Annotated in this window: 54 protein-coding genes and 1 other RNA gene (2 of these 55 running past the window's edge); 33 read left to right on the top strand and 22 right to left on the bottom strand. The window is 68.6% G+C overall.

The window, feature by feature from the left end; all coding sequences use genetic code 11:
* From hflK to J2W78_RS15690, 4 genes are all read right to left on the bottom strand, one after another.
* Positions 1-286 carry the start of an FtsH protease activity modulator HflK gene (gene hflK / locus J2W78_RS15705; protein WP_253371980.1) on the bottom strand. Its footprint begins 863 nt before the window's first position, so the window shows 286 of its 1,149 coding nt (coding positions 1-286); the start codon lies at positions 284-286; its stop codon lies off the left edge, out of view.
* Between the two features lie 268 nt (positions 287-554).
* A complete protein-coding gene (locus J2W78_RS15700; protein WP_253371978.1) occupies positions 555-1,055 on the bottom strand; it encodes a dihydrofolate reductase in 501 nt (166 codons plus the stop codon).
* Complete coding sequence (locus tag J2W78_RS15695) at positions 1,055-1,849, bottom strand: thymidylate synthase (RefSeq protein ID WP_253371976.1); 795 nt, start codon at positions 1,847-1,849, stop codon at positions 1,055-1,057. Before J2W78_RS15695 ends, J2W78_RS15700 begins: the two co-directional genes overlap by 1 nt.
* Positions 1,850-1,944: 95 nt before the next feature.
* Positions 1,945-2,772: a CPBP family intramembrane glutamic endopeptidase gene (locus J2W78_RS15690; RefSeq protein ID WP_253371974.1), complete on the bottom strand. Its 828-nt coding sequence runs from the start codon at positions 2,770-2,772 to the stop codon at positions 1,945-1,947.
* Positions 2,773-2,814: 42 nt separating this feature from the next.
* Here J2W78_RS15690 and ssrA point away from each other — a divergent pair.
* Together ssrA and J2W78_RS15680 are read left to right on the top strand one after the other, a co-directional pair.
* Positions 2,815-3,192: a transfer-messenger RNA gene (gene ssrA, locus J2W78_RS15685) on the top strand.
* A gap of 57 nt (positions 3,193-3,249) precedes the next feature.
* A complete protein-coding gene (locus J2W78_RS15680; RefSeq protein WP_253371973.1) occupies positions 3,250-3,903 on the top strand; it encodes an SspB family protein in 654 nt (217 codons plus the stop codon).
* A gap of 41 nt (positions 3,904-3,944) precedes the next feature.
* Here the strand turns inward: J2W78_RS15680 and J2W78_RS15675 are convergent, their stop codons facing one another.
* Complete coding sequence (locus tag J2W78_RS15675) at positions 3,945-5,345, bottom strand: cytochrome P450 (protein ID WP_253371970.1); 1,401 nt, start codon at positions 5,343-5,345, stop codon at positions 3,945-3,947.
* A gap of 125 nt (positions 5,346-5,470) precedes the next feature.
* On the opposite strand from J2W78_RS15675, the gene fumC reads away from it, so the two are divergent.
* Genes fumC through J2W78_RS15655 form a run of 4 tightly spaced genes read left to right on the top strand, consistent with a single transcriptional unit; the run spans position 5,471 to position 7,964 of the window.
* Complete coding sequence (fumC, locus tag J2W78_RS15670) at positions 5,471-6,889, top strand: class II fumarate hydratase (RefSeq protein WP_253371968.1); 1,419 nt, start codon at positions 5,471-5,473, stop codon at positions 6,887-6,889.
* A 60-nt stretch (positions 6,890-6,949) separates the two neighbouring features.
* Entirely contained in the window at positions 6,950-7,138 is a 189-nt protein-coding gene (locus tag J2W78_RS15665; RefSeq protein ID WP_003597777.1) for a DUF4169 family protein, read from the top strand.
* Positions 7,135-7,422, top strand: a complete 288-nt coding sequence (locus J2W78_RS15660) for a ribbon-helix-helix domain-containing protein (RefSeq protein ID WP_253371966.1) — start codon at positions 7,135-7,137, stop codon at positions 7,420-7,422. The genes J2W78_RS15665 and J2W78_RS15660 overlap by 4 nt, the downstream gene beginning before the upstream one ends.
* On the top strand, positions 7,419-7,964 hold the full coding sequence (locus J2W78_RS15655; protein ID WP_253371964.1) for an AAA family ATPase: 546 nt from the start codon (positions 7,419-7,421) through the stop codon (positions 7,962-7,964). The genes J2W78_RS15660 and J2W78_RS15655 overlap by 4 nt, the downstream gene beginning before the upstream one ends.
* Before the next feature lie 9 nt (positions 7,965-7,973).
* Here J2W78_RS15655 and J2W78_RS15650 read toward each other — a convergent pair whose 3' ends face one another.
* The 3 genes from J2W78_RS15650 to J2W78_RS15640 form a co-directional block, all read right to left on the bottom strand.
* Positions 7,974-8,459, bottom strand: a complete 486-nt coding sequence (locus tag J2W78_RS15650) for an MmcB family DNA repair protein (protein ID WP_253371962.1) — start codon at positions 8,457-8,459, stop codon at positions 7,974-7,976.
* A gap of 69 nt (positions 8,460-8,528) precedes the next feature.
* Positions 8,529-9,323, bottom strand: a complete 795-nt coding sequence (locus J2W78_RS15645; protein WP_253371960.1) for a cobalamin-binding protein — start codon at positions 9,321-9,323, stop codon at positions 8,529-8,531.
* Positions 9,324-9,329: 6 nt separating this feature from the next.
* Entirely contained in the window at positions 9,330-9,851 is a 522-nt protein-coding gene (locus J2W78_RS15640) for a DedA family protein (protein ID WP_253371958.1), read from the bottom strand.
* A 115-nt stretch (positions 9,852-9,966) separates the two neighbouring features.
* On the opposite strand from J2W78_RS15640, the gene pdxY reads away from it, so the two are divergent.
* The 3 genes from pdxY to J2W78_RS15625 are packed head-to-tail and all read left to right on the top strand — an operon-like array spanning position 9,967 to position 12,489.
* Positions 9,967-10,818 carry a pyridoxal kinase PdxY gene (gene pdxY, locus J2W78_RS15635; protein ID WP_253371956.1) on the top strand — a complete coding sequence of 284 codons (852 nt, stop codon included), beginning with the start codon at positions 9,967-9,969 and terminating at the stop codon, positions 10,816-10,818.
* Between the two features lie 20 nt (positions 10,819-10,838).
* Positions 10,839-11,768 carry a PhzF family phenazine biosynthesis protein gene (locus J2W78_RS15630; RefSeq protein WP_253371955.1) on the top strand — a complete coding sequence of 310 codons (930 nt, stop codon included), beginning with the start codon at positions 10,839-10,841 and terminating at the stop codon, positions 11,766-11,768.
* Positions 11,758-12,489 (top strand): NUDIX hydrolase, encoded by a 732-nt coding sequence (locus tag J2W78_RS15625; RefSeq protein ID WP_253371953.1) that lies wholly within the window; start codon positions 11,758-11,760, stop codon positions 12,487-12,489. Before J2W78_RS15630 ends, J2W78_RS15625 begins: the two co-directional genes overlap by 11 nt.
* Before the next feature lie 11 nt (positions 12,490-12,500).
* Here J2W78_RS15625 and J2W78_RS15620 read toward each other — a convergent pair whose 3' ends face one another.
* Positions 12,501-12,827, bottom strand: a complete 327-nt coding sequence (locus tag J2W78_RS15620; protein ID WP_253371951.1) for a hypothetical protein — start codon at positions 12,825-12,827, stop codon at positions 12,501-12,503.
* 606 nt (positions 12,828-13,433) lie between these two features.
* Between J2W78_RS15620 and J2W78_RS15615 the strand changes: the two genes are divergently transcribed.
* The 4 genes from J2W78_RS15615 (at position 13,434) to dgcA (ending at position 19,171) form a co-directional block, all read left to right on the top strand.
* Positions 13,434-14,996, top strand: coding sequence for a 2-isopropylmalate synthase (locus J2W78_RS15615; RefSeq protein WP_253371949.1), 1,563 nt, complete (start codon positions 13,434-13,436; stop codon positions 14,994-14,996).
* Positions 14,997-15,182: 186 nt separating this feature from the next.
* On the top strand, positions 15,183-17,018 hold the full coding sequence (gene ilvD, locus J2W78_RS15610; protein ID WP_253371947.1) for a dihydroxy-acid dehydratase: 1,836 nt from the start codon (positions 15,183-15,185) through the stop codon (positions 17,016-17,018).
* A gap of 148 nt (positions 17,019-17,166) precedes the next feature.
* The gene (gene dgcN / locus J2W78_RS15605; protein WP_253371945.1) at positions 17,167-18,177 is read left to right on the top strand and encodes an N-acetyltransferase DgcN; all 1,011 of its coding nucleotides are present in this window, start codon (positions 17,167-17,169) and stop codon (positions 18,175-18,177) included.
* A gap of 13 nt (positions 18,178-18,190) precedes the next feature.
* A complete protein-coding gene (gene dgcA, locus J2W78_RS15600) occupies positions 18,191-19,171 on the top strand; it encodes an N-acetyl-D-Glu racemase DgcA (protein ID WP_253371943.1) in 981 nt (326 codons plus the stop codon).
* A gap of 63 nt (positions 19,172-19,234) precedes the next feature.
* Here dgcA and J2W78_RS15595 read toward each other — a convergent pair whose 3' ends face one another.
* Entirely contained in the window at positions 19,235-20,353 is a 1,119-nt protein-coding gene (locus tag J2W78_RS15595) for a transglycosylase SLT domain-containing protein (protein ID WP_253371941.1), read from the bottom strand.
* Between the two features lie 315 nt (positions 20,354-20,668).
* On the opposite strand from J2W78_RS15595, the gene J2W78_RS15590 reads away from it, so the two are divergent.
* The 14 genes from J2W78_RS15590 (at position 20,669) to J2W78_RS15525 (ending at position 37,164) form a co-directional block, all read left to right on the top strand.
* Entirely contained in the window at positions 20,669-21,862 is a 1,194-nt protein-coding gene (locus J2W78_RS15590) for an inositol-3-phosphate synthase (protein WP_253371939.1), read from the top strand.
* A gap of 12 nt (positions 21,863-21,874) precedes the next feature.
* Positions 21,875-22,795, top strand: coding sequence for an HD domain-containing protein (locus tag J2W78_RS15585; protein ID WP_253371937.1), 921 nt, complete (start codon positions 21,875-21,877; stop codon positions 22,793-22,795).
* A gap of 31 nt (positions 22,796-22,826) precedes the next feature.
* Positions 22,827-24,008: a class I SAM-dependent methyltransferase gene (locus J2W78_RS15580; protein WP_253371935.1), complete on the top strand. Its 1,182-nt coding sequence runs from the start codon at positions 22,827-22,829 to the stop codon at positions 24,006-24,008.
* Entirely contained in the window at positions 24,008-25,036 is a 1,029-nt protein-coding gene (locus J2W78_RS15575; RefSeq protein WP_253371933.1) for a Gfo/Idh/MocA family protein, read from the top strand. Before J2W78_RS15580 ends, J2W78_RS15575 begins: the two co-directional genes overlap by 1 nt.
* Before the next feature lie 119 nt (positions 25,037-25,155).
* Entirely contained in the window at positions 25,156-26,775 is a 1,620-nt protein-coding gene (locus tag J2W78_RS15570; protein WP_253371932.1) for a YcaO-like family protein, read from the top strand.
* Positions 26,772-27,665 (top strand): sugar phosphate isomerase/epimerase family protein, encoded by an 894-nt coding sequence (locus tag J2W78_RS15565; RefSeq protein ID WP_253371931.1) that lies wholly within the window; start codon positions 26,772-26,774, stop codon positions 27,663-27,665. Before J2W78_RS15570 ends, J2W78_RS15565 begins: the two co-directional genes overlap by 4 nt.
* Complete coding sequence (locus tag J2W78_RS15560) at positions 27,662-28,900, top strand: glycosyltransferase family 4 protein (RefSeq protein WP_253371929.1); 1,239 nt, start codon at positions 27,662-27,664, stop codon at positions 28,898-28,900. The genes J2W78_RS15565 and J2W78_RS15560 overlap by 4 nt, the downstream gene beginning before the upstream one ends.
* Positions 28,897-29,658: a PIG-L deacetylase family protein gene (locus tag J2W78_RS15555; protein WP_253371927.1), complete on the top strand. Its 762-nt coding sequence runs from the start codon at positions 28,897-28,899 to the stop codon at positions 29,656-29,658. The genes J2W78_RS15560 and J2W78_RS15555 overlap by 4 nt, the downstream gene beginning before the upstream one ends.
* Entirely contained in the window at positions 29,642-30,268 is a 627-nt protein-coding gene (locus J2W78_RS15550) for a uracil-DNA glycosylase (RefSeq protein WP_253371925.1), read from the top strand. Before J2W78_RS15555 ends, J2W78_RS15550 begins: the two co-directional genes overlap by 17 nt.
* A gap of 211 nt (positions 30,269-30,479) precedes the next feature.
* Positions 30,480-31,511, top strand: a complete 1,032-nt coding sequence (locus J2W78_RS15545; RefSeq protein WP_253371923.1) for a lysylphosphatidylglycerol synthase domain-containing protein — start codon at positions 30,480-30,482, stop codon at positions 31,509-31,511.
* Positions 31,512-31,534: 23 nt separating this feature from the next.
* Positions 31,535-32,827, top strand: coding sequence for an ATP-binding protein (locus tag J2W78_RS15540; RefSeq protein WP_253371921.1), 1,293 nt, complete (start codon positions 31,535-31,537; stop codon positions 32,825-32,827).
* 195 nt (positions 32,828-33,022) lie between these two features.
* On the top strand, positions 33,023-35,521 hold the full coding sequence (locus J2W78_RS15535; RefSeq protein WP_253371919.1) for a heavy metal translocating P-type ATPase: 2,499 nt from the start codon (positions 33,023-33,025) through the stop codon (positions 35,519-35,521).
* On the top strand, positions 35,518-35,934 hold the full coding sequence (gene cueR, locus J2W78_RS15530; RefSeq protein WP_253371917.1) for a Cu(I)-responsive transcriptional regulator: 417 nt from the start codon (positions 35,518-35,520) through the stop codon (positions 35,932-35,934). Before J2W78_RS15535 ends, cueR begins: the two co-directional genes overlap by 4 nt.
* Positions 35,935-35,997: 63 nt before the next feature.
* The gene (locus tag J2W78_RS15525) at positions 35,998-37,164 is read left to right on the top strand and encodes a M20 aminoacylase family protein (protein WP_253371915.1); all 1,167 of its coding nucleotides are present in this window, start codon (positions 35,998-36,000) and stop codon (positions 37,162-37,164) included.
* Positions 37,165-37,332: 168 nt separating this feature from the next.
* On the opposite strand, the gene J2W78_RS15520 is transcribed toward J2W78_RS15525, so the two are convergent.
* From J2W78_RS15520 to rimP, 7 genes are all read right to left on the bottom strand, one after another.
* Positions 37,333-39,012, bottom strand: a complete 1,680-nt coding sequence (locus tag J2W78_RS15520; protein ID WP_253371913.1) for a methyl-accepting chemotaxis protein — start codon at positions 39,010-39,012, stop codon at positions 37,333-37,335.
* A 162-nt stretch (positions 39,013-39,174) separates the two neighbouring features.
* Positions 39,175-40,200 (bottom strand): tRNA pseudouridine(55) synthase TruB, encoded by a 1,026-nt coding sequence (truB, locus tag J2W78_RS15515; RefSeq protein ID WP_253371911.1) that lies wholly within the window; start codon positions 40,198-40,200, stop codon positions 39,175-39,177.
* Positions 40,201-40,406: 206 nt separating this feature from the next.
* Positions 40,407-40,844: a 30S ribosome-binding factor RbfA gene (gene rbfA, locus J2W78_RS15510; RefSeq protein WP_253371909.1), complete on the bottom strand. Its 438-nt coding sequence runs from the start codon at positions 40,842-40,844 to the stop codon at positions 40,407-40,409.
* A 102-nt stretch (positions 40,845-40,946) separates the two neighbouring features.
* Positions 40,947-43,913: a translation initiation factor IF-2 gene (gene infB / locus J2W78_RS15505; RefSeq protein ID WP_253371907.1), complete on the bottom strand. Its 2,967-nt coding sequence runs from the start codon at positions 43,911-43,913 to the stop codon at positions 40,947-40,949.
* A 64-nt stretch (positions 43,914-43,977) separates the two neighbouring features.
* Positions 43,978-44,721, bottom strand: coding sequence for an RNA-binding protein (locus tag J2W78_RS15500; RefSeq protein ID WP_253374056.1), 744 nt, complete (start codon positions 44,719-44,721; stop codon positions 43,978-43,980).
* Positions 44,722-44,750: 29 nt separating this feature from the next.
* The gene (gene nusA, locus J2W78_RS15495) at positions 44,751-46,388 is read right to left on the bottom strand and encodes a transcription termination factor NusA (RefSeq protein WP_253371905.1); all 1,638 of its coding nucleotides are present in this window, start codon (positions 46,386-46,388) and stop codon (positions 44,751-44,753) included.
* Positions 46,389-46,500: 112 nt separating this feature from the next.
* Complete coding sequence (gene rimP / locus J2W78_RS15490; RefSeq protein WP_253371903.1) at positions 46,501-47,256, bottom strand: ribosome maturation factor RimP; 756 nt, start codon at positions 47,254-47,256, stop codon at positions 46,501-46,503.
* Between the two features lie 310 nt (positions 47,257-47,566).
* On the opposite strand from rimP, the gene J2W78_RS15485 reads away from it, so the two are divergent.
* Positions 47,567-48,178, top strand: coding sequence for a CatB-related O-acetyltransferase (locus tag J2W78_RS15485; protein ID WP_437178560.1), 612 nt, complete (start codon positions 47,567-47,569; stop codon positions 48,176-48,178).
* Here J2W78_RS15485 and J2W78_RS15480 read toward each other — a convergent pair.
* Together J2W78_RS15480 and J2W78_RS15475 are read right to left on the bottom strand one after the other, a co-directional pair.
* Positions 48,112-48,330 carry a hypothetical protein gene (locus J2W78_RS15480; RefSeq protein WP_253371898.1) on the bottom strand — a complete coding sequence of 73 codons (219 nt, stop codon included), beginning with the start codon at positions 48,328-48,330 and terminating at the stop codon, positions 48,112-48,114. The genes J2W78_RS15485 and J2W78_RS15480 overlap by 67 nt on opposite strands.
* Before the next feature lie 154 nt (positions 48,331-48,484).
* A complete protein-coding gene (locus tag J2W78_RS15475) occupies positions 48,485-49,519 on the bottom strand; it encodes an aspartate-semialdehyde dehydrogenase (RefSeq protein WP_253371896.1) in 1,035 nt (344 codons plus the stop codon).
* A gap of 370 nt (positions 49,520-49,889) precedes the next feature.
* Here J2W78_RS15475 and J2W78_RS15470 point away from each other — a divergent pair, with 370 nt between their 5' ends.
* Together J2W78_RS15470 and J2W78_RS15465 are read left to right on the top strand one after the other, a co-directional pair.
* Complete coding sequence (locus tag J2W78_RS15470; RefSeq protein ID WP_253371894.1) at positions 49,890-50,744, top strand: hypothetical protein; 855 nt, start codon at positions 49,890-49,892, stop codon at positions 50,742-50,744.
* 113 nt (positions 50,745-50,857) lie between these two features.
* The gene (locus J2W78_RS15465) at positions 50,858-51,271 is read left to right on the top strand and encodes a hypothetical protein (protein WP_253371893.1); all 414 of its coding nucleotides are present in this window, start codon (positions 50,858-50,860) and stop codon (positions 51,269-51,271) included.
* A 65-nt stretch (positions 51,272-51,336) separates the two neighbouring features.
* Here the strand turns inward: J2W78_RS15465 and speG are convergent, their stop codons facing one another.
* The 3 genes from speG to zigA all read right to left on the bottom strand — a co-directional run bounded on the left by speG (position 51,337) and on the right by zigA (position 53,500).
* Complete coding sequence (speG, locus tag J2W78_RS15460) at positions 51,337-51,885, bottom strand: spermidine N1-acetyltransferase (RefSeq protein ID WP_060770138.1); 549 nt, start codon at positions 51,883-51,885, stop codon at positions 51,337-51,339.
* An 83-nt stretch (positions 51,886-51,968) separates the two neighbouring features.
* On the bottom strand, positions 51,969-52,262 hold the full coding sequence (locus J2W78_RS15455) for a hypothetical protein (protein ID WP_253374055.1): 294 nt from the start codon (positions 52,260-52,262) through the stop codon (positions 51,969-51,971).
* Between the two features lie 17 nt (positions 52,263-52,279).
* Complete coding sequence (gene zigA / locus J2W78_RS15450; RefSeq protein WP_253371891.1) at positions 52,280-53,500, bottom strand: zinc metallochaperone GTPase ZigA; 1,221 nt, start codon at positions 53,498-53,500, stop codon at positions 52,280-52,282.
* 226 nt (positions 53,501-53,726) lie between these two features.
* On the opposite strand from zigA, the gene J2W78_RS15445 reads away from it, so the two are divergent.
* The 3 genes from J2W78_RS15445 to treZ form a co-directional block, all read left to right on the top strand.
* On the top strand, positions 53,727-54,353 hold the full coding sequence (locus J2W78_RS15445; protein ID WP_253371889.1) for a TetR/AcrR family transcriptional regulator: 627 nt from the start codon (positions 53,727-53,729) through the stop codon (positions 54,351-54,353).
* 76 nt (positions 54,354-54,429) lie between these two features.
* The gene (locus J2W78_RS15440) at positions 54,430-54,909 is read left to right on the top strand and encodes a DUF2852 domain-containing protein (RefSeq protein ID WP_253371887.1); all 480 of its coding nucleotides are present in this window, start codon (positions 54,430-54,432) and stop codon (positions 54,907-54,909) included.
* Between the two features lie 265 nt (positions 54,910-55,174).
* A protein-coding gene (gene treZ, locus J2W78_RS15435; RefSeq protein ID WP_253371885.1) for a malto-oligosyltrehalose trehalohydrolase crosses the window boundary here: on the top strand, positions 55,175-56,244 show its 5' portion. It continues 736 nt past the right edge of the window; 1,070 of the gene's 1,806 nt are visible here — the first part of the coding sequence; the start codon lies at positions 55,175-55,177; the stop codon falls past the right edge of the window.

Below are 56,244 nucleotides of genomic sequence, written 5' to 3'. Positions count from 1 at the left end.
CCGTGTTGATGCCGACTTCGTTCGGCTTCACGATGTAGAACCCGGTCAGCAGCCACGCGCTGAGCACCAAGCCTGCCGCGACGAGGATTCCCTTGCCGCCGCCGAAGCCTCCGCCCGGCATGACGCCGCGGAGTCGATCCTGGCCGCGCCGGAGCAGATCCTCGAGATCCGGGGGCGTCTTGCCGCCACCCCCGCCACCCCAGGGGCCGCCGCCGTTACCGCCGCCGCCGCCGCCGGGACGGCCCCAGGGACCACCTCCGCCGCCGCTCTGATTGCTCCAAGGCATTCTCGACGTGAACTCCTGCTGAAGCCGGTCCCCGCGGATGCGGATGACCCTTGCCCTAAACTCGATCCGTCGCCCCGTTATGGGGCGGGAAAAGCCGGTTTTCCCAAGCGCCAGAACGCGTTTGCGGTGCCGCGCGGACGCTGCGCACCTGAGTGGCGCCGCGCAGTCCTGTCAAGGCTGGCAGGTGGGCCCACACCGCGTCAACCGCAACGGTCGTTCGTGCCACGAAACTCTTTCCGCCCCTGCGGCCAAAGCGCCTGATGGTGGGTCAACGGCTGCCCGACCGTTCCAAGTCCACGAATTGAAACGCGAACTCGTCGCGCTCGCCGGGGCCGTGCGCCTCGCGCAGCGTCTCACGGAAGAGATCCCGGTCGAAAGGCGGAAAGTACGCATCGCCCTCCGGCGCCGCATCGACTTCGGTGAGATGCAGCCGGTCGGCATGGGGCAGGGCGAGCCGGTAGATCTCGGCGCCGCCCACCACCATCAGCTCGTCGCCTCCGGCCGCGGCAAGTGCCTCGTCCCAGTCGCGCACGACGGTGGCGTCGGGAAGGGCGAGGGTGCGATCGCGGGTGATGACCAGACTGCGCCGTCCGGGCAAGGGGCGGCCGATCGAATCCCAGGTCTTGCGCCCCATCAGGATCGGCTTGCCCATGGTGAGCGCCTTGAAGCGCTTGAGGTCGCTCGAGAGCCGCCAAACGAGGCTGTTATCGCGGCCGATCACGCCGTTGCGGGCGACCGCCGCGATCAGGGAGATGCGGGGTCGATCCATCACACCGCCACCGGCGCCTTGATCGCGGGATGCGGTTCGTAGCCTTCGATCACGATGTCCTCGAAGCGGAAGTCGAACAGAGAGCGCACCTCCGGGTTCAACCGCAGCCGGGGCAGGGCGCGCGGTTCGCGCGAGAGCTGGAGGCGGGTCTGCTCCAGATGGTTGGCGTAGAGATGCGCATCACCGAAGGTGTGGACGAAGTCGCCGGCCTTGAGCCCCGTCACCTGCGCCATCATCGCGGTGAGCAGGGCGTAGCTCGCGATGTTGAACGGCACGCCGAGGAAGGCGTCGGCCGAGCGCTGATAGAGCTGGCAGGAGAGGCGCCCGTCCGCCACGTAGAACTGGAACAGGCAATGGCAGGGGGCGAGCGCCATCCGGTCGAGGTCGGCCGGATTCCAGGCCGAGACGATCAGGCGGCGCGAATCCGGGTTTCGGGCGATCTCGTCGAGAATCCAGGCGATCTGATCGACGGTGCCGCCGTCGGGCTTGGCCCAGGAGCGCCACTGCTTGCCGTAGACAGGGCCGAGATCGCCGTTCGCGTCGGCCCACTCGTCCCAGATCGTGACGCCGTTCGCCTTGAGGTAGGCGACGTTGGTGTCGCCCTTCAGGAACCACAGCAATTCGTGAATGATCGAGCGCAGGTGGAGCTGCTTCGTCGTCACCAGGGGAAAGCCGTCCGCCAGATCGAACCGCATCTGGTGGCCAAACACCGAGAGCGTGCCCGTGCCGGTGCGGTCCTCCTTGCGGACGCCCTCTGACAGGATGCGGGTGAGCAGATCGTGATAGGCGCGCATGGCCCCTCAGGTCTGGCAACTGCCCCGGCGGATGTCGAGTCGGGCCTGCCCGCCGTCCCGCCTTTCCCCTTGTCTTGGTTACGCGGGATCGAGGGCTATCGCAGGAGGCTCGGCCCGAGCTGGTAGGCCAGCAGACAGAAATTGCTCCAACCGTGGAGCAGGATGCAGGGCCAGAGCCGGCCGGTGCGCCAGCGAAGCCAGCCGAGGGTGAGCGCCAGCGGCAGCAGGGTGAGCGGCCGGGCGAGCGCGCTCTTCGCGCCCGGATCGAGGGAGACATGGGCGAGACAGAATAGGAGTGCGGTCGCCACGATTGTTCCCGCCGGTCCGAGGAAGGTGTTAGCCTGGGCGAAGGTCTCGCCCCGCAGCAGCAACTCCTCCGCGACAGGGGCCAGCACCACGACGAAGGCGAACCACAGGCCGAGCATCACCGGGCTCAGGAAGGGCGACAGGCGCACCCCGCTGCCGAAGCTCATCTGAAGTGCCGCCGCCGTGGTCGTCACCCAGGCGATGTGGATCAGGGGCCAGAGGGGAAACAGCAACCAGAGCCGCCGCATCGGTCGGCGTGGTTCGAGGGGGCGGGTCAGTCCGAGCCGCTGGCGCCACGCGCCGCCGCCGGCCCAGGCGGCGAGCCCGATCACGAGCCCGGCCATCAGCACCTGCCGCAGGGCGTCCATCATGACGCCGCGTCCCGTCACCTCCGACAAGGGCAGGCGCGGACGCGCGGCGGCGCTCGTGAGGGGGTCGATGCCGAGCCGCAGGTCGCCGCCGACGCGCACGATGAGGATGGCAAGCCCGCTCGCGAGAAGCAGGATGGCGAGCGGGACCGCGATAAGCAGCAGCACCCGACCGAACCATGAAGCCCCTGCCGCGAGCGGGGCGAGCGGCGGCTTCGACGGGCGCGCGTCGGCGGTGGCGGGCGGCATATCAGCCACGCTCGCAACGCGGAGCGGGTCTGAGCGCAGATCGCTCTTCAAAACCGCCGTCGGCCTCTCTATATTCGCTTTGCCGGTCGCAAGGCCGGCTATGGCGATAAACGTTCTTCGAAATAAACCTATCGGACCCGGGGGCGGTACCCGGCGCCTCCACCCGAACCCAGGACCGATGGCCGCACGGCCTCAGCGTGTTGGGTTCCGGCGGGGGCGAAATAGGATCGACGAGGGCGTAAAGGGAGCACTTTCGCTCGGCATGGTTCCGCCGTTATCGGGCCTTTGCAATAGTTGCCAACGACAACTTTGCTCCGGTGGCTGTCGCCGCGTAAGCGGTGCCAAAAACCGACCTAAAGTCCTAGCGGGTAGCACCGCATAGGCGGGGTTCGGAGGTACCTGGCAACAGAAACCTCCACTCAATTTCCACGACCCGGCGCAGCCCAATCCCGGCCGTGACCGGTGAAGCGAGCGCCGATGGCCGAAGATCTGATCCGTTACGATCTCCTGGTTCAGGACGCCCTGCGCGGTGTCGTGCGCAAGGTGCTGACCGACGCCGCGCGTGAAGGGCTGTCGGGCGAGCATCACTTCTACATTTCGTTCCGCACCGAGGCGCCGGGCGTGCGCATGTCGCAGCGCCTGCGCGAGAAGTACCCGCAGGACATGACGATCGTCCTGCAGCACCAGTTCTGGGATCTCGGCGTGACCGAGCACAGCTTCGAGGTCGGGCTGTCCTTTTCAGGCGTGCCGGAGCGCCTGCTGATCCCGTTCGACGCCCTGTCCGGCTTCTTCGATCCGTCGGTTCAGTTCGGCCTCAAGTTCGATCTCAACGAGGGTGCCGAGGGCGATCAGGCGGAGGAGGCCCGGCCGAGTGCTCCTGTGAAGGCCGGTCCGCGCGGGGCAGGCTCAGAGCCCGCCGAGATCAAGCCGAAGAGCACGGGTCTCGCCACGGTGCAGAATGGTCCGAAGATCGTTCCGGCCCTTCCTGCCGCGGGTAAGTTAAAGACGGATCTCAAGCCGGACAACAAGCCCGAGGACGGCAGCGAGGCCAAGCCCGAGGCTGCCGAGAAGACCGAGCGCGACGGCACCGCCGAGGTCGTCAGTCTCGACGCCTTCCGCAAGAAGAACTGATTTTTCCCGCGACCGCCCCTCCATGGGGGCGGTCCTGCGCGTCAGGCGCGCCGCTGCGCCAGCATCCGCAGCCCATCCTTCGGCCGCAGCGTCACGCGGTGGAGCGGCGTGACCGGCGGGTGATCCACGGGCAATGTGAGACGCACGGCGCGCGCCACATGGGCGAGCACCAGCGTCGCCTCCTGCACCGAAAAGCTCTGGCCGATGCAGACCCGCGGGCCTGCCCCGAACGGCAGGTAAGCGAATCGCTCGACGCGGTCGCGCCGCTCCCCGAGGAAGCGCTCGGGGATGAAGGCGTCCGGCTCGTCCCACAGCTTGCGGTGCCGGTGCATCACCCAGGGCGCGATGATGACGGTCGAGTTGCGGGGAATCTTTACCCGCCCGATCCGGTCCTCGCGGAGCGCTTGGCGGCTGAGGAACGGCACCGGCGGGAACAGCCGCATCGTCTCCTCCATCACCGCCTTGGTGAAGGGCAACCGGTCGAGTTGCAACGCGCCGTCCTCGCCTGCGGCGCCATCGACCTCCGCCTCGACGCGCTCACGCGCCGCCTCGTCCTGGGAAAGGCAATAGAGCGCCCAGGTCAGGGCGTTGGCCGTTGTCTCGTGGCCAGCGGCGATGAAGGTGACGATGTTGGCTTTCACCTCGAGGTCGGTGAGGCCGCGACCGGTCTCCGGATCCTGAGCCGCGAGCAGCAGCGTCATCAGATCATGAGGCGCTTCGCCGCGGGCGAGCGCTGCCTTGCGCTCGTCGAGGAGCGTATCGACCACCTCGGCGAAGAACCGTAGCGCCGGCCGGGCCCGCAGGCGGCCGAGCCGCGGCACGAAGGCGGGGAAGCCGAACACGTCGAGCGGGTCGATCGGCCCGATCGATTCGAGCAGCCGGGTGATGGCGCGCCCGAGCGCATCGGGATCGCCGGGCAAACCCTGCGTAAAGATCGTCCGCTCCAGCACGTCGAGCGTGGCGCGGGTCATCTCGAGCGCGACATCGACCGTGGCACCGTCGCGCCGGGCCAGCCGCCGGCCGAGCCGCGCCCCGGCGGCATCCATCTGCGCGACGAAACCGGCGACGTGGCGCGCCGAGAAGATCGGCGCCAGCGTGCGCCGCTGCAGCCGCCATTCGTCGCCCTCGGCCGTCAGCAGGCCGTCGCCGAGGCCGGGCGCCAGCACGCGCTTCTGCAGGTCGTCCTTGCGGTAGTAGGCGGCTCGCTCGACCAGCAGGTAGCGCACCAGGGCCGGATCGCTCACGACGGTGATGCGCCCCATCGCCGTCTCGCCCGCAACGACGAATTCCTCGAAATGCGCATCCATCCAGGTAGCGATCGGGTTCTCACGCACCTTCTTCAGGAAGGCGAAGAGACCGAGCGGCTGCGTGAGCGGTGGCGGCACCTTGGGCCGGAAGAGCGGCGTGGCCGTCGAAGGCGCGAGGGGCAGCGTATCCAGCATCGGCAGGCGAACAACCTCGGCGGTAACGGAGTGCGCGATGCGTCATCCCCCATTCCGGGCCGGCATCGCGCTTGTCATCGTGCTTCGTTAAGTAGGGCCGCATCCGAGCCAACGAAGAGGCCACGATGTCGCCGCACGAGAACCCTTCCGTCGAGACGCGCACCGAGTCCGACACCTTCGGCCCGATCGAGGTGCCCGCCCACCGCTACTGGGGCGCCCAGACGCAGCGCTCGATCCAGAACTTCAAGATCGGCACCGAGCGCCAGCCGGCGCCGCTCGTGCACGCGCTCGGCATCGTCAAGCAGGCCGCCGCGCTGGTGAACAAGGATCTCGGTGGCCTCGACCCGAAGGTCGCCGACGCGATCGCCGAATCCGCTGCCGAAGTCGTCGCCGGACGGCACGACGACGAGTTCCCGCTGGTGGTGTGGCAGACGGGCTCGGGCACGCAGTCCAACATGAACGCCAACGAGGTGATTGCGAGCCTCGCCAACGAGCGGCTCGGGGGCAAGCGCGGCGGCAAGTCGCCGGTCCACCCCAATGACCATTGCAACCGCGGCCAGTCCTCGAACGACACCTTCCCCACCGCCATGCACATCGCGGTCGCCCGCGAGGTTCGGGAGCGGCTGCTGCCGGCGCTCTCCCACCTTCACACCGCGCTCGACGCCAAGGCGAAGGAGTTCGAGAGCATCGTCAAGATCGGCCGCACCCACCTTCAGGATGCGACGCCGGTCTCGCTCGGCCAGGAATTCTCCGGCTACGCCGCGCAGGTCGCTCTCGGCGGCGCGCGCATCGCCGCCACGCTCCCCGGCGTCCTGGCCCTGGCCCAGGGCGGCACGGCCGTCGGCACCGGCCTCAACGCGCATCCGGAATTCGCGGATCGCTTCGCGGCCAAGGTCGCGGAACTGACCGGGCTGCCCTTCACCTCGGCCGAAAACAAGTTCGAGGCGCTCGCCACCCACGACGCGCTCGTCTTCCTCCAGGGCGCACTGACGGCTCTGGCCTCGGGCCTGTTCAAGATCGCCAACGACATCCGCCTGCTCGGCTCGGGCCCGCGCTCGGGCCTCGGCGAATTGTCGCTGCCGGAGAACGAGCCCGGCTCCTCGATCATGCCGGGCAAGGTCAACCCGACCCAGTGCGAGGCGCTGACGATGGTCTGCGCGCAGGTGGTCGGCAACGGCACCACGGTGAGCTTTGCCGGCTCACAGGGACATTTCGAGCTCAACGTCTTCAAGCCGGTGATCGCCAACGCGGTGCTGCAATCGGTGCGAATCCTGGCCGACGCCTCGGTCAGCTTCACCGACAATTGCGTCGTCGGCATCAAGGCCAACACTGACCGAATCAGCGACCTGATGAGCCGCTCGCTCATGCTGGTGACCGCACTCGCCCCGTCGATCGGCTACGACAAGGCTGCCGAGATCGCCAAGACCGCGCACAAGAACGGCACCACCCTCAAGGAGGAGGCGCTGCGGCTCGGCTACGTCACGGACGAGGAGTTCGAGCGGGTTGTGCGCCCCGAAACCATGCTGGCGCCGAGCGCGGAATAAGCGCTAGGTTCGCTTCCCGGCGCGGACCTTCCGCGCCGGGTCGTCCGGAGGGCTGACACGGTGGCCGAGATCATCAACCTGCGCCAGGTGCGCAAGGACCGTGAGAAGGCGGCGAAAGAGGCCAAGGCCGCGGAGAACCGCATCCTGTTCGGCCGGCCGAAAAAGGCGAAGACGCTGGCCGAGACGCGCAAGGCGATCGAGCAGTCCCGCCACGAGGGCCACCGCCTCGCCGATCCCGACAAGGAATGACGCGCGCGCCTCTGCGGGAGAACGCGAAACGCTCCGTCATGATCGCAGGCCACCGCACCAGCGTTTCGCTGGAAGCGGAGTTTTGGGGCGCACTTCAAGAGATCGCGCAGGGGCGCGGACAATCGGTGCAGGCGCTGATCGGCGCCATCGATTCCGAGCGCGGCGCGCGCAACCTGTCTTCGGCCATCCGGGTGTTCGTGCTCCACGCGATGAAGGACCGCTCGGCGACCGTCATCGCCGAAGGCGGCGATACATCAGCCGATCCTCGTCTGTCTCCGGAATGACAAGCCGTTTCTTCGTCGTCACCGGCGGTCCCGGCTCCGGCAAGACCTCGCTCGTTAAAGCCCTGGCGGATGACGGCCTTGCCCATGTTCCTGAGGCGGGCAGGGCGATCATCCGGGATCAGGTCGCCATCGGCGGCACGGCCCTGCCCTGGGCCGACCGCTCGGCCTTCGCCGAGCACATGTTCCGGCGCGACCTCGACGCCTACCGCGCAGCTGGCGCGCTTCGGGGGCCTGTCCTGTTCGACCGTGGGCTCCCGGACGTGATCGGTTACCTCACGCTCTGCGGCCTTCCGGTCCCGCCCGTGATGAGAGAAGCCGCCGAGCGGTGCCGCTATCATCGCCGTGTCTTCCTCGCGCCCTTCTGGCCAGACATCTTTTCGCAGGACAACGAGCGTCGGCAATCCGCCGAGGAGGCGGAGGCCACGGGTCACACGATGGCGCGGATCTACACAGAACTCGGCTACGAACTGGTGACCCTACCTCTCGCACGGATCGCCGAGCGCATCGCCTTCGTTCGAAACGCGATCGACCGGCCGGCCTGAGTCCGAGCGCTACAGCGCCCCCTCCCTGATCGCGCCGGGATCGGCCAAGGCGTGCAGGAGGCCGGCGGCGGAGTGGGCGAAGCGTAGGGTGACGGACTTGCGCCGGGCCGGGCTCAGCGGATGCTCCGGCGGCTCGCGCAGGATCGCGGCGCCGAAGGAATCGGCGACGATGAGGCCGCATTCCTCCGGGATCAGCGACTCCGGCACGGTTTCGGGGATCGCGAAGAAGAAGCGGTCGCAATAGTCGCGGTAATCCGGCCATTTCCGGTCGGCGCGAAAGTCGGCGACGCTCGACTTGATCTCGACGATGGTGAGGCGGCCCGCGCCGCAGAGCGCGATCACGTCGGCCCGGCGCCCGTTGGCGAGCGAGAATTCCGGCAGGCTCACGCAGCCCATCTCGGCAAGCAGGCGCCGCACGCCGCGCTGGATGTTCAGCGCGGTCGGCGACTGGCGCCGGTCGGGCGGAAGAACGATGTGGGCGAGGGCTGTGGACATGCCGGGCTGCTGGCTTGCGGATGCGGCCGAATCGAGTCCGCGCATCCTGCCAGTGGGATCACGTCGGTGTCACCGGCCGCTTTGCCGCACGGCCAAAGCCGCCCGGATCGCTGCGAACCCGTCCGTCAGCGCCGCCGGGCCCGGCTGGAGGATCAGCGGCGACTTGATCTCGTGGATGCGCCCCTCCGCAACGGCGGGAATGGCGTCCCAGCCCGGCCGAGCGCGGATGCGCTCCATGTTGACGCGCTTGCCGCACCAGGAGGCGAGAATCACGTCGGGCGCGGCCGCGATCACCTGATCCGCGGTGACGATCCGGTCCTTGGCTGCCTGGGCGCGGCTCAAATCCGGAAACACGTCCTGCCCGCCGGCATAACCGATCAGGTCGGAGACCCAGCCGATGCCGGAGATCATCGGCTCGTCCCACTCCTCGAAATAGACCTTCGGCCGTCCGCGCCCCGCGTTCTCGGCGGCGACCTCCGCGAGATGCGCCTCGTAGGACCGCGCCAGCGCCTCGGCACGCTCCGCCGCGCCGACGAGGGCGCCGACGGTGCGGATCATCGCAAGGCAGCCGGCGACATCGCGCTGGTTGAACAGGTGGACCGCGACGCCGGCGCGGGCGAGGCTGGCGACGATCTCGGCCTGGAGGTCGGAAAAGGCGAGAACGAGGTCTGGTTCGAGGGCGAGAATCTTCGGCAGGTCGGCACTGGTGAAGGCCGAGACACGCGGCTTCTCCCGGCGCACCTGCGGCGGGCGCACGGCGTAGCCCGAGACGCCGACGATGCGGCGATCCTCGCCCAGCAGATAAAGTGTCTCGACGGTCTCCTCGGTGAGGCAGACGATGCGTTCGGGCGGGAAGCGTCGCATGGCGCGTCAGTAATGCAGCCATGTCAGCAGGCCCGCGCCGGGGGCGAGCAGCACGAAGGCCCAGACGAAGGCCGAACTCCAATTCGCGAGCTGGAACGGGATGCGGGCGAGGCCGAAACTCCCCGCGACCAGCGGCACCACCGCCCGCGCCGGGCCGATGAAGCGGCCGATGACGATCGCTCCCGCCCCCCAACGGCGCAGGAAGGCTTCGGCCTTGGCCGTCATTTCTGGGTGCCGGCTCATCGGCCAGAGGCGCTTGATTCCGTCCTTGTAGTAGAAGCCGACCTCGTAGGAGACCCAATCCCCCAGTCCCGCGCCGATGCCGGCCCCGATGACCAGGGGCCAGAACGGGAGGCCGCTGCTGCCGATCAGGGCGCCGATGCCGAGCAGGATCGCCGTGGCCGGCACCAGCAGCGACAGAACGGCCAGCGATTCGCAGAAGGCGATCACCCCCGTCACGACAGGAGCCCAGGCCTTGTAGGTTTCGAGGAAGGTGAGGATGGACTGGCGGGCGGCGTCGAAATCCATACTCACTCCGGAAGATTGGCCCTGTTCGGCCGAGCCGTAACGCGCTGCCGCACCGATCGGATGCGCGCAGAGTCCCGCTGGGTTATCAGGTTTCAGGAGCGGATACCGGAGCACCATGAAGGTTCTGTCGATCCAGTCGCATGTCGCCTACGGCCATGTGGGCAATTCGTCCGCCGTGTTCCCGATGCAGCGGCTCGGGGTCGAGGTCTGGCCGGTGCACACGGTGCAGTTCTCCAACCATACCGGCTACGGGCAATGGCGCGGGCGCGTCTTCGACGGGCCGGCGGTGGAGGAGGTGGTGCAGGGCGTCGCCGAGCGCGGCGCGTTGAAGGAATGCGACGCGGTGCTCTCCGGCTATATGGGCTCGGCCGATATCGGCACCGCGATCCTGCGGACGGTCGCCGCCGTGCGGGCGGCCAACCGCGCGGCGCTCTATTGCTGCGATCCGGTGATCGGCGACACCTATTCCGGCGTCTATGTCCGCCCCGGCATCGCCGACTTCATGCGCTCGCAGGCCGTTCCGGCGGCCGACATCCTCACCCCGAATCAGTTCGAACTCGATCTCATCTCGGATGCGCCGAGCGACACGCTGGAGGCGGCCAAACGCGCGGCTGCCTCGGTGCAGGCGCTCGGGCCCCGCGTCCTGCTCGTCACCTCGCTCGTCACTGCCGAAACGCCGCCGGACGCAATCGACATGATGGCGGCCGAGGGCGGCTCGTTCTGGCGGGTGCGCACGCCCCGCCTCGACCTGAAAGCGGTCTCGGGCGCGGGCGATGCGGTCGCAGCGCTCTATCTCGTGCATTACCTGCGCACCGGCTCGGCGGCCCTGGCGCTCGGCATGGCGGCGGCCTCGATCCACGGCCTGCTACGCCGGACCGCGGAGGCCGGTTCGGAAGAGCTGCTGACCGTTGAGGCGCAGGAAGAATTCGTCGCGCCGAGCGCGGCCTTCCCCGTCGAGATCGTCTGAATCTTCAAAAAGGAGTCATGATGCCGGACCGCCGCTTCGCCACCCTCGACGTGTTCACCGACACGCCGCTGGCCGGAAATCCGCTCGCGGTGGTGCTCGACAGCGAGGGGCTCAGCGCCGAGGCGATGCAGGCGATCGCCGGCGAGTTCAACCTGTCGGAAACGGTGTTCGTCCTGCCGCCGGCCGAGCCGCGCCACCGGGCCCGTCTGCGCATCTTCACGCCGGCCCGCGAACTGCCCTTCGCCGGCCATCCGACCGTCGGCACCGCGGTGCTGCTCGTTCTCCGCGACCGGGCCGAGCGGCAGGCGGTGGCGCTGGCGGATGCCGCTGCCTTCGGCATCGAGGAAGAGATCGGCATCGTCTCCTGCGTGGTCGAGGCGGCGGAGGATGGTAAAAGCGGCCGTGCGCGCTTCAAGCTGCCGGTTCTGCCGACCTATCTCGGCGAGGCCCCGGCCAACGATGCCCTGGCGGCCGCCCTGGGACTGAAGCCTGGTGATCTCGGCTTCCACCGCCATCAGCCGAGTCGCCACGGGGCCGGCCCCGCCTTCACCTTCGTGCCGCTGGCCTCCGGCGAGGCGCTGGCGCAGGCCCGGCTCGATACTGCCCGGTTCGAGCGCTTGTTCCGACATGCCGAGCCCGACGCGCTCTACCTCTACGCCGTTGACGCGGAGGGCCTTGGGCAGAGCTATCAAGCGCGGATGTTCGCGCCCCATCTCGGCGTCGCGGAAGACCCGGCGACGGGCAGCGCCGCGGCGGCCTTCGCCGGCGTGTTGATGCAGTTCGAGCCGCTGGGCGAGGGCACCCACGACGTGACCATCCGCCAGGGCGTCGCCATGGGGCGGCCGAGCACGATCGACCTTCAGGTCGTCATCGCGGAGGGCGCCCTGCGTTCCGTCGAGATCGGCGGGCAGGCCGTGGTGGTCAGCGAGGGCGTGCTGCGTGTCGATTGAGATCGCGGGCGAGGCCGCACCCGGTTTCAGCCTCACGCCGCTGGAGCGGGTCTCGGCGCGGCGCGTCGAGCACGATTGGGCCTGGGCGCGTGACAACGCCGAGGCGATCGACCGCAACTGGGAGCGCCGACGGGTGGACACCCCGGGCCTGTTCGACGGGCCGGTCTATCTCGCCAGCGGCTGCACTCTCGCGGACGGCGCCTGCGAGGCGAGCCTGTTCGAGGTGCGCTACTCGCGCTTCCTCGCCTTCCGCGATGCGGGCGTGCCCGACGCGCTTGTGGCCAACGCCTTCGCGGCGATCGTTCCGCACAGCCGTGACGGGGCGGTCCTGCTCGGCGTGATGGGCGCCCACACCGCCAATGCCGGCCAGATCTACTTCCCCTGCGGTACGCCCGATCCCGGCGACCTGCGCGACGACGGCACGGTCGATCTCGCGGGCAGCGCCGCGCGCGAGCTTTTGGAGGAAACCGGCCTGACGCTTCCCGAGGGGGCGGCGGAGGAATGGGTGCTGCTGCGCGGCGACGGCCAACTCGCCTTCCTGCGCCCGGTCCAGTTCGACGGCTCGGCCGAGACGCTGAAGACCCGGATCGAAGCGCATCGCGGCCACGAGGACGAGCCGGAACTCGCCCGCAGCGTTATCGCCCGTTCGCGCGCCGACATCGACGCCGCCCGGATGCCGGGCTTCGTTCAGGCCTATCTCGCAAGCATCTTTCCCGCCTGAAAGCACGGCTTTTACCGGTAGCCGTAACGCGCCTTGGCCGCCGCGAGCAGGCTCGTCGCCTCGCCCTCGCGGCCGGCGGCACAGGCACCCGCCGCCTTGTCCAGGTCGGCGCTGAAGCGCGTGCCGACGGCCGCGGACAAATCGCCGGTCTTCACGTCGCCCGTAACGATGGCCTGAGTCCGGGCGATGGTCGGGCCGCAACCGGCGCCGGTTGGCAGAGCGGTGACAGCCGGTGCCGCGGCTACGGCCGCGACCGGAGGCGGCGCGCTCGACTGGCAGGCACTCAAGGCGCAGCCGAGGAGGAGGAGGGAGATGGCACGGGGAAGCGGCGCGGGCACGACGGGTCTCTCCGGTTGCGAGAGCAGGTTCGCTGCAGCCAAGCTTGGCTGGCGGTTTGTGCCCTTCGGGCATGGGCCGGTCAATCGTCGGACAGACGCGGTACAGTGCCATTTGTCCGAAGCCGCTTGCGCGGCTTCACGGCGCGAAGAGCGCCGCGCGGAGCGGGCTCTTCGGGGCGTGAGCCCCGGACAGTATCGAGCGGAGCGGAAGCATAAGCCCGCGGAGGCCGGCGCCGGCGACCGAGGCCCGCAGAGAATTCAGGGCGATCGCTTGCAAGCGATCCCCTGGCATGTGCTTGTCACGATCCCCGCCAATCGGTACATACCGCCACCCTGGTCTCGTGACGGTCTTACCGCGAGTCAGCCTCTTGAGGAGAATCGAGCGTGGCCCCTGGCCGCCCTGCGCAGACGAACGATGGCGCCGCTCTCGCGGCCGCTTCGTCGTGCGCGCTCATTCTCGTAGGCCTGCTTCTTAGCCGCCCCTGAGGGCCGTCCGGGCGTGATCGCCTGGGCTCTCAGGGGACGCCGCCCATCGACCGGAAGACAGGCTTTTTTCGGCGCCGCTCCCACAGTGTCGAGCGCGCCGGCTGCGAGGAACGAAGACCCATGGCGAACACCACTCAGAGCGCGAAGGACCGCGTCGTCATCTTCGACACGACGTTGCGCGACGGCGAGCAATGCCCCGGCGCCACCATGACGCTCGACGAGAAGCTGGCGGTGGCCGAACTGCTCGACGGCATGGGCGTCGACATCATCGAGGCGGGCTTCCCCATCGCCTCGAACGGCGACTTCGAGGCCGTCTGCGAGATCGCGCGGCGCACCAAGCGGGCGACCGTGGCCGGCCTTGCCCGTGCCATACCCGCCGACATCGCCCGGGCCGGCGAGGCGGTGCGGCACGCCGAGCGCGGCCGCATCCACACTTTCGTCTCGACCTCGGCGATCCACCTCGCCCACCAGATGCGCAAGACGCAGGATGAGGTGATCGAGATCATCCTCAAGACCGTGGCCCAGGCCCGTGACCTCGTCGAGGACGTGGAGTGGTCGGCCATGGACGCGACCCGTACCGACATCGACTACCTCTGCCGCTGTGTGGAGGCGGCGATCCGCTCGGGCGCCACCACCATCAACCTGCCCGACACGGTGGGTTACGCCACGCCGCAGGAATACGGCGCGATGTTCCGCCAAGTCCGCGAGCGCGTCCCGAACGCCGACAAGGCGATCTTCTCCGTGCATTGCCACAACGATCTCGGGCTGGCGGTGGCGAACTCCCTCGCCGGCCTGGAGGGCGGAGCCCGGCAGATCGAGTGTACGGTCAACGGCATCGGCGAGCGCGCCGGCAATGCGGCGCTCGAAGAGATCGTCATGGCGATCCGCACCCGCGCCGACGTGATGCCCTACGACACCGGCATCGACTCGACGATGCTGACCCGCGCCTCGAAGCTCGTCAGCCACGCGGCGAACTTCCCCGTGCAGTACAACAAGGCCATCGTCGGCCGGAACGCCTTCGCCCACGAGAGCGGCATCCACCAGGACGGCATGCTCAAGCATTCCGAGACCTACGAGATCATGACCCCGGCCTCCGTCGGTCTCGCCAAGACCTCGCTGGTGATGGGTAAGCATTCGGGGCGCGCCGCGTTCAAGTCGAAACTCGGCGAACTCGGCATCTCGTTGTCCGACAACCAGTTCCAGGACGTGTTCGAGCGCTTCAAGGCGTTGGCCGACCGCAAGAAGCACGTCTACGACGAGGATATCGAGGCGCTGGTGGATGAGAAGCTCGCCACCGCCCACGACCGCATCAAGCTCGTCTCCCTGTCGGTGATCGCCGGCACGCGGGGCCCGCAGCGCGCGACGATGAAGATCGAGATGGACGGCCGCGTCTTTACCGCGGAGGCCGACGGCAATGGCCCGGTCGATGCGGTCTTCAACGCGATCCACGAGATCGTGCCGCACGACGCAGTGCTCGAACTCTATCAGGTCCACGCCGTGACCGAGGGAACCGACGCGCAGGCCGAAGTCTCGGTCCGCCTGAAGGCCGGGGAGCGCTCGGTCACGGCGCGGGGCGCCGACCCGGACACGCTGGTCGCCTCGGCCAAGGCGTATCTGTCGGCACTCAACAAGCTCTCGGCGGCCTCCGTGCGGCTGCACGCGCAGCACGCCGCGGTGGTGTAACCGGCGCTCGTCCCGCCCAATCCCCTCATCCTGAGGTGCCGCGAAGCGGCCTCGAAGGAGGGCTCCATAAGGCGTGCGATCCCTGGAAGCCTCCTTCGAGGCTCCGCTTCGCTCTGCACCTCAGGATGAGGGCGTGTTTTGGATGACCGGTCGAAGGGCCGGTCGGATTCGCAAAGTCCCGAAAGAATGCCTGCTTACCGCTCCCGCACCACCACACACGGCCGTAACATGGCCGGCGCCCGCGGCCTGTGGCGCGCCACGGGCATGAAGGATTCGGATTTCGGCAAGCCGATCATCGCGGTGGTGAATTCGTTCACGCAGTTCGTGCCCGGCCACGTCCACCTGAAGGATCTCGGTCAGCTCGTGGCCCGCGAGATCGAGCAGGCGGGCGGCGTCGCGAAGGAGTTCAACACCATCGCGGTCGATGACGGCATCGCCATGGGCCATGACGGGATGCTCTACTCGCTGCCGTCGCGCGAGCTGATCGCGGACTCGGTCGAGTACATGGTCAACGCGCATTGCGCCGACGCCATGGTCTGCATCTCGAATTGCGACAAGATCACCCCCGGCATGCTGATGGCGGCGCTCCGCCTCAACATCCCGGCGGTCTTCGTCTCCGGCGGGCCGATGGAGGCGGGCAAGGTCGTGATGAACGGCGTCACCCGCAAGTTCGACCTCGTCGACGCCATGGTGGCGGCGGCCGACGACCGGGTGTCGGACGAGGATGTGGCCGTCATCGAGCGCTCGGCCTGCCCGACCTGCGGCTCGTGCTCGGGCATGTTCACGGCCAATTCCATGAACTGCCTCACCGAGGCGCTGGGCCTCTCGTTGCCCGGCAACGGCTCGACGCTCGCGACTCACGCCGACCGCAAGCGCCTGTTCGTCGAGGCGGGCCACCTCATCGTCGATCTCGCCCGCCGCCACTACGAGCAGGACGACGCCAGCGTCCTGCCGCGTGCGATCGCGACGATGGCCGCCTTCGAGAACGCGATGACGCTCGACATCGCCATGGGCGGCTCGACCAACACGGTGCTGCACCTGCTCGCCGCCGCGCACGAGGGCGAGGTGCCCTTCACCATGGCCGATATCGACCGGCTGTCGCGCCGCGTTCCGGTGCTGTGCAAGGTCGCCCCGGCGGTCGCGAACGTCCACATGGAGGACGTGCACCGGGCCGGCGGCATCATGGGCATCCTCGGCGAACTCGACCGCGCCGGTCTGATCGACCGCTCCGTCGGCAATGTCGGATCGGGCACGCTCGGCGCGGCGCTCGACCGCTGGGACGTCAAGAAGACCCAGAGCGAGGCGGTCCAGACTTTCTTCCGCGCCGCGCCCGGCGGCGTGCCGACCCAGGTCGCCTTCAGCCAAGCCTCGCGCTGGGATGAACTCGACCTCGACCGCGAGGCCGGCGTCATCCGTGCGGCCGACCACGCCTATTCGAAGGATGGCGGGCTGGCCGTGCTCTACGGCAACCTCGCCGAGGACGGCTGCATCGTGAAGACGGCCGGCGTCGATGCCTCGATCCTCACCTTCACCGGAACCGCCCACGTGTTCGAGAGCCAGGATGCGTCGGTGGATGCCATCCTCAACGGCCGGGTGAAGGCCGGCGAGGTCGTGCTGATCCGCTACGAAGGTCCCCGCGGCGGCCCCGGCATGCAGGAGATGCTCTACCCGACCAGCTACCTGAAATCGAAGGGCCTCGGCAAAGCCTGCGCACTGGTCACCGACGGCCGCTTCTCCGGCGGCTCCTCCGGCCTGTCCATCGGCCACGTCTCGCCGGAAGCCGCCGAGGGCGGTCTGATCGGCCTCGTGGAGCAGGGCGACCGGATCGAGATCGACATCCCGAATCGGCGCATCCACCTTGCCGTCGATGAGGCGGTGCTCGCCGAGCGCCGCGCCGCCCGCGAGACGCAAGGCTGGCGTCCGGCCGCGCCCCGCAAGCGCAAGGTCAGCACGGCGCTGCGCGCCTACGCCATGCTCGCCACCAGCGCCGCCAAGGGGGCGGTGCGGCGGATCGAGGAATAGGCAAGACCCTGGTCAAGGACCACGTCGGGAGCATCAACATGATGAAGTATGGCTGCAACGCTTTTGCAGTCATGCCTCGCGCATCGGGCACGGATCGCGCATAGACGCGTTCTCAGGCGGAGCTTCGCTCCGGACGGGACCATCGCCCATGCAGATCGCCACGCCCTACCTGATGTTTCTCGGCGACGTGCCCGACCGGCTCGCCGCCAAGACCGCCTACGGCATCAACGACTGGCGGCCGGAATGGTGCGTCGGCCAGCTCCGGATGGAGGGCTGCGCCGCCGATCTCGACATCTTCGACCTGACGCTGGACGAGGCGGTCGCCAAGGGCTGCAAGACCATGGTCGTCGGCGTCGTCAACGCGGGCGGCGTGCTACCCGATCACTGGGTCGAGGAGATCGTTGCCGCGCTCGATGCCGGGCTCGACGTGGCGAGCGGGCTGCACGTGCGGCTCGGCTCGATCCGGCAGATCGCCGAAGCGGCAAAGCGCAGCGGCCGCGCCCTGCACGACGTCCGCCACACCACCGAGACCTTCCCCACCGGCAAGGGCACGAAGCGGCCGGGGCGTCGCCTGCTCACGGTCGGCACCGATTGCTCCGTCGGCAAGAAGTATACGGCGCTTGCTCTCGAACGCGGCATGCGCGAGCGCGGCTTCGACGCCGATTTCCGCGCCACCGGCCAGACCGGGGTGTTCATCTCCGGCCGGGGTGTGGCGATCGATGCGGTTGTGGCCGATTTCATATCCGGCGCCGTCGAATGGGTCTCGCCGGCGGCCGAGCCGAATCATTGGGATTTGATCGAGGGGCAAGGCTCGCTGTTCCACCCCTCCTTCGCCGGCGTCAGCCTCGGTCTGCTGCACGGCGCGCAGGCCGATGCCTTCGTGATCTGCCACGAGCCGACCCGCACGCGCATGCGGGGCGTCGATGCGAGCCTGCCGACGATCCAGGAGGTCATCGACCTGACCATCCGCTGCGGCTCTCTGACCAATCCGGGCATCCGCCCAGTCGGTATCGCCGTGAACACGCAGGCGCTCGACGCCTCGCAGGCGCGCGCGCTCCTGAGCGAGGCGGAGTCCACGCACGGCCTTCACGCGACCGATCCCGTACGCTTCGGTGTCGAGGGGATCGTCGATCGCATCGCCACCGAGTTTCCGGCCTGAGGGAGCGTTGCCGATGCCGCGTCTGACCGTTTCCGTCGAGCGCTTCCCCATCGCCGGATCGTTCACGATCTCCCGCGGCAGCCGGACCGAGGCGGTCGTCGTCGTCGCGACGCTCGAGGCCGGTCCGTTTCGCGGCCGGGGTGAGTGCGTGCCCTATGCCCGTTATGGCGAGACGGTCGAGAATGTCGCTGCCGTGCTCGAAGAGCAGGCCGAATGGATCGCCAGCGGGGGAGGACGTTTCGATCTTGCCGGGCGGATGAAGCCGGGCGCGGCCCGCAACGCCCTCGACTGCGCCCTGTGGGATTTCGAGGCGAAACGCACCGGCACGCCCGCCTACGAACTCGCGGGCGTCGCCGCGCCGGGGCCCGTCACCACTGCGTACACTCTGAGCCTCGGCGATCCCGAGGCGATGGAGGAAGCGGCCCGCGCGGCGTCGCACCGTCCGCTCTTGAAGGTGAAGCTCGGCGGCGAGGGCGACCCCGAGCGGATCGCCGCCGTGCGCCGCGGCGCGCCGGATTCACGCCTGATCGTCGATGCCAACGAGGCGTGGCGCCCTGAGACGATCCACGACAACCTCGCGGCTTGCACAGCAGCGGGCGTCGGCCTGATCGAGCAGCCCCTCCCGGCGGGCGAGGATGAGTTGCTCGCCGAGATCGACCGCACGATCCCGATCTGCGCCGACGAGAGCCTGCACGACCGCGCCGGGCTCGATGCGCTGGCCAAGCGCTACGACGCGATCAACATCAAGCTCGACAAGGCCGGCGGGCTGACCGAGGCACTGAAGCTCGCGCACGAGGCGCGAGCACGGGGCTTCGAGATCATGGTCGGCTGCATGGTCGGCTCGTCGCTGGCCATGGCGCCGGCCATGCTGCTCGCCCACCACGCAGGGTATGTCGATCTCGACGGGCCGCTGCTGCTCGCCCAGGACCGGGAGCCGGCCCTGCGCTACGAGGGCAGCACGGTCTATCCGCCGCTGCCCGAATTGTGGGGTTAGTGCATCGTCCCGAAAGGTGGTCACCGGCTTTCGGAAAATGACAATGCTTCAATCCCGTGGTGGCTACTGCACCGAGTGGAGCGCGAGCGACGGCGCCACGACCTCATTGAGCCGCAAGCGGGCGTCGAGGATCGGCGCAGCCAGCTCGTCGGCCTGCTGCTGCGCGAGGTCGGCGATGGCCTGATACTGGCTCAGGCGCCGGTCGATCATGCCGTCGAGCTTCTCGTGGACTTCGGCCACGGTCAGGCTGCGGCGCTTGGCCCCGTCCTTGGCGGTGAAGATCGCGCGGTTGGCCCGCGCGGCGCGGCCGAAGGCGGCCGTGGCGACCTTGTCCGGATCCTCGGCGCTGAGCGAGAGGAACTTGCCGGCGCTCGCGGTGCCGAGGAAATGCGCGAGATACAGTTCGGTGGTCTTCAACTCGCGGCCGATCCGGGCTTCGATCCGGCTGCGGTCACGCTTGATCAGCTCGCCGGCCATCAAACCGGACACGAAGGGGTCGTTGCGCAGGTCGAGCACCCGCTTGCGCAGTCCCGCATCGGCAATGGTGATGCCGGTGCCATGCCCCTTCACCGCGGCGGCCTCGTCGGCCATCCCGTGCTTGGCGCCGTACTGGCGGATCATCTCCAGCCACGTGCCGGTGACGAACTGGAACAGACCCTGCGCCGAGGAGGCGGAGGACTTCACGCTGGTATCGAAGCTCGATTCCTTGTCGGCCAGCGCCATCATGTAGACGGGATCGACGCCGGTCACCTCGGAGGCCTTCAGGATCGTCTCCACCAGCGGACGTGGCACGCTCATCTCGCCGAAGCGCAGAATCTCGTCGTCGTTGTCCGTGCGGGGATTGGCCAGCGAGGCCTGCATGCGGTCGATCGAGGCGGTTAGCCCCCCGTCCTGACAGATCAGCGCGGTGCCACCCCATTCCGCCGCGGCCCCGGCCGGGCGGAGATCGGCCCGCACCATCGTCGGGATCGTTATCGCGACATGTGCGTTCTCGTAGGCGGACACGTCCTGCGGCCCGGCCAGCAGCAGGGTCAGGCTGGCGCTCAGGGCGGCAAGGCTACGCACGAGCGGCGAACGAACGCGCGACGGCTGCGGAGCAGCACCGTTGCCGGCATTCGACCCGCAAGGCACGAGTCGGCTTACGTCGTCGGCGCAGCGCGCCGGCTCCGGGTAAACCCCCATCGGTCTTCCTTGTTGGTGCCTCGGCGTTCTTTTGTGCCGGGCTTCGTTTGACCGGCGGAGGTTTCGCCGCCGGGTGTGACCACAATGGGACCACCCCGTGATCCAAACGTGATCCCGTTAATGCAGCGTTAAGCCATTGTGTTTACGATATTTTAACCAAACGATGCGGTTCCGGCGAAACTGGGCCTGCGGCAAAGATGGCAGGGCCGGCCCCGGAACGCACCGGGTTGGTCACAGTTGTCATGGGCCGCGCGGCCTCCCGTTAGGGCTCATCCTAAGGCGTCAGCGCCACCACAACAGAAAGATCGAGTTCCCATGGGCATTCAGACCGGTCGCCGCGTCGGAGTGGCGTTCGTTGGCATGGGCGGTGCAGTCGCGACGACAGCCATCGCCGGCATCGAAACCATCAAATCGGGTTCGAACCGTCTGGATGGCCTCCCGCTCGCTGGCGTGTCCGTCGCCGGGATGGCCGACTACAAGGATCTCGTGTTCGGCGGCTGGGACCTGAACGGCGACGACCTCGCCTCCGCCGCCACCGGCCATGGCGTGCTGACCCGCGAGGACATCGAGAACGGCGCCCAGGCCCTGAAGGGAATCACCCCCTGGCCGGCGGTCGGCTCGGCCAAGTTCTGCAAGAACATCGACGGCGGCAACCGCATCGTCGCCAGGGACCATCGCGAGACGGTCTCGGTCATCGCCAACGACCTCAACCGCTTCCGCAAGGAGAGCAACCTCGACGACATCGTGGTGATCAACCTCGCCTCGACCGAGCGCTGGCCCGATCTGTCCGAGCCCGTGCTGAACTCGGCCGAAGCCTTCGAGAAGGGGCTGGATTCGAGCGACGAGTCGATCTCTCCGGCAATGCTCTATGCCTATGCGGCCATCAAGAGCGGCGTGCCTTACGCGAACTTCACGCCCTCCATCGCCGCCGACGTACCGGCCCTGATGGAACTCTCCCGCGAACTGAACGTCCCAGTCGCCGGCAAGGACGGCAAGACCGGCCAGACCATGATGAAGACCGTGCTGGCGCCGGCTCTGAAGGCCCGCCAGCTTCACGTCGATGGCTGGTTCTCGACCAACATCCTCGGCAACCGTGACGGCCTCGCCCTCAACGATCCGAACTCGCTGCAATCGAAGCTCAACACCAAGGGCACGGTGCTCGATTCGATCCTCGGCTACCCGGTTGAAGATCACCTCGTGCACATCCACTATTACCGCCCGCGCGGCGACGACAAGGAAGCCTGGGACAACATCGATGTCACCGGTTTCATGGGCCAGCGCATGCAGATCAAGGTGAACTTCCTCTGCAAGGACTCGATCCTGGCGGCCCCGCTGGTCATCGAAATCGCCCGTGTGCTGGACCTCGCCAAGAGCCGTGGCGACGGCGGCGTACAGGAGCAGCTCTCGACCTTCTTCAAGGCGCCGATGGTGAAGAACGGCCACGGTCCGGAGCACGATTTCGGCAAGCAGCAGCGCATGCTGTTCGATTGGCTCGGTGCGCAGCAGTAAGGCCGCGCGCCCGTGACGGGTTTCTCGGAAACCGGGCCGGCAGCCCCCGTCGCGGTGCGGGAACTGCTGGTCGAGCTCGGCGATCTCAAGCGCGTCCGCTCGGCGGGACGCGCGGGCTCGATTGCCGAGCGCCTGTTCGCTCAAGGATGGTCGGCGCTTACCGGCGGCGCCGCGCCGGAGACGGTCGCCCTCGACATCACGGCCAAGGCGCTGGCCGCCGCACGGCTCTGCGATCTCGACGCTGCGTTCCTTTCGGCCGCCGGGCTCGGCGAGTCGCAGGCGTCCGCCGTGCTGGTCGCGGGCCTTGATGCCGTGTCCGAATCGGTCGAGGCCGTGTTGCGGGATCGGCTGCGGGCCTGCCTGCGCGAGCCCGCCGTCTTGCCGGCCGGGCCCGTGCCCGGCTTCGTCGGCGCTCTGGCGCATCAGCCCCGCGCGGGCGTAACCTGCCCCGGCAAGCCGCGCATCCTGCTCGAACCACCCGAGAACCACGCCGAGCATTGCCTCGTCGTGGCGGTCTACGGCGTGCTGCTCAGCCCGTTCTACCGGGCCGATCCGACGACCGTGTTCCTGGCGGCGATGGCGCATCACTTCCACAATGCGGCGATGCCGGATGCCGGCTTCACCGGCGAAATGCTGCTCGGCGACCATCTCTGGCCGATCGTGGGGCGCTGCTCCGAATGGGCTCTAGCGGAGCTTGACCAGCCGCTGCGTGAGACGGTCCGCGCCGCTCGCCTCGTCCTGCCGGACGATGCCACGGCGGAGGGCCGCGCCTTCCACGCCGCCGATTCCATCGACCGCGTCCTGCAGATCGCGCAGCACCTCCGGGCCGCCTCGCTCACGATGGAGACGGTACTCGGTGAGATGGAACTGGTCCATGCCGGGCCGGTCAAGGCTTTCCAGGATCGCGTTCTGACCGATATGCGCATCCCGTGACGTTTCGCGCTGTCCGGCAGAACCGAGGATCATGATCCCCTTCGATCTCCTTTCGCCGGAGACCGGCCACAGGCTCAAGGCCGACGGCGCGCATGCCCTGCGCGACGCCGAAACCGGAGCCCGCTGGCCGGTCATCGACGGCATTCCCTATCTTCGCACCGGCCGCGACAGCCTCGTCGCGGCGGCGCTCGACCATCTCGACGCCGACAGGGTGGAGGACGCGCTCATCCTCCTTCTGGCCGATCAGGACGATTGGTGGACCGGCCCGCCGGCCGACCCGGAGGCATTGCGCCGGCTGGTGCGGGAGCGCGAGAGCGCCTCCCTGCGGCAGGCCGTGGACTGGCTCGGCTGGGGCCGCGTCGGCGACTATTTCGTCAACCGCTGGACCGACCCGACCTTCCTGGCGGGACTGAGCCTGCTGGAGGCGCACTGGAACAGCCCGGTCTGCGTGTTCGAGCTTGCCTGCGGCATCGGCCATTACCTGCGCGAGTTGAAGCGCCGCGGTGTGAAGGTCGCGGGGGCGGACGTGGTCTTCGCGAAGCTCTGGGTCGCCCGGCACTGGGTGGTTGGCGAGAGGGCGCAGCTCGTCTGTTTCGACGCGTCATCCGCGCATTGGCCGATCCCCGAGGCGCCGGTCGATCTCGTGATCTGCAACGACGCCTTCTACTTCCTCGACGACAAGCCCGGCATCCTGTCCTGCCTGCGGCAGACCGCAGGAGAGGAGGGCTGGCTTGCCCTCAGCCACATCCACAACAGCGGACGGCCGGGCTTCTCGGCCGGCAAGGCGATCTCGTCGACTGAGATCGAGGAGCTGTTCCCGGACGGCCTCGTCTACGACGATGCCGAGTTGACCCGTGCGCTGGTCGAAGCCCGCGCACCGCAGCCCCGCGAGCCGCGCGACCTCCGGAGCTGCGAGGCATTCTCGGTGGTGGCCGGGCCCGGGATGCGCCCGGCGCCGCGGGCGATCGTCGACGGGATCACGCTGCCGCCGCCGGATGCGGCCCTGCAGCTCAATCCCCTCTACGTGTCCGATGAGGGCGGCTTCGCCATCCGCTGGCCGTCGGAGCGTTACGAGGCCGAGTATGCCTCGCAGGCGACCTATCCGCTGCATTCGGACGGCCCGAAGGCCATCGATTGGAATGGTAAGCCCAGCGCGTCGGAGGCGGCGCGAGTCCGCCGCCGCGAATACGTCGATCTGCCGGAGCGCTGGTGATGGTGGGAAGCGTCGGCTGGGGCATCGTCGGCTACGGCTGGGTCGCCCGCGACTACATGGCGCCGGGAATCCGCGCCGCGGGGCACCGGCTGATCGCCGTCGCCGATCCCGGCGCGACCTCGCGTGCGGCGGCGGAAGCGGAGGGCGCGCGGGCACATGCCGACCTCGCCGGGTTGATCGCCGAGCCTGAGGTCGAGGCGGTCTATGTCGCCACGCCGAACCATCTCCATCGCGGCGCGGTCGAAGCGCTCTGTGCCGCCGGAAAGGCGGTTCTGTGCGAGAAGCCGATGGCCGCCGCCCTCGCCGACGCGGAGGCGATGGCAGCGGCTGTGCACCAGTCCGGCGCCTTCTACGGCACCGCCTTCGACCAGCGCCATCATCCCGGCCACCGTGCCATGCGCGACCTCATCCGCGCGGGCCGGCTCGGCACGGTGACGGCGGTGCGCATCGTCTATGCCTGCTGGCTCGACCGGGCCTGGGCCTCGTTCCGGGGCCAGGACAACTGGCGCATCGATCCCGCCCAGGCGGGCGGCGGCGCGCTGATCGACCTCGCGCCCCACGGGATCGACCTCGTCGATTTCCTGCTCGGCGAGCCGATCACCGAGATCGCAGCCATGACCCAGGCCCGCGCGCAGGACTACGCCGTCGATGACGGCGCCCTGCTGATCGGCCGTACCGGTTCAGGCGCGCTCGCCCAGCTCAACGTCGCCTATAACTGCCCCGACGCCCTACCGCGCCGCCGGCTGGAGGTGGTCGGCACGAGCGGGATGCTGACCGCGACCGACACGATGGGCCAGACCGCGGGCGGTAGCGTCATCTTCACGAACGGTGCGGACGGCCGGGTCGAAGCGATCCCCTTCGACACGACGGCCTCCCCCTTCCTCGAACAGGTGCGCGCCTTCGGCCGCGCCCTGCGGGAACCGGACGAACGCGCCGCCTGGGACGCCGAACGCGACCTGCACACCATGCGCCTGATCGCCCGCGCCTACGCGGCGGCGGGCAGACCGGCCGGCCGCGACGCGGCCTGACAACGATCAATGGGAGGAGACCGTAGGATCCCACCCTCGCCCTCATCCTGAGGTGCGGCACCTTCGGATGAGGGGCAGGGTTGGAGACAGGACGGTCCGCCGCTGCTGATGGAACGGAAATGACAGCGACCGACGCCCTCGACCGGGACGACCGCGCCCACCACCCGAATCTGGCGGCGCCGCGCCCCTATCGCCGCGGCTCTTCGCGCCGGATCGAGGGGTTGCCCGCGCGGCTGCCCGATGTCGTGAAGGCCTATCTCGACATCCTGCCCGAGGGCCGGGTCGTCGGCTTCAATCTGGCGGGGCTCGACCGCACCGGCATCCCCGTCTGGTTTGTGGCGCTCTTTCTCGATGATCCGTTCTATGTCGGCGCCATGCCCTCAGGCATCGGCTACGGCGCGACCGACGACGAGGCCCTGATCGGCGCCGTGGCCGAGATCGCCGAGAATCTGATGCCGTCCGTCGCCCTGCTGCCGCGCAAGGGCGACAACCAAGCGGCCGTCACCTACGCCGACCTCGTGCGCGTCTACGGCGCATCCTCCGTCGCCGATCCGTTGACGCTGTGCCTGCCCGCCGGCTCGTCGGTGGGCCGCGAGACGCCGCTCGACTGGACCAAGGCGGTCCGCGCCCGAACCGGCGAGTCGGTGTGGATGCCCCTCGACATCGCTGCGACCGACTACTTCGAGTTGCGCGAGGGCTATCAGCCCTTCACCAACCTCATCACCAACGGCCTCGGCGCCGGGCCGGACGTGGATTTCGCGCTCGGCCACGGCCTGCTCGAGTTGCTCCAGCGTGACGGCAACGGTTTGCTGTTCCGGGCCCTCGACCAGGGTGTGATGCTCGATCTCGACGGGATCGGCCCCGAGACGCGTGGCATGCTTGACCGGCTGGAAAGCCTCGGCATCCGGGCGCTGCCAAAATTCGCCACCGACCAATTCGGGCTCACCAACCTCTACGTCGTCGGCTACGACATGGATCCGGCCCGCACACCCGCGCCGATCGCGCTCTCGGCCTGCGGCGAGGCCTGCGATCCGGACCGTGAGCGGGCACTGCGCAAGGCCCTGCTGGAGTTCCAAGCCGCGCGGGTTCGGAAAACCTTCGGCCACGGGCCGCTGGCGCTCGCCGACACCGTTGCGCCGCCCGGCTATGTCGAGTCCTTCATCCAGAAGGCATTGCCGAGCCTCGACCTTGAGGAGAGCCGCGCGCTCCAGGCGATGCTCGCTTGGCTCGACCTGTCTTCGGCCGAACTGCGTGAGGTTCTGAGCGGCACGGTCTATTCCGAGCGCAGCACCAAGGCATTCTCCGATTTGCCGACGACACCGGCTCCGGATGGGCACGCCCGCGGAAAGATCGCCCGTGACCGGCTGGAGGAAGCGGGCTTCGACGTTCTGTACGTCGATTGCACGCCGCCCGGCGGCGGGATCGGCGTGGTCAAGGCGATCGTGCCGGGGCTCGAAGTCGAGACCATGAGCTATTACCGGATCGGCGAGCGCAACGCGCAGAAACTGATCGAGCGCGATCACCCTCTAATCCGTTTCGGCACGCCGAGCGACACGCTGCTGCCCGTCCGCCTGACGCCGGAAGCCATCGAGCGCCTCGGCGGCCAGCCGCTCTTCGACGTGGCGCTGGCCGATGAGATCGTCGGCTCGCACTATCCGCTCTACCGCGAGCCGGAATCGCACCACGCGCCGTTCCGCTACGAGCGCCAGGGGCGGCGCGCCGATCGGAGGCCCGCATGAGCCTGCGCTTCGCCTACAACACGAACGGCACCGCCAACCACCGCATCGAGGACGCGATCCGCCTCATCAAGGATGCGGGCTACGACGGCGTGGCGCTCACCCTCGACATCCACCATCTCGACCCCTTCGCCGAGAATTGGGTGATCGAGGCCGATCGCATCGCCAGCCTCCTGAACCGGCTCGAACTCGGTTCGGTGATCGAGACCGGCGCCCGCTTCCTGCTCGACCCGACCGCTAAGCACGAGCCCACGCTCGTCACCGCCGACGCTTCGGGCCGGGCGCGGCGTGTCGGCTTCCTCAAACGGGCGATCGAGATCGGAAAGATCCTGAATTCCGAGGCCGTCTCGTTCTGGGCCGGCGTGCCGAAGCCGGGCGTGGATCACGGCGAAGCGCGGGGATGGCTGATCGAAGGGCTGCGCGAGGTCTCCGATTTCGCCGCCGAGAAGGGCGTCGTCGCCGCACTTGAACCCGAGCCCGGCATGCTGATCGAGACGCTCGACGATTTTGCCGCGATCGATCTGCCGGGCCTGTCGCTCGCCCTCGATACCGGCCACTGCCTCGTCACGGGGGAGCGTGATCCGGCCGCGGCCGTTCACGAATTCGCCCCGCGCCTCGGCACCGTGGCAATCGAGGACATGAAGCGGGGCGAGCACATCCACTTGCCCTTCGGCGAGGGTGACATGGATGTCCCCGCCGTTCTGGATGCGCTCGACGCGATCGGATTTCGGAAACTCGTCTGCGTCGAGCTTTCGCGCGAGTCGCACCGCGCCGACGTCATGGTCGGCCAGTCCCTCGACTATCTCCGCACCTGCCGCCGTCCCGGCCCCGGTCTTCCGATGCCGGACACCACACGGCGCGAAGCCACGATGCCCGGGCTGCCCACGTCATGAGAATCTGCTTCGTCAGCCGCCGCTACTTCCCGGCGATCTCCGGCATGAGCGTCTATGCGCAGAACCTCCTGCGCGAGGTGGCAGGGGCCGGCCACGACGTAACGATGATCTCGCAGTATCGCGGCGACGAATTCGGTACGCGGGTCTATGGCGGCGGCCCGCCGCCCGCCGTGCCCGGCGTTCACGTCATCGGCCTCGAACAGAAGGGCGAGCAGGAGGGCGGGGATTTCGAGCGCGACATCGATGAGATCGTCGCGACGATCGGCGCCGAGCATGCCAGAGAACCGTTCGACGTGCTGCACGCGCAGTACGGCTACCCGACCGGCTGGGCGGTGCTGATCGCAGGCAAGCGGCTCGGCGTGCCGACGGTCGTCTCGATCCAGGGCGGCGACGGCCACTGGGTCGGCTCCTGCTGCGAGACGCATCGCCGCGCGATGGTCGAGGTGCTGGCCCATGCCAACGCCCTGCTGATCGGCGGGCAATCCTTCCTCCGGGAAGTCTGCGACCGGCTCGGCTCCGATCCGAGCCGTTTCACCATCGTCCCCGGCGCCGTCGATACCGCGCGCTTCACCCCCGGCGAGCGATTTCAAGCCGAGCGCGAGGACGAGGAGCCGGTGCGGCTGCTGTACCATGGCAGGGTCGATCGCCGGAAAGGTGTGCTCGATTTCCTCGACGCGTTGGAGCGTCTCTGGGAAGCCGGCGTGCCGTTCGACGCGACGATCTCGGGCATCGGACCGGATGTCGAGTCCGCCCGCGAGAAGGCGGAGGCCATCGGTTTCACCTCGGCGCAGGTCCGCTTCACCGGTTACGCCGATTACGACACCGTGCCGGACCTGTACCGCGAGGCCGACGTGTTCGTCTCGCCGACCTATGCGGAGGGATTCTCGAACACGATTCTGGAGGCGATGGCCGCCGGGCTCGCGGTGGTCTCGACCCACTCCGTCGGGGTCTCGGATTGCCTGCGGGACGAAGAGAACGGCCTGCTGGTGAATCCCGGCGACGTGCGGGCTCTCACCGCCGCCCTTCGGCGGGTGGTGGAGGACGACGATCTGCGCCAGCGTCTCGCCGAGGCCGGCTTGGAGGAGTGCCGCCGGGTCTACTCCTGGACCGCCGTCGGCCGGCAGATCATGAATGTCTATGCACAGGTCGCCGGTGAGCGCCCTCACACGGATGTCCCGGACACGCTGCCGATCGACGCCGATTGCCGCTTCCGCAAGGAGCCGCACCTGCTGTGACGCGCACCGCACTCGCCATCTCGCCGCATCTCGACGATGCGGCCTTCTCGGCCGGCGGCACGCTGGCGCGGCTTGCCGCGCAGGGCTGGCAGGTCGTCATGGCGACGATCTTCACGGCCTCTGTCAGGGATCCGCGCGGTTTTGCCCTCGCGTGCCAGCTCGACAAGGGGCTGGCGCCGGAGGTCGATTACATGGCCCTGCGCCGCGAGGAGGATCGCGCGGCGGCCCGTGCGCTCGGCATCGACGAGCCGATCCACCTGCCGTTCCGGGAGGCGCCGCATCGCGGCTACGCGTCGGCGCCGGAATTGTTCTCCGAACTTGCCCCCGATGACCGGATCGGCCCCAACCTCGCCGATGCGTTCGAGCGGCTGGTGGCCGATACCGGGCCCGACCTGATCCTCGCGCCGCAGGCCGTCGGCGGTCATGTCGATCACGTGCAGGTCGTGCGCGCCTTTCGGGGCGCGCAGCCGCCCCTGCCGGTGCTGTGGTGGCGGGACTTCCCCTACACGGTGCGCAGTGCCGAGCCGAAGGAGCCGCTGCGGGCGATCTTCGAGCACCTGCCTGAGCAAGTGGTGCGCCTCGATTCGGAAGCGGAGGACCGCAAGGCGGAAGCCTGTGCCGCCTACGCGTCGCAGATCGGCTTCCAGTTCGGCGGACCGGAGGGCTTGCGCACGCGTCTCTCTGCCGAGAACGGAATCGAACGCTTCCGCTTGCAGGGCCGGGTGCCGCCGGATCTGCGCGATGCCGGCTTCGCCTGACGCGCCGAGGAGCCTGCGCGATCCCGCCTGTCTCGACGCGCGCCGGGCGATGGCCGACGCGCCGCATGTCCGGCCGCTGCGTGCCTTCGCTCGAACCATCGCCGCCGAGCGGGGTGCGGCCGTACCCGATCCCGATCCACTCGATGGCGGCGTGGAGGCGCGGCTGCTCCTGCTGCTCGAAACACCGGGCCCCTCGATCGGCCAGACCGGCTTCGTCTCCCGCGACAATCCGACCGGCACCGCCGCCAACCTGTTCCGCTTCCTCGGCCAAGCCGGGATCGCGCGGCGCGACACGCTGATCTGGAACGCCGTGCCCTGGGTGATCCACGCGCCCGGCGCGCTCAATCGCGCGCCCCGCCGGTCGGAAGCGAGCGCTGCCACGCCTTACTTCGCACTGCTGCTCGCGCTCCTGCCGCGGCTCGCGGTGGTCGTCCCGGCCGGGCGCTTCGCGCGGGAGGCGTCGGCGCCGCTCTCCGCCCTGCGGCCGGAGCTGCCCGTGGTGGCAATTCCCCATCCGAGCCCGACCTATGTCTGCACCGCGCCTGCCGTGCGCGAGCGCATCCTGGCGGGTTTGGCAAAGGCAGCCGCGCATCTCGCTGCGGCGCCGTGACGGTCGGGATGGCGTGATTTCGGCCGCATTCCCGGTGCAGGGCATCCCCGTGCCGGTGGCCGCTCGCTGGCCTTTGGCGGTCGAAGCCCCTAAATGCCGCGGGGGCGGTTCGGGATCGACACCGCCCGGGACGACCCGCGCCGAATATACCCTGCGGTCGACCAGCGGAGGCGGACACCGTTCTCACATGAAACCTGCCGGGAAGCACAGGATGGTCACGGAGGCCGAGCCGGCCGACGCGGACCGCGAGGCTGATGCTGGATCGAAGACGGCATCGAAGCGCGGGCGCTATGCCTGGATCGGCACGATCGCCAGCCTCGTCCTGATCGTCGCCTCGCTCGGCGTTCTGTGGAAGCTCTCGGAAGAGATCAGTTGGGCCGCGCTGCAGGCGGCCTTCACGGCGGTGGCCGCGACGCAGCTCAGCGAAGCCTTCCTGTTCGTGGCGGTCAGCTACCTGTTCCTGACCTGCTACGACGCGCTTGCCCTGCGCCAGCTCCGGATCAAGCTGCCCTACCGCATCACGGCGCTCGCCTCCTTCACGAGTTACGCCGTGAGCTTCACCCTCGGCTTCCCGCTCATCACCGCGGCGACGATCCGCTACTGGATCTACTCGAAGCGCGGGTTGTCGGCGGCCAAGATCGCCGCACTGACGGTGATCGCCGGCTTCACCTTTTGGCTCGGCATGGGCGTGGTGCTCGGCTTCAGCCTCATCATCGAGGCGGGCCAGCTCGCGAGCCTCACCTTCAAGAGCATCGGCGTCAACACCACCGCGCGCCTCAATCAGATCCTCGGCTTCGGTACGCTCGGGCTCGTGCTCGGCTATCTCGCCTGGGTCTCGGTGAAGCGGCGCTACATCAAGGTGCGCCACTGGCAGCTCGAATTGCCGGGCGCTACGGTGTCGTTCAGTCAGATGGTGGTCGGCATCGGCGATGTCTGCGCGGCGGCGGCCGTGCTCTACATGCTGATGCCCGAGGGCATGAACTTGCCCTTCACAACCTTCCTGGCGATCTACGTGCTCGCGGCCATGCTCGGCATCGCCTCGAACGCGCCGGGCGGGATCGGCGTGTTCGAGGCGACGATCCTGCTCGCTCTGTCCTACCTTCCGCGCGAGTCGGTTCTCGGCTCGCTGCTGCTGTTCCGGGTCTGCTACTATCTCGTTCCCTTCGCCCTCGCCCTGCTGATGCTCGGCATCTACGAAGGAACGCAGCGTCTGCGGCGCCGGGCGGCCGCGAACGACCCGTGATCCGGCCGGTTCCCTAGCCCGGCATGTCGAGCAACCCGGCCCGCCCCCTGTGGCTCGGCGTCACCCTGGCCGTGGCCGTGATAGTGTTTGCGGAAGCGGTCGGCGGTACGGTCGATGCCGCCCTGATCATCTCCGCCAGCCTCGCCCTTCTCATCGGCGGGATTCTCGGGCGCCGCGGGCAGGGGCCGGTTCTCCAGCAGTCCGAGGCGGGTCCGCCGCGCCGCCACACCATCGCCGAAGCGCTGCTGGCGAACATCCCCGACCCCGTGATCCTGGTCGATCGCCGGGTGGTGGTGATGGAGGCCAACCCGGCCGCCCGGCGGCTCCTGCCGGGGCTGAAGCTGCGCCACCCGCTCTCCTTCTCCCTGCGTGCGCCCGATGTGCTCGATGGCATCGAGGAGGTGCTGCGCACCGGCTCGGCCGTGCGGACCGAGTACGCGACCCGTGTGCCGACCGAGCGCGCCTTCGAGGTGCAGATCGGCGCCCTGCCGATGTCCGATATGCCCGGCGGCGGCGAGGCCAACGTCGTGCTGTTCCTGCGCGACCTCACCGAGGCACGCCGCCTGGAGGCGATGCGGGTCGATTTCGTCGCCAATGCCAGTCACGAATTGCGCACGCCGCTCGCAGCCCTTCTCGGCTTCATCGAAACCCTACAGGGGCCCGCCCGAGATGATGCCCGCGCCCGCGAGCAGTTCCTCGGCATCATGCAGACCCAGGCCCAGCGCATGACCGGGCTGATCGACGACCTGCTCTCGCTCTCGCGCATCGAGCTGCACGAGCACGTCGTGCCGACCCAGATGGTCGATTTCGGCCGCATCGCCCGCCAGATGGTCGACATGCAAGCGCCGCTCGCCCTCAAGCGCGGCGTCGCGTTGAGCGTCGAGCGGCCCGACCTTCCGCTTCCGGTGCTCGGGGATCGCAACGAGTTGCTGCGCGTCATCGAGAATCTCGTCGAGAACGCGGTGAAGTATGGCGGCAGCGGCGGCGTGGTCGTCGTGTCGCTCCACCGCGTCGAGGAATTGGATGGGCGGGGGGCCCGGATCGAGCTGCGGGTGCGCGACGAGGGGCCGGGCATCGCGGCCGAGCATATCCCGCGGCTGACCGAGCGCTTCTACCGCGTCGATACGGCGTCGAGCCGGCAGCAGGGCGGAACCGGTCTCGGGCTTGCCATCGTCAAGCACACGCTCAATCGCCACCGGGGCAAGCTCATCATCGAGAGCGAACCGGGGCATGGCACTACGGTGCGGGTGAGCCTGCCGGAGCATCGGCCCAACGCCGAGGGGGCGATGCCGGACGAACTGCCCGTACGGGATTGACGGCAGGGGAACGGTGCGCGCTCGGCTCCGTTTGCGGGGAGGAGCCCTTCGATGCTGTGCCGGCCACGACGGCATCGGCCGACGCGCAAGACGTGTCGAAAAATATAGGGAAGCATAGGCGCTTTCAGTGCCCTGAGAGCCTGGGGCGCCTCGCCCCTTGACCTTCCCATCATGGGAAGGCCTATCTGAGCTGGCATGGAAACGATCCTCGACCCCCTGACCATGCAAACCGCGCCGGCCGGTGCGCAGAGGCCGTCCCGCCTGACCCTGCCGGTCGAGGGGATGAGCTGCGCCTTCTGCGTCGGACGCGTCGAGCGGTCGCTCCGCGCGCTGCCCGGCGTGACCGACGTCGCCGTCAATCTCGCCACCGGCCGCGCCGGCCTTGCCCTGCCCGATGGCATGCCGCCCTCGCGGGCGGTCGAGGCGATCCGCGATGCCGGCTACGACGTGCCGGAATCCGTCTCCGCCGTCACCGTCGAGGGAATGAGCTGTGCCTCCTGTGTCGGACGCGTGGAGCGCGCCCTCATGGCGCTTCCCGGCGCTGCCTCGGCGAGCGTAAATCTTGCCACGGGCCGGGCGGAATTGCGCCACGCCGCCGGCACGGTCTCCATCGGCGATGTCGAAGCGGCAGTGCGGCAGGCCGGCTACGAGGCGCACGCGCTCGGTACGGCCGCGGATGCTTCGCACGCGGATCGGCAGGAGCGGGAGGCGACCGCACTCCGCCGCAACCTGGTCGTTGCCGCCATGCTGTCGGTCCCCGTCGTCGTTCTCGACATGGGGAGTCATCTGCTGCCGGGCTTTCACCATGCGGTGACGGGTGTGCTCGGCGCAGGCGGCTTCGCCTGGATGCAGGCGGTGCTCGCGACCTTGGTCCTGGCCGGGCCCGGCCGGCGCTTCTTCCGAATCGGTGTGCCGAACCTGCTGCGCGGCCATCCCGACATGAACGCCCTCGTCGCGCTCGGCGCCGGCGCGGCCTATCTCTTCTCGCTGGTCTCGACCGTCGCCCCGTGGTGGCTGCCGGCCGGGTCGGCGCATCTCTACTTCGAGGCGAGCGTCCTCATCGTCACGCTGATCCTGCTCGGGCGCACCCTGGAGGCCCGTGCCAAGGGCCGGGCCGGCGCGGCGATCGCGCGGCTGATCGACCTCTCGCCCAAGACGGCGCGGCGGGTGGAGGAGGCGGGCGAGCGCGAGGTGCCGGCTGCCGATCTCAGGATCGGCGACCGGGTGCGCGTGCGCCCCGGCGAGCGCGTACCGGCGGACGGCGTCGTCGCGTCGGGCGCTTCCTTCGTTGATGAGAGCATGATGACCGGCGAGCCGGTGCCGGTCGAGAAGGGCAGGGGCGCCCGCATCGTCGGCGGCACCCTCAACACCACCGGCAGCTTCGACTTCACCGTGGACCGTATCGGCGCCGACACCGCACTGGCGCGGATCGTGCGGATGGTCGAGGAGGCACAAGGGGGCAAGCTGCCGATCCAGGCGCGGGTGGACCGGGTCACCCTCTGGTTCGTACCCGCTGTCATCGCCATTGCGGTCCTGACCTTTCTGGCCTGGCTCGCGTTCGGGCCTGCTCCGTCGCTCGGTCATGCCCTGGTCGCGGCGATCTCCGTGCTCATCATCGCCTGCCCCTGCGCCATGGGGCTGGCGACGCCGGTCTCGATCATGGTCGGCACCGGCCGGGCGGCGGAGCGGGGCGTTCTGTTTCGCCAGGGCGCCGCGCTGCAAGCGCTGCGGGACGCCCGCGTCATCGCCCTCGACAAGACCGGCACGCTGACCGAGGGCCTTCCGCGTCTGACCGATCTCGTCACCACGCCCGGCTTCTCCCAAGAGAGCGTGCTGGCCCTCGCAGGCGCCGTCGAGGCGCGCTCCGAGCATCCGGTCGCCCGCGCCATTTCCGCGGCGGCGCGGGAGGCCGGGGCACTGCCCGAGGCTGAAGCATTCGAGGCAGTGCCGGGTCATGGCGTCTCGGCCCGGGTCGAGGCACGGGCGGTGGCGCTTGGCAACCGCCGCTACATGGAACGGCTCGATGTAACGACCGCTGCGCTCGAAAGCGAGGCTGCCCGTCTCGCTCAGGAGGGGAAGAGCCCGATCTTCGCCGCTGTGGACGGACGCCTCGCGGCCGTGGTCGCGGTAGCCGATCCGGTCAAGCCGGAGGCGCGCGCGGCTCTCGATGCCCTGCGCGCCCGCGGCCTCACCGTAGCGATGCTGACGGGGGATGCCCGCCCCACCGCCGAGGCGGTCGCCCGGTCGCTCGGCATCACCGAAGTCGAGGCCGAGGTGCTGCCCGAGGGCAAGGTCGCGGCCTTGCGCCGCTTGCGCGAGGCTCACGGATCGGTCGCCTTCGTCGGCGACGGCATCAACGATGCGCCGGCTCTCGCCGAGGCCGATATCGGCATCGCCATCGGTACGGGCACCGACATCGCGGTGGAGAGCGCCGACGTCGTGCTGATGTCCGGCGCGCTTACCGGGCTGGTCGAGGCAGTGGTCCTGTCGCGTGCGACGCTGGCCAATATCCGCCAGAACTTGTTCTGGGCGTTCGCCTATAACGCGGCGCTGATCCCAGTCGCCGCCGGTGGGCTCGCGGCGTTCGGCGGTCCGCAGCTCTCGCCGGTGCTCGCGGCCGGGGCGATGGCGCTCTCCAGCGTGTTCGTCGTCGGCAACGCGCTACGCCTCAGGCGGGCGGGGTGCAGCGCATGAGCGCGCCCTCCGTCACCATCGGCGAGGCGGCCCGCGCCAGCGGCGTCTCAGCCAAGATGATCCGCTACTACGAGGAGACGGGCCTGCTCGGCCCCGCGGGGCGGACCGCCGCCGGCTATCGCGTCTACAGCGAGTCCGACCTGCACGCGCTGCGCTTCGTGCGCCGCGCCCGCGACCTTGGTTTCTCGATGCGGGAGATCGCCGATCTCCTGGCGCTCTGGCACGACCGCTCCCGCGCCAGCGGCGCCGTCAAGGCGGTGGCGCTCGACCATGTCGCCGACCTGCGCCGCCGCATCGGTACGTTGGAGGCGATGGCCCGCACCCTCGAACATCTGGCCGAGCGCTGCTGCGGCGACGACCGGCCGGACTGCCCCATCCTCGACGATCTGGCGGGAGGAGCCGACGACCGGTGAGGCTTGGCCGTTGACCCGGTGTTGGCCTTCTGCTTGCTGGGATCTTCCGGAAAGGTTGGATCCATGCCCGTAATCGACCGCATCGTCGATCTCTCGGAGGAGATCACCGCCTGGCGGCACGATCTCCACGCCCATCCGGAGCTTCAATACGACGTCCATCGCACCGCCGGTTTCGTGGCGGACAAGCTGCGCGCCTTCGGCTGCGACGAGGTCGTCACCGGCATCGGCCGCACCGGCGTGGTCGGGGTGATCCGCGGGCGGGCACACGGCTCGAACCGCGCGATCGGCCTGCGCGCCGACATGGACGCGCTGCCGATCCAGGAAATCCGCGACCTACCCTACCGTTCGACGGTGCCGGGCAAGATGCACGCCTGCGGCCATGACGGGCACACCGCCATGCTGCTGGGTGCTGCGAAGTACCTCGCCGCGACCCGTGACTTCGACGGCCGCGCGGTGCTGATCTTCCAGCCGGCCGAGGAGGGCGGCGGCGGCGGAGAGGCGATGGTGCAGGATGGGATGATGGAGCGCTTCGGCGTCGAGTCGGTCTACGGCCTGCACAACGTGCCCGATCAGCCGCTCGGCACCTTCGCGATCCGGCCCGGCCCGATCATGGCCTCCACCGACCGCTTTACGATTCTGATCGAGGGCAGGGGCGGGCACGCGGCCCTGCCGCAGGCGGCGATCGACACGGTGCTGGTCGGGAGCCATATCGTTGTCGCCCTGCAATCCATCGTCGCCCGCAACGTCGATCCGCTCGACTCGGGCGTCGTCTCCGTCTGCGCGGTCGATGCGGGCGAGGCGTTCAACGTGCTGCCGCAGACGGCGGAGCTGCGCGGCACCATGCGGGCTCTGAAGCCGGCCGTGCGCGACCTGATGCGCGTGCGGCTCGCGGCGATTGCGGAGAATGTCGCCGTCGCCTTCGGCGCGCGGGCGAGCATCGATTTCGCCAGCGGCTACCCGGCGACCGAGAATCACCCGGCCGAGACCGACTTCATTGCCCATGTCGCCGCGCAGGTCGTGGGCGAGGATCAGGTGGTGCGCGATGTCGCTCCGATGATGGCGGCCGAGGATTTCTCCTACATGCTCGCCCACCGGCCCGGCGCCTACATCTTCATGGGCAACGGCCCCTCCGCCGGCCTCCACCACCCGGAATACGACTTCAACGACGCCGCGATCCCCTACGGCGCCTCGCTCTGGGCCCGGATCATCGAGACAGGGCTGCCGGCCTAGAAGCCGCAGGCCTGAGTGATACGGCTTCCGGACGATCGCATCGGGTTTGGCCCGGCTCCGTCATCGCGAGGCGAAGCCGAAGAGATCCAGGGCGCGCCTTCTCCGGATCTTGCGGAGCCCCGGATTGCTTACGCCGCGCCTCGCAAGGGCGGGCGGATCCGGAAGCGATCAAGCGGCGTGCACCCGCGCCAGGAACGTCCCGATCGCAACTTGCAGCGCGGCGCTGCCGTCACCGACCCTCTCGGCACCGGAGCGGACTTCGTCGGAACACTCTTCGTTGGAGGCGGCCGCGGTGCGGACCTCCCCGATACTCTGCGACACCGTGCGGGCATCGGCTGCGGCCCCGGCGATGGCACAGGCAATCTCGTGGCTGGCCTGCCCCTGCTGCTCGGCCGCCGCCGCGACTTCGGCGGCGATGAGGCTGAGCTGCGCGATCGTTTGCCCAATCTCCTCGATGGCGCCGCCTGTGCCGCCCGCGGCCTGCTGGATCGCCGCGATCTGGGCCGCGATACGGTCGGTCGCCGTCGCGGTCTGGCCGGCCAGGGCCTTCACCTCGCCGGCCACCACCGCGAAGCCGCGACCGGCCTCACCCGCGCGGGCGGCTTCGATCGTGGCGTTCAGGGCGAGGAGGTTGGTCTGTTCAGCCACCGTGCGAATGAGCGTGACCACCGCACCGACCTCGTCCGCCGCCCGCGACAGGGTCGCCACCGTCGTCTCCAGCCCGCGGGCATCGGTGAGCGCCGTTTCGGCGATGCGGCTCGCGTGGCGGACGCGCTCGCCGATGCTCCGGGCCGAGCCTGAGAGTTCCTCGGCGGCACCCGCGATGCTGTCCACCACGCCCGCCGACTGATCCGAGGCGCCCGCGACCTCCGCCGCGCGAAGGGTGGTGTCGCCCGCGGTCTCGCGGAGTCGGTCGGCGGCGGCGCGCATCGCCTGCGCCGAGCCGGCGAGGTCGGCCACCGCCCGCCGTGTCTCGTCCTCGAAGTCCTGCGTCGCCGCAGCGAGACGCACGCCACGGGCGCCGTCCTGCGACAGCCGCTCGCGAGCCGCATCGTCGAGTCGGCGCTTCTCGATCAGCGCCGCCTGAAACCGGGCGATGGTGCCGGCCATCTCGCCGACTTCGTCGCGGCGCGCCGTGAACGGCACCGTCTCGTCGAGCCGATCGTCGGCGAGCGCCTGCATGGTGGCTTTCAGCCGGTGCAGCGGTCGCTGAATCTGCGTTCGGATGATCCAGAATGCCGCGAGCAACGCCAGGATGAGGGCCGCCGCCGGAGCGGCAATGAGCGTGATGAAGGCCTTCCGCTGCGCTTGCGCTGCCGCGTCCCGCTGCTCATCCAGGCGCGCGAGCACGTCGCGGCCCAGCGCAGAGATCTCCGCCACCATGCGCTCGCGGTTCTTCACCGTCGCCTCGTCGCTCGCCTGGATCAGGGCGGCGCGCGGTGAGACCGCGAGACCGAGTTCGGCGGTTTCTGCCTGATAGGCGACGAACTCCTTCACCGCGAGGTCGAGCCGGCGCCGCTTCTCCGGCGGCAGATGCCCTTCCATCGCGGACAGGAACGGCCCGCGTGCCGCCTCCACGTCACCGAGCGCCGTCTGAAGCGCGGAGAGCCGCGCCTTGGCCTCGTCGGTGTCGGTTGCGGTGTAGACGGCGGTGGCCTGGACCACGGCGTGCTCGATGGCCTGGGCCAGACCTCGGGCCTGGAGCCCGGCATCCCAGAAGGATTCGGTAAGCGCGGCGCGGGCCTGCTCCTGTGAGGCCTGCCGCAGGGCGAAGGCCGAAATCCCCGCCCCGACGAGGCCGAGGAGCCCGACCACCATGGCCAGCTTGAAGCCCAGAGATACGCGCATGAAAAAGCCCGCCGATCCGTAGAGTCGACGGGCTTCTAGGGAGTGGGCGCTTGCCCCTAGGTTAAATGAAGCCGGCTATTCTCGAATATGTTCGATGAATTGGCCGTGATCAGTTTCGATTATCGTGATTCATCGGAGCGATGAGGCCGAAAGAACGATCCTTCAGTTTCGCGGTGGTGCCGTTCCACCAAGGTGAAACACTCGGTGCGGCACCAGTTCACCGCGCTCGACGTCACCGACGGCGACGAGCACGCCGCCGCAGGTCGCGTAAGCCTTGCCGCCGATCGGCGCATCCTGCCCGCGCAGGATCACCGGCTGACCACGCATCAGGCGGAGCCCCATATCGCGGCTGACCGCGACCGAGGGAACCTCGTCCAAGGCTGTCTCGACCGCGTGGAGATGCATCTCCGTGCTCTCTTCGAGGGCGGCGACGCTGCAGGCAGCCGCCTCCTCGAAGGGGCCGACGCGAGTGCGCCGTAGGGCGGAGACGTGACCATAGCAGCCGAGCACCCGCCCGAGATCGCGCGCCAGAGCGCGAACATAGGTACCCTTGCCGCATTCCGCGGCGATCACGGTGCGGTCGCCGTGGTGCTCGATCACCGAGAGGTGATCGATGCGCACCGAGCGGGCAACCAATTCCACCACCTCGCCGTCGCGGGCGAGATCGTAGGCGCGCTCGCCTTGAATCTTGATAGCGGAGTAGCGCGGCGGCACCTGCTCGATCTCACCGACAAAGGCCGGCAGAGCCGCTTCCAGCGCCTCACGGGTCGGACGGACGTCGGAGGTTTCGACCGGGCGCCCCTCGGCGTCGTCGGTGTCGGTCTCGACACCCCAGGTCACCTCGAAGCGGTAGGCCTTGCGGCCGTCCATCACGAACGGCACCGTCTTCGTCGCTTCGCCGAGCGCGATCGGCAGGATGCCCGATGCCAGCGGATCGAGCGTGCCGGCATGGCCCGCCTTCTTGGCGTTGAACAGGCGCTTCACCACCGCCACGGCCTGGGTCGAGGTGATGCCGACACCCTTGTCGAGCACCACCCAGCCGCTCACGTCGTTCTTCTTCGGCCGGTCATGGCGCGGACGGCCGCGCTGAGGGCGGCGTCCGCCCCGCGGCGGCCCGTCCCGACGAAGATCGCCCCGCGGCTCCTGCGGCGCTTCACCGGCGCGTTCGGAAGAAATGTCGTCTTGCATCCTGTCCTCGATCGACGGGTTTTCCAGAGCATCGTCCCGACAGGTGGCCACTGGCTGTCGGACAAAACGATGCAAAAACAAAAGCGGGGAGCATCGCCCTGGATCCGATCTCCAGGACGAGGCTCTTGAGCGGCTCAGCCCATCAGGGGGCCGTCACGCGGCCCGTTGGGCGAAGGGGCGGAGCAACGTCAGCCCCCGGATGGTGATCAATCGCGCGAGGGCGAATCCGGTTCGCCCTCGTCGTCTTCGCGAGGCGCACTTTCCAGATCCCGCTGAACCTTCTCGCTTCGCAGGATCTGGTCGATCCGGGCCGCCTCGTCGAAGGTCTCGTCGCGCCGGAAACGCAAGTCGGGCGCGAATTTCAGGTTCACCCGCCGGGCCACTTCCTGGCGGAGGATCTTCTTGTGCCGCTCGAGCGCGGCGATCACCGGGGCCTCGTCCTGCCCGCCGAGCGGCATGACGTAGGCGGTGGCCAGCTTGAGGTCCGGCGACATCCGAACCTCGGGAACGGTGACGACATGCGAGTCGAGCACGGGATCCTGAATATCACGACGCTGCAGCACTTCGGCCAGAGCGTGGCGAATGAGTTCGGCCACGCGCTGCTGGCGCTGCGTGGGGCCGGAGGGAGTCTGTTTTTGGGCCATCGGCTGATCGACGTCGCTGAACCATCAGGCGGGTGCCTGGAAACAAAGGGGGCCGCAGCTTTCGCCGCGGCCCCGTAAGGAAGAGCGGTAGGGAAGGGCCGCTCAGAGCGTGCGCTTGATTTCCTCGACGTTAAAGCACTCGATGAAATCGCCCACGCGCATGTCCTGGTAGTTCTGGAAGGACATACCGCACTCGTAGCCGGCCGTGACTTCCTTGGCGTCGTCCTTGAGGCGCTTGAGCTGGGACAGCTTGCCCTCGTGGATCACCACGTCGTTGCGCAGCAGGCGGACATGGGCGCCGCGCTGGACCACACCCTCCATGACCCGGCAACCGGCGATCTTGCCGACCTTCGACACGTCGAAGATCTGCAGGATCTGCGCCTCGCCGAGCTTCTCCTCGCGGAGCGTCGGCGGCAGCATGCCCGACAGCGTGGCTTTGATGTCGTCCACGAGGTCGTAGATGATGCTGTAGTAGCGGATCTCGGTGCCGTCGCGCTCGGCCGCGTTGCGGGCCTCCTTGTGGGCGCGCACGTTGAAGCCGATCACCACCGCCTTCGAGGCGTTGGAAAGCGTGATGTCCGACTCGGTGATGCCGCCGACACCCGAGAGCAGGATGCGAACGCCGACTTCGTCGTTGCCGAGGGCCGTGAGCGCGCCGTTGATGGCCTCGACCGAACCCTGCACGTCACCCTTGATGATGATGGGCAGCTCCTTGCGGTTGGCGCCTTCCTTGGCCTCGCGCATCATGTCGACGAGCGAGCGGTTGGCACCGCCGGTGCGGGCGTTCAGGCGCTCGCGCTTGATGCGGGCGCGGTATTCCGTGACCTCGCGGGCGCGGGCCTCGTTTGGCACCACGACCACGCGGTCGCCGGCGTCGGGCGTGCCGTTGAAGCCGAGCACCTCAACCGGGACCGATGGGCCGGCATAGGGCACATGCTTACCGGTGTCGTCGATGAGGGCACGGATGCGGCCCCATTCGGCGCCGGCGACGACGATGTCACCGGTGAACAGCGTGCCGCGCTGCACGAGCACGGTGGCGACGGGGCCGCGACCACGGTCGAGCTGAGCCTCGATCACGGTGCCTTCGCCGTCGCGCTTTTCGTTGGCGCGCAGGTTCAGGATTTCGGACTGAAGCTGAAGGCCCTCGAGAAGCTCCGGCAGACCGTCGCCGGTCTTGGCGGACACCTCGAACTCGAGGGTCTCACCGCCCATCGACTCCACTTGGATGTCGTGCTGCAGGAGCTCGGTGCGCACCCGCTGCGGGTTCGCATCGGGCTTGTCGATCTTGTTGATGGCGATGATCATCGGGACGCCCGCCGCCTTGGCATGCTGAATCGCCTCGACGGTCTGGGGCATCACGCCGTCATCGGCCGCCACCACGATCACAACGATGTCCGTCACCTTGGCGCCACGGGCGCGCATGGAGGTGAAGGCCGCGTGGCCGGGGGTGTCGATGAAGGTCACGAGATCGCCCGAGGGCGCCGCCACCTGATAGGCACCGATATGCTGGGTGATGCCGCCGGCCTCACCCTCGACGACGTTGGCCGCACGAATCGCGTCGAGCAGCGACGTCTTGCCGTGATCGACGTGACCCATGATCGTGACGACCGGCGGACGCGGATCGAGATCCTCCTCCAGATCCGGCTCGTCGGAAGTCAGACCTTCCTCGACGTCCGACTCGGCGACGCGGCGGACCGTGTGGCCCATCTCTTCGGCGATGAGCTGAGCCGTATCCGAGTCGATCACGTCGGTGATCTTGTGGATCTGGCCCTGCTTCATCAGCAGACGGATGACGTCCACCGCCCGCTCGGACATGCGGTTGGCGAGTTCTTGGATGGTGATCGTCTCAGGAATTGTCACGTCGCGGACGATTTTCTCCTTGGGCTCCTCGTGCCGGTGCCCGCTCATCCGCTGCTGACGGCGGCGGAAGGAGGCCACGGAACGGGTACGCTCTTCCTCGCCCGCTGTTGCGTTGGCGATGGTGAGGCGGCCACGGTTACGGTCGCCGCCCGGCGATTTCGGCGTCTTGGGCGGCGTAATGATCTTGAGCGGCATACCGGGGCGACGAATCACCCGCTTGGTATCCGACTCCTCCTCGGCCGCAGCAGCGCCGGGACGGCCGGCGGGACGCGCGGCGGCACCCGGACCCGCGGGGCGAGCGGCGGTGGTCGGGCTCGGCGCCTTCTCGGGCTCCGGTGCCGGGGCTGGGCGCGCCATGAAGTTCAGGTCGCGCGGCTTCTTGATGTCCGCCGTGATGGTCCGCCGCGGCTCGGCCGGCGGCTGCGGGGCCGGACGGGCCGCCGAAGGACTCGGACGGACACCGGGACGGGCGCCAGTGGCAGACGGACGCTGCGCCGCAGCGCTCGGTCGCGCCACCGACGGAGCGGCAGCCGGACGCGCGGGGGCGGGAGCCGGACGAGAGACCGGGGCTGCGGTCGCGGCCGGGGTCGGCGCAGCAGCGGCAACCGGCTCCGGCGCCGCCGGGGCGGCAGCGGCGGGTGCAGCCTCGGCGGCGGGTTGGGCAGCGACGCGCGCAGCCTCTTCCTCGGCGCGGCGACGGGAGTCCTCCGCGGCCTTGCGCCGGAGTTCATCGTCCTGGCGACGCCGCTCATCCTCTTCGCGGCGGCGGGCCTCGGCCGCCTCACGCTCGCGGCGCTCGGCTTCCTCGCGGTCGCGGCGGGCCTGAATCTCGGCCTCGGCGCGCGCACGGGCTTCGGCCTCGCGGCGCTGCGCATCAGCCAGGGCGGCGGCGCGGGCATCCCGCTCCTGCTCGCTCAGGGTGCGCAGCACGACGCCGGAGGCACTTCGGCCAGCCGGACGCGCGGCCGGAGCCGGCGCGGGTGCCACGGAAGCCGGACGCGGCGGCGGTGCGGTGGGCTCACGGGGCGCGACCGCTCCGGGCGCGGCACCGATCGTACGCCGCTTCACCGTCTCGACCACGACGGACTTCGACCGCCCGTGGGAGAAGCTCTGACGGACCGTGCCCTGCTCGACCGGACGCTTGACCGTCAACGGCTTCGAGGGGGCTCTGGTCTGCGTCTTGTCACCCGGATTGTTCGTATCGCTCATTCAGTCTGAACCCTGAGGGTTTCCATCGTCCCATCGGCCGGCGGCGGGCATGCCCGGCCGAGTGTCATGTCAATTCGTCGTCGTGCGAATCGAAGGCGGTCGCGCCAGCGGCAAGCGGGGCGTCCTCTTCAGACGCCGACGCCATACCCTCGAAGGTGCGGAACCGACGCCAACGCGCGAGATAGCCGGTAGTGCCGGCTCCCGCGATAAGGGCAGCGTGTATCACATGATCCCGGCCCAATGCCATGTCCAATTCGGTGTTGGACAGGTCATCGACAACGGGAATAACCGATATGGCATCGCCGTAGCGCCGCCGCAAGGCAGCCGCGAGCTTGCGCCGACCGTCCGGAGCGGCGTCGCTGGCATGAATCACCGCCGCGACGCCGACGGCTCCGCCGATCGCCGCCTCGACCTTGCCGAAGCCGGTAACGACGCAACCGGCCTTGTTGGCCAGCGCCAGGGCCTGACGCATGTCGGTTCGGAGCCCCTCGGCAACCTGATCGGGGAGATCGGGCGAGACTTTCGCCTCATTGGTCTTGAAGGCGCGGTTGAAGGCACGGCGCTTGACCGCGCCTTCGATCGTCGCTCGCGTCGCGGTCACCCATGCGCCGCGACCCGGCAGGCGTGCGCGCAGATCCGGCACGACGGTGGCGTCGGGCCCCAGCACGAAGCGGATCATCGCCGAGGGCGGCTGCGCCGTACGGGTGATGATGCAGGTGCGCACAGGCTCCCGGCCGCGGCCCGGGCCACGGTCGAGATCCGGGCCGGTCTCGGCCGATTCGCCGTCCGTGCCCTCCTGCGCAATCATGTCCTGCACTGTGTCTCCGTTCCTCCGGCTCAAGCCTGCTGCGGTTCGGCCGGCACTTCCTCGGTCGCGTCGCCGTCGAGCGCGTCACCCTCGGCGGCCTCACCCTCCGGCTCCGGCAGCGCGTCGATCCAGCCGGCCTTCAGGCGGGCTTCCATGATGAGCGCCTCGGCCTCGGCCCGCGACAGCTCGAAGCCGTCGAGGTAGCCGGCATGGCGCACGGCCTCGGGGCCGCGGCCCTCGGTGTAGCCGACGAGATCGTCGGTCGCGCAGCCGGCGAGGTCTTCGACGGACTTCACCTCGTTCTCGCCCAGCGCCACCATCATCGCGGTGGTGATGCCGTCGATGTCGCGCAGTTCGTCTTCGACGCCGAGTTCGCGGCGGCGGTCGTCCTGCTCCTGCTCGATGCGGGCGAGGTAATCCTGGGCACGGGCCTGGATCTCGGCACCGGTCTCCTCGTCGAGGCCCTGGATGTTGGAGAGTTCGGCGACATCGACGAAGGCGATTTCCTCGACGTTGCGGAAGCCTTCCGCCGCCAGCAACTGGCCGACCGTCTCGTCCACGTCGAGCGCTTCCATGAACACCTGGGTGCGCTCGGCGAACTCCTTCTGGCGCCGCTCCGACTCCTCGGCCTCGGTCAGGATGTCGATGTCCCAGCCGGTGAGCTGCGAGGCGAGACGCACGTTCTGGCCGCGGCGGCCGATGGCCAGCGAGAGCTGGTCGTCGGGCACCACCACCTCGATGCGGTCGGCCTCCTCATCGAGCACCACCTTCACGACCTCGGCCGGCTGCAGCGCGTTGACGATGAAGGTCGCCTGATCTTCCGACCACGGGATGATGTCGATCTTCTCGCCCTGAAGCTCGCCGACCACCGCCTGGACGCGGGAGCCGCGCATGCCGACGCAGGCGCCGACCGGGTCGATCGAGGAATCGCGGGAGATGACGGCGATCTTGGCGCGCGAGCCAGGGTCACGGGCGACCGCCTTCACCTCGACAATGCCGTCGTAGATCTCCGGCACTTCCTGGCCGAACAGCTTGGCCATGAATTGTGGATGCGAGCGCGAGAGGAAGATCTGCGGTCCGCGCACCTCGGAGCGCACGTCGAACAGGTAGGCGCGGATGCGGTCGCCGGGACGGAAGGTCTCGCGCGGGATCATCTCGTCGCGGCGGACGATGCCCTCGCCGCGGCCAAGATCGACGATGACGTTGCCGTACTCGACGCGCTTGACCACGCCGTTGAGGATCTCGCCGATGCGGTCCTTGTACTCGTCGTACTGGCGGGCACGCTCGGCGTCGCGCACCTTCTGGACGATGACCTGTTTGGCCGATTGCGCGGCGACCCGGCCGAAATCGAACGGCGGCAGGGTATCGGAGATCACGTCGCCGATAAGGGCGCCGGGGTTGTAGCGGCGGGCCTGATCGAGGGTGATCTCGCGGGCGTCGTTCTCGACCTGCTCGACCACAAGCAGGTGGCGGGACAGGCGCAGCGCACCGCTCTTCGTATCGATCTCGGCGTGGACGTCGGTCTCGGCGCCGTAGCGGGAGCGGGCCGCCTTCGCGATCGCCTCTTCCATCGCCTCGATGACGATCTGGCGGTCGATCACTTTCTCGCGGGCCACGGCCTCGGCGATCTGCAGGAGTTCGAGCCGATTGGCGCTGACGACAGCCATGGGGTCTGGTCCTTCTTCGGTCGTGTCTTCCGCTGCGGGAGCGGGCTTACTCTCAAGGTCTTTTCGCATCGCGACGGCGCCGGAACCGGCTGCCCGAAGCGATGCCGCGGGATCAGTGAAGCGTGTCGCGGTTCTTGAGGCGGGCGGCCTTCGTGACGATGCCGCCGCCGGGCTTGGGCTTCTTCGCCTTCACCGGCTTGTCGCCCTTCTTGTCCGCCTTGGGCTTGGGCCGCTTCGGCTGTGGGATGAAGCGTACCTGCGGCGCCTCGTCCTCGGCCTCCGCGTCCTCTACGTCATCGATCTCCTCGCCGTCCTGCGGCGGGGCGGAGCCACGGCGGAGCGATTCGCGAATCAGGTCGTCGGTAAGGACGAGATGCGCCTCGCCGAGATCGCGCAGCGGCACGTCGATGCGGCTCGGAAGGCCCGGCTTCACGTCGGGAAGGTCGATCGGCACCGTGGCGCCGTCCGCACTCGGAACCCCGATGATGCCGCGGAAGCGCTTGCGCCCGTCCATCGGCACGGCAAGTTCGACCTTGGCCTCGTATCCGGCCCAGCGCTCGAAATCGGAAACGCGCACCAGGGGCCGGTCGATCCCGGGCGAGGAGACTTCGAGATAGTAGGCGCCGCCGACCGGATCTTCGAGATCGAGGATCGGCGAGATCGCACGGCTCACGGCCTCGCACTCATCGACGCCCATCGTGCCGTCGGGCCGCTCGGCCATGATCTGCAGGGTGCAGCCGTTGGTGTTCGAGATCTTCACCCGGACCAGCCGGAAGCCGAGGCCCTCGATCGGTCCCTCGACGATCCGGGCGACGCGCGCGGCGGCGCCGGTCTCGCTGACAAGACGTTTCTCGGTAGGCTCCGCCATGCTGTCGTTTTCCGAAGGTCTCGATCGGGGTTAAGCTTGGCAAATCCAGCGCTGGAGGTGCTCGCGAAAATAAAAAAGAGCGGACCCCGGGGGGCCCACTCCCGCAAGCAGCCTATCGACTGCACCAGAAATGTTGAGCCGTGACTTAACCCCGCTGCGTGGCGAATTCAAGCGCTTCCAGGCGTCATCTCACGTTCCGGATGCCGCGCTCCGGCCATCACCGGCTGCGAACACCGGCTCCATCGCACGCGAGAGGAGAGGCACCTTGCCGGCACCCACGATCGGACCGGATCCGGATGCGCTGCACCCGATGGCCGGGCACAGCCGCGTCACCTTCATCCGCAACCTCGACCTGCCGGAGAATGTCGAGGCCGGCGCCTACACCTATTACGACGATCCGGCTGGCTCGCAGGCCTTTCTCGACGCGATTCTCTACCACTTCGCCTTCATCGGAGATCGGCTGGTGATCGGGAAGTTCTGCGCCATCGCCGCGGAGACGCGCTTCCTGATGAACGGCGGCAACCACCGCCTCGACGGCCTCTCGACCTATCCCTTCCCGATCTTCGGCGGCGACTGGATCGGGCGCTTTGCGGGGGAGCTCGATTTTCCGAGCCGGGGCGACACCGTGATCGGCAACGATGTCTGGCTCGGCTTTCGCAGCACCGTGATGCCGGGCGTGACGATCGGCGACGGCGCGGTGGTCGCAGCCCATGCCGTCGTCACCGCCGACGTGCCGCCCTACGCCATCGTCGCCGGCAACCCTGCGAAGATTGTCCGCCGCCGTTTCTCGGAAGAGGAAGCCGCACGCCTTCAGGCCGTGGCGTGGTGGGATTGGCCGGTAGAGCGCATCACCGCTCACCTGCCCCTGATCGGCGGCGGCGACATCGCCGCGCTCGAAGCGGTCGCGTCGGCGGCCCCGTAGGGCACCAGCGGCGGGGCGAGCTGCGCCGGCCCATGCTCGGTGGCCAGGATTGCGGCGATCCAAGCCAGCAGCAGGATGACGACGATGACCTCTTGGCAGGAGGGGCGCGGTGTCGGGCGGTCGTCGATTCGGCGGAGGTCGAGCGCGGGCATGTGCCGCCTCTGAACGCCGTTTGTTTCCGCTTTATGTGGGAAATTTACCCACAAGAAGACTGGATTACATTCTCGCTTCGGATGATGGCTCCAAACGCAAGACGCCGCCCCGGGGATGGGACGGCGCTTTGCGTCATCAGGACAGAGAGAGCGTTCAGGCCGCCTGCTTGGCCTTGTTCAGGAGCTTGCGGTTCACCAGCACCTCGGCAATCTGCACCGCATTGAGCGCCGCGCCCTTGCGCAAGTTGTCCGAAACGCACCAGAAGTTCAGGCCGTTCTCGATCGTGGCGTCCTCGCGGATGCGGGAGATGTAGGTGGCGTCCTCGCCAGCCGCCTCATGCGGGGTCATGTAGCCGCCGTTCTCGCGCTTATCGATCACGAGGACGCCCGGCGCCGCGCGCAGGATCTCGGTCGCCTGCTCCGGCGTGATTGGACGCTCGAACTCGACGTTCACCGCCTCGGCATGGCCAATGAAGACCGGCACGCGCACCGCGGTCGCCGTGAGCTTGATCTTGGGATCGAGCATCTTCTTGGTCTCGGCGACCATCTTCCACTCTTCCTTCGTGTAGCCATCCTCCATGAACACATCGATGTGCGGGATGACGTTGAAGGCGATCCGCTTGGTGAACTTCTTCGTCACCACCTCGCCGGCGGTGAACACGGCGCGGGTCTGGCTGAACAGCTCGTCCATCGCCTCCTTTCCGGCGCCGGAAACGGACTGATAGGTCGAGACCACGACGCGCTTGATGGTTGCCGCCTCGTGGAGCGGCTTGAGCGCGACGACGAGCTGCGCGGTCGAGCAGTTCGGGTTGGCGATGATGTTGCGCTTGGTGAAACCGGCGACCGCGTCGGCATTCACCTCCGGCACGATCAGCGGCACGTCGGCGTCGTAGCGGAACGCGGACGAGTTATCGATCACCACGCAGCCCTGTTGGCCGATGCGCGGGCTCCACTCCTTCGACGTCTCGCCGCCGGCCGACATCAGGCAGATGTCGGTGTCGGAGAAGTCGTAGGTGTCGAGCGTTTTGACCTTGAGAATCTTGTCGCCGAAGGAGACTTCCTGGCCCAGGCTCCGGCTGGAGGCCAGCGCCACGACCTCGTCGGCCGGGAAGGCGCGCTCGGCCAGGATGTCGAGAATCTCGCGGCCCACATTGCCCGTGGCTCCGACGACGGCGACCTTGTAACCCATCTCACCAAACTCCGCTGCGCAGGCCGGATAACACCGGACCGCCTCTTCCCGTCGCCGGCGGACGCACCGCTCGGGCCCTTGGTTCGGGAAGATTCCATAGGCTAAGGAACCCGACCCGGTTCATCGCCGAGGTGGGCTCTCGAAGCACCCGGAGCAAGATGCCCGGCGTGCTCACCTGTCAAGGGGCGCGTGCCGCCAGCAGCCGTGCGGTCGTGACAGGACGATGCGAGCGGCAACCCGGCATTCACCATCGGACGAGGAATCCGAGGACAGGCGGTGCTTCCTCAACCCGCTGGTGGCGAGAGCCGGGGCAAAGATCGGGCAACGGCGAGGGCCCCTGCGGCCCCGCGGACCCGACAAAGGCCTGCGCATGCTCCCCCACCCGGACGACGCCTTCGACAGATCGGACGATTCCCAAGATCTGCTTCGCCAAGACCTGCCCCGCCCCCGGCCCCTCCGCCGCATGCGGCTGGCGGCCAAGCTTGCGGCCAGCGCGGCCCTGATCGCCGGCCTCTCCCTGGTCGCCCGCGACCGGGCCGTTGCGCCCGAGCCGCCACAGGCTTGGAGCGAGCCGCCGCGGGCGGCCGAGGGCGCACGCCGGGCGATGGCCGCGACGGAGCCGCTGCTGACGTTGCGGAACGACGCGGCCGAGTTGCCGCCACAACCTGGACCGACGCGTTGGAATTCCGGCAACGGGCAGCGTGAGGACAGCGTGAGCCAGGGCGCGTTCGACATCATCGAGGCGCCCTATCTCCTCCTCACGGCCACCGATGCGGGCGGGCGGCCCGAGCCCGGTGCCAGCCTGTTCGTGACCCTGGTGCGCCGGGCAGCCGACGGGCGCGGCCTCTCCGTGATCCGTACTGGAGAGCGCGGCATCGTCGGGACTGCCCTCGGCAGTTTCGAGACCGTCGAGACGACGCTGGCGGCGGCGGGCAAGCGCAGTTGTACGGGCTTCCGCAGCCTCGACTTGAAGGCGGTGGCGATCGACGGCTGGCTGTGCGGCATCCTCGGACAGACGCCGGAGCCGCGCGCCGTCGCCTGTGCCATCGACCGGATCACCCTGGCCGGCCGTGTGACGGCGGCGCTGGGCGCCGATGCCCTCACCGGTGCGAACGCATGCCGGACCGAAGAGGCCACCGCGGCGTTGCCGGGCGACAGCACCGGCTCGATCGCCGTCGCCGAGGCGCCAGCGAGAAACAATGCGGCAAAAACGCGGCGAAAATGATCGAGCGTGGCCATATTCCGGGAACAACGGTCACGCCAGAACGTCTACTCTGCAACAAGCGGGATTCTTAACGAACGGCCCGTACGGTCGCCTCTCACACGACAAGGTACGCCATGCGCTTTTCCAAGCTCGCCCTGATGGGCGCCATGACCCTCACCGCGATCGGCTTCGGAACCAGTGCTGAGGCCCAGGGCCCCTACGGTAACCCCGGCTACGTGCGTGTGAGCCAGCCGCTGCCGATCCGCATCAAGCCGCGCTCCTGGCTCGATGCCGGCAACGTGGTCGAGCCCGGCAACGGCTCGGTGGCGAACCCGGCGACCAACCCGGCCCTCATCGCCGCCTCGAACCAGCTCAACCCGCCCTACGGGCGCAGCGACCGTTACGGCGAGGGCTTCCTTCCCGATCCGATCACCAACGGACCGTTCATCGGTGCGCGCTCGACGGCGATCCGCAATGTCGATTTCTCGGCCATCGACGCGATCGACCCGACCTCCTACGTGGCGCGCTACGGCAACCCGTACCGGTAAGACTCACGTATTTTCATGACGGATGGAGCGGGCCCCTTGGGGCCCGTTTTCGTTTTGCGACCGTGTCAGGTCTTGAGCACCGGCTCGGCCACGTCGCCCGCGCCACGTTCGGCGAGATAGTGGGGCTGGAATAGGCACATGCGCACCGCGTCGCGGTAGCGGCCATTGACGAAGAACTCGTCCCTCAGAATGCCCTCCGGGCGGAAGCCGCAGCTTTCATAGATGCCGGCCGCGCGCTTGTTGTCCTTGTCCACATGCAGGTAAAGCTTGTGGATGTTGAGCACTTTGAAGGCGTAATCGATGGCGATGCGGGTCGCGCGCTTGGCGTAGCCCTTCCCCTGATGGTCGGGGTGGATCGCGATCTGGAATTCGCAGCGCCGGTGCAGGTGATTGATTTCCACCAGCTCGACCATGCCCGCGGGTTCGCTGCGCTCCGTGGCGATGATGAAGCGCCGCTCGGTCTGATTGTGGATGTTGCGCTCGTAGAGCTGCGCAAGTTCGGCGAAGGACTCGTAAGCCTCCTCGAACCAGTATCGCATGATGCTGTCGTTGTTGTTGAGCTGATGCACGAAGAGGAGGTCTTCGCGCTCCAGCGGTCTTAGCTTGATACTCATGTCCGGACTCGGGCCAGGGCGGGATCGGTGTTGGCCCCTGGCCTACTCCCACGCCGACCAAGACGGAATGATGAAAGCCGGCTTCAAAGCGCACGAAGCCCGGCCTCCTCCGCAGCCAGCGCTCGGGCGGCGGCCTCATCCAGGTCATCGAGCGGGCCACGAAAGCGCAAGGCCCGCGTTGGCTCGCCGGCCCGCATTACCAGCACTACCGTCTCGACGTCCGGGCAGCCGGGGTCGGGGCAGGCGATCTCGTTGACCGACAGGGCGTCCGCCTCGCTCAACCCGAATGCCGGATGAAGCAGAGCCTTTGCGCGCGATGCTGCCTGCGCCAGCCCGGCCGACCGGGCACGCCAATCCTTCAGGCTAACGAAGCCCATCCCGTGCAATCCTCCGCTCAGGCCGCCGCCCTGCGCCACGCCGGGAAGGGATCGGGCAAGTCGCGATAGGCGTCCGCATCGAAGCGCCGGACTTCGGCCGGGCCGACGAGGCAGGCGTCGAGGGCGACGGTGATCGCGTTCCGGTCCATGCTGCGGCCGATGAAGACGAGTTCCTGGCGGCGGTCGCCCCAGACCTCGCTCCAGACTGTGTGAAGCCGCTCGCGGAAAACCTCTTCCTCCGGCCAGCGCTGGCGCGGCACTGCCGCCCACCAGAAACCCATCGCGCCGATATGCGCCACGGCGCCGGCAAGCGAGAATTCACCGACCCATTCGGGCCGGGTCGCGAGCCAGAAGTGCCCCTTCGCCCGGATCAGCCCCGGCCAGGTCGTGTTGGCGAACGCTTGAAACTTCTGCGGGTCGAGCGGCCGGCGCGCCCGGTAGACGAAGGAGCTGATCCCGTACTCCTCGGTCTCCGGCACGTGCTCGTGCGCGCCGTAGAGCTCCTTGAACCAGAGTGGATGTTCCTGCGCCTTCTCCTCGTCGAACAGCCCGGTATCGAGGATGGCGCCTGGCGGCACTTGTCCATGGGACGCCTCGACGATGCGCGCATCCGCGTTGAGGCCCCGCACCACCGAGCGCACGAGGTCGAGGTGATCCGGCGAGACGTCGCGCGCCTTGTTGATCACGACGACGTCGGCAAACTCGATCTGCTCCACCAGCAGATCGACCAGGGTGCGGGTGTCGTCGGCCCCCGCGGTCTCGCCGCGCTGGCGCAGGAAGTCGTTCGAGCCGTAATCCTTGAGGAGGTTCACCGCATCGACCACGGTCACCATCGTGTCGAGCCGCGCCACGTCGCTGAGCGCTTCGCCGGCCTCGTCGCGGAAGGAGAAGGTGCTCGCGACCGGCAATGGCTCGGCGATACCGGTGCCCTCGATCAGCAGGTAGTCGAAGCGCCCCTCGGCGGCGAGGCGGCGAACCTCGGCTAGCAGGTCGTCGCGCAGGGTGCAGCAGATGCAGCCGTTGGTCATCTCCACGAGCCGCTCATCCGTGCGCGACAGATCGGCCCCGCCGTCGCGGACGAGGTCGGCATCGATGTTCACCTCGCTCATGTCGTTGACGATCACCGCGACGCGCCGACCCTCGCGATTGTTGAGGACGTGGTTGAGCACCGTCGTCTTGCCGGCGCCGAGAAAGCCCGACAGCACGGTGACGGGCAGGCGGGAAGTGGTCTCAGGCATGGTCCATCCGCTAGGGTGACGTCAGAATTGTTACTTTATAACATTGCAAGATCGCGGCGACGTCAAGCCGAACTGGTGGAAAAGATGGTCGACTCGTAGACCGTCTCGGGAGAAAAGGCCGGAGCGGTTCCGACGCCGGCGAAGTGCGGTCGCGCGTCGGGACCGGTGAGGCTTTTCATCGGTTGCAACCGCACGCCGATCGGTTTGCGCGAAGGAGGGGGATCGGGTGCGACCGTGGCGCGAGGGACCGGGCGACCGGCGCAGCTACCATCACGGCAACCTCAAAGAGGCGCTGATCGAGGCTGCGCGCCGCTTCATCGCCGAGCGAGGGATCGGCGGCTTTACGCTGGTCGACGCGGCCCGCTTGGTCGGCGTGACGCCCGCAGCGCTCTACCGCCATTTCCGTGGGCGTGAGGCCCTGTTGGAGGAAGTGGCGGGCCGCGGCTTCGCAGACCTCGCCGACCGGCTGGCGCGGGCCCTGACAGGCCGCGGAACGCCGCTCGAGCGGTTCACCCGCATGGGCGAAGCCTATCTTGCCTTCGCCGAAGAGGAGCCGGGCTACTACGCGGCGATTTTCGAAGTGCGCGGCCAGGCAGTCCCTGCTCACGCTCCCGAACGGCCAAACCCATTCGACCTTCTCGTCGAAGCCCTTCGCGCGACTTTCCCCGACGGTTTCGACGGCGTCGACCCGCGCTTCCTCGCGCTCGAGGTTTGGGCGCTCTCGCACGGCATCGCCACGCTGTCGGCGGCGGGCCAACTGCCGAAGCCCGGACCGGACAAGTACGAACTGCTGCGCGCGGGCGTTCTCGCCCTCGTCCATGGCGCCGGTGAGCGGACGAAAGATAAGGTTTAGTCGCCGCGCCCTTGAAACGCCCGAGGCGGGTCCGCATGTGAATGTTGTTCACATTCACACCCCGGAGTCCTCAGCCGTGAACACGTCCTCCACCTCTCCCTGGTCCTGCGGCGCGTCTCACCGCAGCGGCCCTTTTCCCAAGCGTTCCCTCGAAATCGGCGCGATCGTCGTCGCGTTCGTCTATTGGTGGCCGGTCGCCGTCGCCTACGTCGCCTGGAAGATCGCGGGCTATCCCGCCTTCAGCCAGATGAAGGAGTTCGCCAACAGCGGCAGCTTCAGCTTCGCGGGCGGCGATGGCCGGTCGCGCTTCGCCCGCGCCTTCGAGGCCGCCAAGGGGTATTCCGGCACCAGCGCCATGTCCGGCAACTGGGCCTTCGAGGAGTATCGGCGGGCCGAACTGGAGCGCCTGGAAGCACGCCGCCGTGCTCTCCAGGAAGAGAGCCGCGCCTTCACCGATTTCGTGGAGGAACTGAAGCGGGCGAAAGACCGTGAGCAGTTCGATGCCTTCATGGCCAAGCGCCGCTCGGAAGGCGGTGGCCCGACCATCGGCGCCTGATTCGCGAGAGCCGGCTTGCCGGCACAGGCCGATCACTTCGATCTTAGAGGGCTCCCCGTCGGCAACGGCGGGGAGCCCTTCGCTTGTCCGGCTCAATCTGTGTGCAGTGCAGCGATTCCGTCACACCGGGCGGTTGCCGCAGGCTGATGACGCCATAACTGCCAGGTCTGGGAACAAGCCGGCGCCGGGCGCCTTGTGAGACACAGAAGCGGCCGCCCAGCTTGAGCGACGATCGATTCCTATTCCAGCGGAGACCGGTGGCCTGATGCGGCGCGCCCATACGATGCGATTCGGCAGCGAGTTTGCCGAGGACGGTGTGCGGTTCGCCCTCTGGGCACCGACCGCCAGGGATGTGACCCTCGTCGTGGATGGGACGGATCATCCGATCCCCGACGTCGGCGAAGGCTGGCGCCGGACGACGCTTCCGGGGGTGACGGCCGGCGCGCGCTACGGCTTCCGCATCGACGGCGACCTCGTAGTGCCGGACCCGGCCTCCCGCTTCCAGCCCGAGGACGTCTCCGCGCCGTCGGAGGTGATCGACCCCGGCGCCTACGCATGGTCCGACGGTGAGTGGACGGGGCGGCCCTGGGAAGAGGCCATCGTCTACGAGGTGCATGTCGGCACGGCGACGCCCGAGGGCACCTATGCCGGGCTCGAGAAGCGCCTCGACGATCTGGTCGATCTCGGCGTCACGGCGATCGAGCTGCTGCCGCTCGCCGACTTCAAGGGAACGCGCAACTGGGGCTACGACGGCGTGCTGCCCTATGCCCCGGACGCGGTCTATGGCCGCCCGGACGACCTCAAGCGCCTGATCGACACCGCCCATTCCAAGGGCCTGATGGTGCTGATCGATTGCGTCTACAATCATTTCGGCCCGGCCGGAAACTACCTGCATTCCTACGCCAAGACCTTCTTCACCGAGCGTCATCAGACGCCGTGGGGCGCCGGCATCAATTTCGACGGTAAGGAATCGGGCCCGGTCGTGCGGGACTTCTTCATCGAGAACGCGCTTTACTGGCTGAAGGAGTACCATTTCGACGGCATCCGCTTCGACGCGGTGCATGCGATCCTCGACGATTCCGAGAAGCACTTCCTGGCGGAACTCGGCGACACGATCCGCACGGCCTTCCCGGAGCGGCACGTCCACCTGATCCTCGAGAACGAGGCCAACCAGGCCCGCTGGCTGGAGCGCGACGACAACGCGTCCCCCGTGCTCCACAGCGCGCAGTGGGCGGACGACCTGCACCATTGCTGGCACGTGCTGCTAACCGGCGAGGATGCCGGCTACTACGAGAGCTTCGCCGACAAGCCGGTCGAGCATCTGGCCCGCTGCCT

It is taken from the genome of Methylorubrum extorquens, assembly GCF_024169925.1.
GTDB lineage: Bacteria > Pseudomonadota > Alphaproteobacteria > Rhizobiales > Beijerinckiaceae > Methylobacterium > Methylobacterium extorquens_A.
The sequence above is the reverse complement of the archived record's forward strand: the minus strand, read 5'-3'. Positions and strand labels throughout refer to the sequence as shown.

Coding starts and splice junctions, on each gene's coding strand:
- J2W78_RS15700 (WP_253371978.1), bottom strand. CDS start 1,055: ATGGATCGACCCCGCATCTCCCTGATCGCGGCGGTCGCCCGCAACGGC.
- J2W78_RS15695 (WP_253371976.1), bottom strand. CDS start 1,849: ATGCGCGCCTATCACGATCTGCTCACCCGCATCCTGTCAGAGGGCGTC.
- J2W78_RS15690 (WP_253371974.1), bottom strand. CDS start 2,772: ATGCCGCCCGCCACCGCCGACGCGCGCCCGTCGAAGCCGCCGCTCGCC.
- J2W78_RS15680 (WP_253371973.1), top strand. CDS start 3,250: ATGGCCGAAGATCTGATCCGTTACGATCTCCTGGTTCAGGACGCCCTG.
- J2W78_RS15675 (WP_253371970.1), bottom strand. CDS start 5,345: ATGCTGGATACGCTGCCCCTCGCGCCTTCGACGGCCACGCCGCTCTTC.
- fumC (WP_253371968.1), top strand. CDS start 5,471: ATGTCGCCGCACGAGAACCCTTCCGTCGAGACGCGCACCGAGTCCGAC.
- J2W78_RS15660 (WP_253371966.1), top strand. CDS start 7,135: ATGACGCGCGCGCCTCTGCGGGAGAACGCGAAACGCTCCGTCATGATC.
- J2W78_RS15655 (WP_253371964.1), top strand. CDS start 7,419: ATGACAAGCCGTTTCTTCGTCGTCACCGGCGGTCCCGGCTCCGGCAAG.
- J2W78_RS15650 (WP_253371962.1), bottom strand. CDS start 8,459: ATGTCCACAGCCCTCGCCCACATCGTTCTTCCGCCCGACCGGCGCCAG.
- J2W78_RS15645 (WP_253371960.1), bottom strand. CDS start 9,323: ATGCGACGCTTCCCGCCCGAACGCATCGTCTGCCTCACCGAGGAGACC.
- J2W78_RS15640 (WP_253371958.1), bottom strand. CDS start 9,851: ATGGATTTCGACGCCGCCCGCCAGTCCATCCTCACCTTCCTCGAAACC.
- pdxY (WP_253371956.1), top strand. CDS start 9,967: ATGAAGGTTCTGTCGATCCAGTCGCATGTCGCCTACGGCCATGTGGGC.
- J2W78_RS15630 (WP_253371955.1), top strand. CDS start 10,839: ATGCCGGACCGCCGCTTCGCCACCCTCGACGTGTTCACCGACACGCCG.
- J2W78_RS15615 (WP_253371949.1), top strand. CDS start 13,434: ATGGCGAACACCACTCAGAGCGCGAAGGACCGCGTCGTCATCTTCGAC.
- ilvD (WP_253371947.1), top strand. CDS start 15,183: ATGCCTGCTTACCGCTCCCGCACCACCACACACGGCCGTAACATGGCC.
- dgcN (WP_253371945.1), top strand. CDS start 17,167: ATGCAGATCGCCACGCCCTACCTGATGTTTCTCGGCGACGTGCCCGAC.
- dgcA (WP_253371943.1), top strand. CDS start 18,191: ATGCCGCGTCTGACCGTTTCCGTCGAGCGCTTCCCCATCGCCGGATCG.
- J2W78_RS15595 (WP_253371941.1), bottom strand. CDS start 20,353: ATGGGGGTTTACCCGGAGCCGGCGCGCTGCGCCGACGACGTAAGCCGA.
- J2W78_RS15590 (WP_253371939.1), top strand. CDS start 20,669: ATGGGCATTCAGACCGGTCGCCGCGTCGGAGTGGCGTTCGTTGGCATG.
- J2W78_RS15580 (WP_253371935.1), top strand. CDS start 22,827: ATGATCCCCTTCGATCTCCTTTCGCCGGAGACCGGCCACAGGCTCAAG.
- J2W78_RS15575 (WP_253371933.1), top strand. CDS start 24,008: ATGGTGGGAAGCGTCGGCTGGGGCATCGTCGGCTACGGCTGGGTCGCC.
- J2W78_RS15570 (WP_253371932.1), top strand. CDS start 25,156: ATGACAGCGACCGACGCCCTCGACCGGGACGACCGCGCCCACCACCCG.
- J2W78_RS15565 (WP_253371931.1), top strand. CDS start 26,772: ATGAGCCTGCGCTTCGCCTACAACACGAACGGCACCGCCAACCACCGC.
- J2W78_RS15560 (WP_253371929.1), top strand. CDS start 27,662: ATGAGAATCTGCTTCGTCAGCCGCCGCTACTTCCCGGCGATCTCCGGC.
- J2W78_RS15550 (WP_253371925.1), top strand. CDS start 29,642: ATGCCGGCTTCGCCTGACGCGCCGAGGAGCCTGCGCGATCCCGCCTGT.
- J2W78_RS15545 (WP_253371923.1), top strand. CDS start 30,480: ATGGTCACGGAGGCCGAGCCGGCCGACGCGGACCGCGAGGCTGATGCT.
- J2W78_RS15540 (WP_253371921.1), top strand. CDS start 31,535: ATGTCGAGCAACCCGGCCCGCCCCCTGTGGCTCGGCGTCACCCTGGCC.
- J2W78_RS15535 (WP_253371919.1), top strand. CDS start 33,023: ATGGAAACGATCCTCGACCCCCTGACCATGCAAACCGCGCCGGCCGGT.
- cueR (WP_253371917.1), top strand. CDS start 35,518: ATGAGCGCGCCCTCCGTCACCATCGGCGAGGCGGCCCGCGCCAGCGGC.
- J2W78_RS15525 (WP_253371915.1), top strand. CDS start 35,998: ATGCCCGTAATCGACCGCATCGTCGATCTCTCGGAGGAGATCACCGCC.
- J2W78_RS15520 (WP_253371913.1), bottom strand. CDS start 39,012: ATGCGCGTATCTCTGGGCTTCAAGCTGGCCATGGTGGTCGGGCTCCTC.
- truB (WP_253371911.1), bottom strand. CDS start 40,200: ATGCAAGACGACATTTCTTCCGAACGCGCCGGTGAAGCGCCGCAGGAG.
- rbfA (WP_253371909.1), bottom strand. CDS start 40,844: ATGGCCCAAAAACAGACTCCCTCCGGCCCCACGCAGCGCCAGCAGCGC.
- infB (WP_253371907.1), bottom strand. CDS start 43,913: ATGAGCGATACGAACAATCCGGGTGACAAGACGCAGACCAGAGCCCCC.
- J2W78_RS15500 (WP_253374056.1), bottom strand. CDS start 44,721: ATGATTGCGCAGGAGGGCACGGACGGCGAATCGGCCGAGACCGGCCCG.
- nusA (WP_253371905.1), bottom strand. CDS start 46,388: ATGGCTGTCGTCAGCGCCAATCGGCTCGAACTCCTGCAGATCGCCGAG.
- rimP (WP_253371903.1), bottom strand. CDS start 47,256: ATGGCGGAGCCTACCGAGAAACGTCTTGTCAGCGAGACCGGCGCCGCC.
- J2W78_RS15485 (WP_437178560.1), top strand. CDS start 47,567: ATGGCCGGGCACAGCCGCGTCACCTTCATCCGCAACCTCGACCTGCCG.
- J2W78_RS15480 (WP_253371898.1), bottom strand. CDS start 48,330: ATGCCCGCGCTCGACCTCCGCCGAATCGACGACCGCCCGACACCGCGC.
- J2W78_RS15475 (WP_253371896.1), bottom strand. CDS start 49,519: ATGGGTTACAAGGTCGCCGTCGTCGGAGCCACGGGCAATGTGGGCCGC.
- J2W78_RS15470 (WP_253371894.1), top strand. CDS start 49,890: ATGCTCCCCCACCCGGACGACGCCTTCGACAGATCGGACGATTCCCAA.
- J2W78_RS15465 (WP_253371893.1), top strand. CDS start 50,858: ATGCGCTTTTCCAAGCTCGCCCTGATGGGCGCCATGACCCTCACCGCG.
- speG (WP_060770138.1), bottom strand. CDS start 51,885: ATGAGTATCAAGCTAAGACCGCTGGAGCGCGAAGACCTCCTCTTCGTG.
- J2W78_RS15455 (WP_253374055.1), bottom strand. CDS start 52,262: ATGGGCTTCGTTAGCCTGAAGGATTGGCGTGCCCGGTCGGCCGGGCTG.
- zigA (WP_253371891.1), bottom strand. CDS start 53,500: ATGCCTGAGACCACTTCCCGCCTGCCCGTCACCGTGCTGTCGGGCTTT.